Annotated in this window: 40 protein-coding genes and 2 riboswitches; of the genes, 34 read left to right on the top strand and 6 right to left on the bottom strand. The window is 35.4% G+C overall.

Annotation, left to right across the window (positions count from 1 at the left end; translation table 11 throughout):
• Nucleotides 1-130 precede the first annotated feature (130 nt).
• The 7 genes from AC4GZ8_RS24585 (at nt 131) to AC4GZ8_RS24555 (ending at nt 11,021) form a co-directional block, all read left to right on the top strand.
• The gene (locus AC4GZ8_RS24585; RefSeq protein ID WP_491084518.1) at nt 131-1,483 is read left to right on the top strand and encodes an APC family permease; all 1,353 of its coding nucleotides are present in this window, start codon (nt 131-133) and stop codon (nt 1,481-1,483) included.
• Nucleotides 1,484-1,588: 105 nt separating this feature from the next.
• Nucleotides 1,589-1,719: riboswitch (guanidine-I (ykkC/yxkD leader) on the top strand.
• Between the two features lie 57 nt (nt 1,720-1,776).
• On the top strand, nt 1,777-2,520 hold the full coding sequence (locus AC4GZ8_RS24580) for an urea amidolyase associated protein UAAP1 (RefSeq protein WP_491084517.1): 744 nt from the start codon (nt 1,777-1,779) through the stop codon (nt 2,518-2,520).
• 60 nt (nt 2,521-2,580) lie between these two features.
• Entirely contained in the window at nt 2,581-3,231 is a 651-nt protein-coding gene (locus AC4GZ8_RS24575; RefSeq protein WP_491084516.1) for an urea amidolyase associated protein UAAP2, read from the top strand.
• Between the two features lie 469 nt (nt 3,232-3,700).
• Complete coding sequence (gene uca, locus AC4GZ8_RS24570) at nt 3,701-7,336, top strand: urea carboxylase (RefSeq protein ID WP_491084515.1); 3,636 nt, start codon at nt 3,701-3,703, stop codon at nt 7,334-7,336.
• Complete coding sequence (gene atzF, locus AC4GZ8_RS24565; protein WP_491084514.1) at nt 7,333-9,078, top strand: allophanate hydrolase; 1,746 nt, start codon at nt 7,333-7,335, stop codon at nt 9,076-9,078. The genes uca and atzF overlap by 4 nt, the downstream gene beginning before the upstream one ends.
• A gap of 244 nt (nt 9,079-9,322) precedes the next feature.
• Nucleotides 9,323-10,282, top strand: a complete 960-nt coding sequence (locus AC4GZ8_RS24560) for a 2-hydroxyacid dehydrogenase (protein WP_491084513.1) — start codon at nt 9,323-9,325, stop codon at nt 10,280-10,282.
• An 88-nt stretch (nt 10,283-10,370) separates the two neighbouring features.
• Entirely contained in the window at nt 10,371-11,021 is a 651-nt protein-coding gene (locus tag AC4GZ8_RS24555; protein WP_491084512.1) for a M50 family metallopeptidase, read from the top strand.
• A 63-nt stretch (nt 11,022-11,084) separates the two neighbouring features.
• Here AC4GZ8_RS24555 and AC4GZ8_RS24550 read toward each other — a convergent pair whose 3' ends face one another.
• Complete coding sequence (locus AC4GZ8_RS24550; RefSeq protein ID WP_491084511.1) at nt 11,085-11,261, bottom strand: SE1832 family protein; 177 nt, start codon at nt 11,259-11,261, stop codon at nt 11,085-11,087.
• A 1,072-nt stretch (nt 11,262-12,333) separates the two neighbouring features.
• Here AC4GZ8_RS24550 and AC4GZ8_RS24545 point away from each other — a divergent pair.
• The 7 genes from AC4GZ8_RS24545 (at nt 12,334) to AC4GZ8_RS24515 (ending at nt 17,928) form a co-directional block, all read left to right on the top strand.
• A complete protein-coding gene (locus tag AC4GZ8_RS24545) occupies nt 12,334-12,732 on the top strand; it encodes a VOC family protein (protein WP_491084510.1) in 399 nt (132 codons plus the stop codon).
• Between the two features lie 182 nt (nt 12,733-12,914).
• Nucleotides 12,915-14,174: a CYP152 family fatty-acid peroxygenase CypC gene (cypC, locus tag AC4GZ8_RS24540; RefSeq protein ID WP_491084509.1), complete on the top strand. Its 1,260-nt coding sequence runs from the start codon at nt 12,915-12,917 to the stop codon at nt 14,172-14,174.
• A gap of 376 nt (nt 14,175-14,550) precedes the next feature.
• Nucleotides 14,551-15,381, top strand: coding sequence for a carbonic anhydrase (locus AC4GZ8_RS24535; RefSeq protein ID WP_491084508.1), 831 nt, complete (start codon nt 14,551-14,553; stop codon nt 15,379-15,381).
• A 311-nt stretch (nt 15,382-15,692) separates the two neighbouring features.
• Complete coding sequence (locus AC4GZ8_RS24530) at nt 15,693-16,175, top strand: NUDIX hydrolase (RefSeq protein WP_491084507.1); 483 nt, start codon at nt 15,693-15,695, stop codon at nt 16,173-16,175.
• Nucleotides 16,176-16,195: 20 nt separating this feature from the next.
• Entirely contained in the window at nt 16,196-16,648 is a 453-nt protein-coding gene (locus tag AC4GZ8_RS24525; protein WP_491084506.1) for an NUDIX hydrolase, read from the top strand.
• A 72-nt stretch (nt 16,649-16,720) separates the two neighbouring features.
• Nucleotides 16,721-17,575: an MBL fold metallo-hydrolase gene (locus tag AC4GZ8_RS24520; RefSeq protein WP_491084505.1), complete on the top strand. Its 855-nt coding sequence runs from the start codon at nt 16,721-16,723 to the stop codon at nt 17,573-17,575.
• A 221-nt stretch (nt 17,576-17,796) separates the two neighbouring features.
• Nucleotides 17,797-17,928 carry an anti-repressor SinI family protein gene (locus AC4GZ8_RS24515; protein ID WP_491084504.1) on the top strand — a complete coding sequence of 44 codons (132 nt, stop codon included), beginning with the start codon at nt 17,797-17,799 and terminating at the stop codon, nt 17,926-17,928.
• An 18-nt stretch (nt 17,929-17,946) separates the two neighbouring features.
• Here the strand turns inward: AC4GZ8_RS24515 and AC4GZ8_RS24510 are convergent, their stop codons facing one another.
• Nucleotides 17,947-19,062 carry a response regulator gene (locus AC4GZ8_RS24510; RefSeq protein ID WP_491084503.1) on the bottom strand — a complete coding sequence of 372 codons (1,116 nt, stop codon included), beginning with the start codon at nt 19,060-19,062 and terminating at the stop codon, nt 17,947-17,949.
• Between the two features lie 81 nt (nt 19,063-19,143).
• The gene (locus tag AC4GZ8_RS24505) at nt 19,144-22,221 is read right to left on the bottom strand and encodes a hybrid sensor histidine kinase/response regulator (RefSeq protein WP_491084502.1); all 3,078 of its coding nucleotides are present in this window, start codon (nt 22,219-22,221) and stop codon (nt 19,144-19,146) included.
• A 275-nt stretch (nt 22,222-22,496) separates the two neighbouring features.
• On the opposite strand from AC4GZ8_RS24505, the gene AC4GZ8_RS24500 reads away from it, so the two are divergent.
• The 7 genes from AC4GZ8_RS24500 (at nt 22,497) to wrbA (ending at nt 27,806) form a co-directional block, all read left to right on the top strand.
• Nucleotides 22,497-22,925, top strand: coding sequence for a MarR family winged helix-turn-helix transcriptional regulator (locus AC4GZ8_RS24500; protein ID WP_491084501.1), 429 nt, complete (start codon nt 22,497-22,499; stop codon nt 22,923-22,925).
• A 53-nt stretch (nt 22,926-22,978) separates the two neighbouring features.
• Nucleotides 22,979-23,377, top strand: coding sequence for a DoxX family protein (locus AC4GZ8_RS24495; protein WP_491084500.1), 399 nt, complete (start codon nt 22,979-22,981; stop codon nt 23,375-23,377).
• A gap of 165 nt (nt 23,378-23,542) precedes the next feature.
• Complete coding sequence (locus AC4GZ8_RS24490; protein ID WP_491084499.1) at nt 23,543-24,481, top strand: ring-cleaving dioxygenase; 939 nt, start codon at nt 23,543-23,545, stop codon at nt 24,479-24,481.
• A 23-nt stretch (nt 24,482-24,504) separates the two neighbouring features.
• Nucleotides 24,505-25,113, top strand: coding sequence for a flavin reductase family protein (locus AC4GZ8_RS24485; RefSeq protein ID WP_491084498.1), 609 nt, complete (start codon nt 24,505-24,507; stop codon nt 25,111-25,113).
• A gap of 33 nt (nt 25,114-25,146) precedes the next feature.
• Nucleotides 25,147-26,091: a ring-cleaving dioxygenase gene (locus AC4GZ8_RS24480; protein ID WP_491084497.1), complete on the top strand. Its 945-nt coding sequence runs from the start codon at nt 25,147-25,149 to the stop codon at nt 26,089-26,091.
• Entirely contained in the window at nt 26,091-26,693 is a 603-nt protein-coding gene (locus tag AC4GZ8_RS24475) for an alpha/beta hydrolase (protein ID WP_491084496.1), read from the top strand. Before AC4GZ8_RS24480 ends, AC4GZ8_RS24475 begins: the two co-directional genes overlap by 1 nt.
• Nucleotides 26,694-27,194: 501 nt before the next feature.
• Nucleotides 27,195-27,806, top strand: a complete 612-nt coding sequence (gene wrbA / locus AC4GZ8_RS24470; protein ID WP_491084495.1) for an NAD(P)H:quinone oxidoreductase — start codon at nt 27,195-27,197, stop codon at nt 27,804-27,806.
• A 93-nt stretch (nt 27,807-27,899) separates the two neighbouring features.
• On the opposite strand, the gene AC4GZ8_RS24465 is transcribed toward wrbA, so the two are convergent.
• On the bottom strand, nt 27,900-29,270 hold the full coding sequence (locus AC4GZ8_RS24465) for a TrkH family potassium uptake protein (RefSeq protein WP_491084494.1): 1,371 nt from the start codon (nt 29,268-29,270) through the stop codon (nt 27,900-27,902).
• 191 nt (nt 29,271-29,461) lie between these two features.
• Nucleotides 29,462-29,611: riboswitch (cyclic di-AMP (ydaO/yuaA leader) on the top strand.
• Nucleotides 29,612-29,759: 148 nt separating this feature from the next.
• Between AC4GZ8_RS24465 and AC4GZ8_RS24460 the strand changes: the two genes are divergently transcribed.
• The 9 genes from AC4GZ8_RS24460 (at nt 29,760) to AC4GZ8_RS24420 (ending at nt 41,336) form a co-directional block, all read left to right on the top strand.
• On the top strand, nt 29,760-30,416 hold the full coding sequence (locus AC4GZ8_RS24460; protein WP_491084493.1) for a potassium channel family protein: 657 nt from the start codon (nt 29,760-29,762) through the stop codon (nt 30,414-30,416).
• A 2-nt stretch (nt 30,417-30,418) separates the two neighbouring features.
• On the top strand, nt 30,419-31,741 hold the full coding sequence (locus AC4GZ8_RS24455) for a TrkH family potassium uptake protein (protein ID WP_491084492.1): 1,323 nt from the start codon (nt 30,419-30,421) through the stop codon (nt 31,739-31,741).
• Nucleotides 31,742-31,915: 174 nt separating this feature from the next.
• Nucleotides 31,916-33,130, top strand: coding sequence for a translocation protein TolB (locus AC4GZ8_RS24450; protein WP_491084491.1), 1,215 nt, complete (start codon nt 31,916-31,918; stop codon nt 33,128-33,130).
• 1,062 nt (nt 33,131-34,192) lie between these two features.
• Complete coding sequence (locus AC4GZ8_RS24445; protein ID WP_491084490.1) at nt 34,193-35,311, top strand: GntR family transcriptional regulator; 1,119 nt, start codon at nt 34,193-34,195, stop codon at nt 35,309-35,311.
• 485 nt (nt 35,312-35,796) lie between these two features.
• On the top strand, nt 35,797-37,308 hold the full coding sequence (gene arfA, locus AC4GZ8_RS24440) for an arabinosylfuranosidase ArfA (protein WP_491084489.1): 1,512 nt from the start codon (nt 35,797-35,799) through the stop codon (nt 37,306-37,308).
• Between the two features lie 97 nt (nt 37,309-37,405).
• Nucleotides 37,406-38,350 (top strand): carbohydrate ABC transporter permease, encoded by a 945-nt coding sequence (locus AC4GZ8_RS24435; protein ID WP_491084488.1) that lies wholly within the window; start codon nt 37,406-37,408, stop codon nt 38,348-38,350.
• On the top strand, nt 38,351-39,190 hold the full coding sequence (locus AC4GZ8_RS24430; protein WP_491084487.1) for a carbohydrate ABC transporter permease: 840 nt from the start codon (nt 38,351-38,353) through the stop codon (nt 39,188-39,190).
• A gap of 31 nt (nt 39,191-39,221) precedes the next feature.
• Nucleotides 39,222-39,842, top strand: coding sequence for a YesL family protein (locus tag AC4GZ8_RS24425; RefSeq protein ID WP_491084486.1), 621 nt, complete (start codon nt 39,222-39,224; stop codon nt 39,840-39,842).
• Nucleotides 39,843-40,001: 159 nt separating this feature from the next.
• Nucleotides 40,002-41,336, top strand: a complete 1,335-nt coding sequence (locus AC4GZ8_RS24420) for an ABC transporter substrate-binding protein (protein ID WP_491084485.1) — start codon at nt 40,002-40,004, stop codon at nt 41,334-41,336.
• Nucleotides 41,337-41,777: 441 nt separating this feature from the next.
• Here AC4GZ8_RS24420 and AC4GZ8_RS24415 read toward each other — a convergent pair whose 3' ends face one another.
• Nucleotides 41,778-41,942 (bottom strand): hypothetical protein, encoded by a 165-nt coding sequence (locus tag AC4GZ8_RS24415; protein WP_491084484.1) that lies wholly within the window; start codon nt 41,940-41,942, stop codon nt 41,778-41,780.
• A gap of 525 nt (nt 41,943-42,467) precedes the next feature.
• Nucleotides 42,468-42,884 carry a DUF1284 domain-containing protein gene (locus AC4GZ8_RS24410; RefSeq protein ID WP_491084483.1) on the bottom strand — a complete coding sequence of 139 codons (417 nt, stop codon included), beginning with the start codon at nt 42,882-42,884 and terminating at the stop codon, nt 42,468-42,470.
• A 150-nt stretch (nt 42,885-43,034) separates the two neighbouring features.
• Here AC4GZ8_RS24410 and AC4GZ8_RS24405 point away from each other — a divergent pair, with 150 nt between their 5' ends.
• The 4 genes from AC4GZ8_RS24405 to AC4GZ8_RS24390 all read left to right on the top strand — a co-directional run bounded on the left by AC4GZ8_RS24405 (nt 43,035) and on the right by AC4GZ8_RS24390 (nt 45,944).
• Nucleotides 43,035-43,583 carry an aspartyl-tRNA synthetase gene (locus AC4GZ8_RS24405; RefSeq protein WP_491084482.1) on the top strand — a complete coding sequence of 183 codons (549 nt, stop codon included), beginning with the start codon at nt 43,035-43,037 and terminating at the stop codon, nt 43,581-43,583.
• 57 nt (nt 43,584-43,640) lie between these two features.
• Complete coding sequence (locus AC4GZ8_RS24400) at nt 43,641-43,979, top strand: hypothetical protein (protein WP_491084481.1); 339 nt, start codon at nt 43,641-43,643, stop codon at nt 43,977-43,979.
• 367 nt (nt 43,980-44,346) lie between these two features.
• A complete protein-coding gene (locus tag AC4GZ8_RS24395) occupies nt 44,347-45,297 on the top strand; it encodes a sugar kinase (RefSeq protein ID WP_491084480.1) in 951 nt (316 codons plus the stop codon).
• Nucleotides 45,298-45,308: 11 nt separating this feature from the next.
• On the top strand, nt 45,309-45,944 hold the full coding sequence (locus AC4GZ8_RS24390; RefSeq protein ID WP_491084479.1) for a bifunctional 4-hydroxy-2-oxoglutarate aldolase/2-dehydro-3-deoxy-phosphogluconate aldolase: 636 nt from the start codon (nt 45,309-45,311) through the stop codon (nt 45,942-45,944).
• Nucleotides 45,945-45,986: the final 42 nt, after the last annotated feature.

The following is a 45,986-nucleotide window of genomic DNA, read 5'->3' as shown; positions in this document are numbered from 1 at the left end:
TCCTCAAAAAGCAAATTTCCCTTTTGTTCATTTTGATAAATAAATTTTAGGAGGTAGCAGGCCAGGAAGCTTCAGTTAAGAAGAAGTTTAACTATTATATTCGGAATATTCAGTATAAGGAGAGGGTTTAATGAGGACAGAAACTCCAGAATTAAAAAAATCACTTAATACGTTTGGTGTTGTATTTCTAGGTCTTGCATGGATGACACCGATGATCTTTTTCACTGTATATGGGGTAGCATTTGAAGCAGCTGGAGGCATGCTTGCTGCTGCCTATGTAGTAGCATTTTTAGCCATCTTTTTTACTGCGTATAGCTACAGTAGAATGGTCAAGGCTTATCCTATTTCAGGATCAGCATACACATATACAAAAAAAGCAGTAAATCCAAAGATGGGGTTTTTAGTAGGATGGGCGTTACTTTTAGATTATATTGTTTCCCCTATTATTGCTTGCTTGACTTTTGGGCTTTTTTTAAATGCTCAGTTTCCAAGCATTCCAGTTTATGTTTGGATCATTATATTAAATTTAATATTAGCGTTTGTGAATATTATTGGGATTAAATCTGTTGCAAGGGTAAGTGGATTTTCTGTTATCTTTCAAATTATTTTTATTGTATTCTTTTGTGTATTTGTAGCAAAGGATATTATTGTTGGCGGGGACGGGATGGCATTATTCTCGATGCAGCCTTTTTTTTCTAGTGACTTTTCAATTGGAACGATTTTCTCTGGGGCAGCTTTAATTTGTTTCTGTTTTCTAGGTTTTGATGCCGTAACAACGATGGCAGAGGAAACGGTTAATCCCCGTAAGACGATTCCAAGAGCGATTTTTATGATTGTCTGTATTGCAGCTGTTTTGTATATTTCAATTTCATATTTAACGCAAATTGCTTATCCAAACTTTACATTTGTCAATGTGGATACAGCTTCATTTGAAATGATTCAAATGGTAGGAGGAAATTTATTAAGTGCATTATTTACAACAGTATTAATTGTTGCAACTTTTACCCAAGGTGTTTCATCTGTAACGAGTGTAACAAGATTCCTCTATGCTCTTGGTCGAGAATCGGTATTACCGAATAAGGTATTTGGATATATCCACCCCAAATTTAAAACACCAGTCTTAAATATCGTATTTGTAACCATTATTTCGTTCTTCTCTATCGCCATTGATTTAGATACTGCAGTAACATTTGTCAGCTTTGGTGCGTTAACTGCATTTACGTTTGTCAATATTTCGGTTATTGCTCATTACTATGTTAGAAATAAGCAACGATCATTAAAAGCTACATTTTTATATTTGATCTTCCCTTTAGTTGGTGCTTGCTTTATTGGATGGTTGTTAACATTACTTGAAACCCAAACATTGTTCATCGGGATTGGATGGATTGTATTAGGATTCGTTTACTTAGGAATACGAACAAGCCTGTTTAAAAAGCCAATATCTGACGTGACGGAAGGTAAGGTAGCAATACCAAATCGATAAAACGAAAAAGTGTGTCAGATAATCTGACATGGTGGTTTGAATATCTAACAAGGCATACTATACTGAAGGTACAGAATAATTCAATAAAGCTTCTCAACTGAGAAGGAAAAAGCTGTCTAGGGTTCCGTTCTTGTCATGAATCTCCCCTCATTCAAACAAGAAGTCTGGACCGAGAGAGAGCGTATGGCTATACCGCATGATAGCTATATACACGGAAGGATAAAAGCCTGGGAGACGTTGATCTCTCGGGCTTTTATCCTTTTTTAATACAAAATAATAGGAGGAAACTTCATATGAATAGTATTTTTAGTAAAACAATCCCTGCTGGTGGAAAATGGTCTGGAACAATCGGGAAAGGAAAATTGGTCAGATTTACGGCTTTAGGAAATGGAGCAAATCTTTCAACCCTTATGTATCACGCTCATAATCTAACAGAACGCTACAATATGCCTGATACATTAAAAGCGCAGCACACCTCACACTTAACAAAAGGACATGTGCTCATGAGTGATAACGGAAGAGTGTTAACAAGCATTATTGAAGATAGTCTAGGCTGGCATGACAGTATCTCTGGATATACATCAAGAAAACAAACCGATGAAAAATATGGAGTTACAACCTATCAAGACCTGCGAAATGATTGGTTAAGAAGCGGTGAAGAAAATTTCTTTGTTGAGCTTGTCAGAAATGGATTAGGAGTACGTGACATTGTACCGGTCTTGAACTTATTTTCAAAAGTGTATTGTGATGAAAACGGAGATATGCACTTTGTGGAAGGTCACTGTAAAGAAGGTGGGACCGTGACACTTAGAACAGAAATGGATACATTATTTCTTTTTTCCAACACGCCAAATCCTTTAGACCCTAGTAAAGAATATCCTTCAGTACCAATTAAAATAGAAGTTTTTGAGGCAAACCCAGTAGAAGAGGATGACCTTTGTGTAAACTTTCGTCCGGAAAACCGCAGAGCTTTTGAAAATACTTGGGAATATCACGCATTACTTGGTGAATCCCAAAAATCAGTTGTCTTGAAATAACACTTTGTTGATGAGAGCAGAAGAGCCAATTGTTAAAGTTACTTAAAGGAGGAAGAAACCATGGCGGTTTTAAACTATACAGAAAGTACAAGAAAAGTAGAAGACGCAATCTATGATTACGTGATCCCAGCAGGAGATGGATGGATGCACGAATTACAACCAGGTCAGGTGTTAAGAATCGTAGATTTAGAGGGAAATCAAGCGGCGGATACTCTTTTCTATAATGCAGAGGATCCAGAAGACCACTACAGTGCTGTGGCTACTATGGCTGGACAGCAAAATATTTATCTATCAACAGGAACGATTTTACGCTCTGAGTCAAGTAAAGAATTATTGAAAATTGTTGCAGATACATGTGGTCGTCATGACACATTAGGTGGTGCCTGCTCAGCACAAAGTAATACAGTTCGTTATTCACATGATACATTGCCAATGCACAATTGTAGAGATACATTCATGCTGCAGCTAACAAAATACGATGAACGTTTTACAAAGCGAGACTTGGCGCCGAATATTAATTTCTTTATGAATGTACCTGTTACACCAAAGGGTGGACTAACCTTCGCTGACGGTGTCTCAGCTCCGGGGCGCTATGTTGAAGTTCAATCGATTGTAAAAACAGTTGCCTTAATTAGTAACTGTCCGCAGTTGAATAATCCATGTAATGCCTATAATCCTACACCAGTTCGGGTGTTGATTTGGGATAACTAAGAATTAGATTGCTTGGTATAGGGCTGAAGACCAAAACTCATGGATGGAGAGTGAGAAAAGGTCTTCATAGGAGTAATGAAGACCAAAACTCAGTGATGGAGAGTAAGAAAAGGTCTTCATAGGAGTAATGAAGACCAAAACTCATGGATGGAGAGTAAGAAAAGGTCTTCATAGGAGAGATGAAAACCAAAACTCATGGATGGAGAGTGAGAAAAGGTCTTCATAGGAGAGATGAAAACCAAAACTCAGTGATGGAGAGCGAGAAAAGGTCTTCAAAGGAGTAATGAAGACCAAAACTCATGGATGGAGAGTGAGAAAAATCCTTCATAAGATTGATAAACCCAGAAGTCGATGAAGGAACGCTCAAATCCTTTTACATCCCTAAAGCCAATAGTATTCTCAACCACTTAAATGGGCAATTAGCCTCTATAAAGATAAAAAAAGAACTTCATAAGAAGGAGAGGATCACATGTTTAAAAAGGTTTTAATCGCAAACCGTGGGGCAATTGCGGTACGAATAGAGCGAACATTGAAAAAATTGGGAGTTTCATCTGTAGCGGTTTATACAAAAGCTGACCAAGACAGCTTACATGTTGATGGTGCAGATGAAGCTGTTTTGATCGGAGAAGGGGCAGCGAAAAATAGTTACTTAAATGCAGAATTAATCCTTAAAACAGCCCTGGAATCAGGTGCAGAGGCGATCCATCCGGGCTATGGGTTTTTAAGTGAAAATGCTGATTTTGCCCGCGCTTGCCAAGAGAATGGCATTACATTTATCGGACCATCACCAGAGCAAATGGACATGTTTGGTTTGAAGCACTCTGCGAGGGAAATTGCTGAAAAAGCTGGAGTCCCAATGCTTTCAGGGACAAATTTAATTGACAGCTTAGACACTGCTTTAGAGCAAGCGATTCAAATTGGTTATCCTGTTATTTTAAAAAGTACAGCAGGTGGCGGCGGAATTGGAATGCGGGTTTGTGAGGATGAAGAAGCGTTACGTACTGCTTATGATGGAGTTCTTCATCTAGCAGAAACAAACTTTAATAACGGCGGATTATTTTTAGAAAAATATATTGCCAAAGCACGACATGTAGAGGTGCAAATTTTTGGAAATAGTTTTGGTGAAGTTGTCACTTTAGGGGAACGTGATTGCTCCATTCAACGTCGAAATCAAAAGGTGATTGAAGAAAGTCCTGCTCCAAAGTTGTCTGATGAAGTTCGCCAAAAAATGTTTGCTGCAGCAAAAAGCTTAGCTGAAGAAGTCGGATATCGAAGTGCTGGAACTGTTGAATTTTTATATAACCCTGAAACATGTGAATTTTATTTCTTAGAAGTAAATACTCGCTTGCAGGTAGAGCATGGTGTAACAGAGGAAGTTTTAGGAGTAGACCTTGTAGAATGGATGGTCAAAGAGGCTGCAGGTGAGCTGAAAAATTTACAAGATCTTGTTCAGAAGCCAAAAGGACATAGCATTCAAGCTCGTATTTACGCTGAAGATTGTCATCATGATTTCCGTCCAAGCGCAGGTCAGCTTGATCAAGTCATTTTATCAGAGCTTGCACGTAATGAAACATGGGTAAGAGATGGCATTACGATTACCTCTTTATACGATCCAATGCTTGCAAAAATCATTGTTCATGGAAAAGATCGTAAAGATGCGATTCAAAAATTGATCAAAGCTTTAAGTGAAACACGTATGTATGGGATCACAACAAATCTTCAATATTTACAAGCATTGTTACAGGAAGAGGATTGTGCAGCTGGAAATGTGTACACAAGAATGCTAAATAGGTTTGAATCGGTTGAAAATGCCCTTGAAGTCATAGATGGCGGTGTTCAGACAACTGTTCAGGATTGGCCTGGAAGAAAAGGTCATTGGGATGTTGGGGTTCCTCCTTGTGGTCCAATGGATCCTTTATCCTTCAGAATTGGAAACAAATTATTAGGAAATGATGACAACGCACCAGGATTAGAATTTACACTCCGAGGTGGAGCCTATCAATTCCGAAATGATATGTGGTTTTGCTTAACGGGAGCTGATATGGAAGCGAAGCTTGATGGGGAAGATATCTCATTATATACGCCAATACTAGCCAAAAAGGGGCAGGTTTTATCATTTGGTGAAGCAAAAGTGGGGATGAGAACGTATTTGCTTGTTTCAGGCGGGTTTGATATGCCGAAGATTTTAGGAAGCTCGTCTACATTTACACTTGGAAACTTTGGGGGACATGGAGGCAGAGCACTTCGTACTGGTGATGTTCTTGCTATTCATAACAATCGAACACCAATTGCCGAAGAAACTTTACCAATCAATCATCAACCGAAAATTAACAATTCATGGACGATTGGTGTGATTCCTGGGCCCCATTGTACAGAGGAATTTTTACAGCCCAATTATTTAAAACAGCTAACAGAGACAAAATGGGAAATTCATTTTAATAGTTCACGTACAGGTGTACGCCTTGTTGGACCTAAACCACTATGGACTCGTGAAGATGGAGGAGAAGCAGGCTTACATCCTTCGAATATTCATGATAATGCTTATGCAATTGGCACCCTAGATTTAACAGGGGATATGCCGATATTGCTTGGTCCTGATGGTCCTAGTCTTGGAGGGTTTGTGTGTCCAGTGACAACAGCTTCAGCTGAGTTTTGGAAAATTGGTCAGCTTCATCCTGGAGATACCGTCCAATTTAAGCTTATCACGCTTGAAGAAGCGGATCGTTTACGTAAGTTGCAAGAAGAAAATCTGCAAGCTATCACAGAAAATCGTCTATCAAGGTTAGTAGAGGTACAATTAGCTGATCCAAAAATTGAAATTACTCCTGCATATCCAGTTTTAGCCAGGGAGTCAGCTGATCGTCAAATTCCAATTACGATTCGTTGTAGTGGAGATGAAAATCTTCTTGTGGAATACGGTGACATGGAACTGGATTTACTTCTGCGTTTCCAAGCACATGTATTAATGGATCGTATTCAAAAAAGTGAGGCCATTCCTGCATTAGATTTAACACCAGGAATTAGATCTTTGCAAATTCATATTGATGCATCAAAAATGTCGGTAAAAGATGCTGCCAAAAAGGTACTGGAAATTGATCGCAGTTTACCACCGCTTGAATCTATTCAAGTACCATCGAGAATCGTTCGCTTGCCGCTATCCTGGAATGATCCATCTGTACAATTAGCGACAGAACGTTATCAACAAAATGTTCGCCCAGATGCACCTTGGTGCCCTGATAACCTGGAGTTTATTAGACGAATCAATGGGTTCGATCGCATTGAAGATGTTAAAAACGTAGTATTTGATGCAAGTTATTTAGTTCTAGGCTTAGGGGATGTTTATTTAGGTGCTCCAGTTGCGACACCGATTGATCCGCGCCACCGTCTCGTCACAACAAAATATAATCCAGCTCGTACTTGGACACCAGAAAATGCAGTTGGCATTGGTGGAGCGTATATGTGTGTGTATGGCATGGAAGGTCCAGGAGGATACCAATTTGTAGGACGTACGATCCAGGTGTGGAATAAGCTTAGGTCTACTGAAAGCTTTGAGCCTGGTAAGCCATGGTTATTACGATTTTTCGATCAAATTCAATTTTATCCGGTTGAAGCAGATGAATTACTACAAATGCGGGAAGATGTTCTTCGTGGTCGTTTTGAGGTTGATATTACAGAAACGACCTTTGATCTAGGAGAGTATTTGAAGTTCCAAGAGGAAATCAAAGAAAGTGCCAACCAATTCAAACAACGTCAGCAAGCTGCCTTTAATGAGGAGCGTGAAAGATGGAAGGAGCATGGAATCGAGGAACATGTATCTGAGGATGATTCTTTGGCATCAAATGAGGAAGAAATGATTCCTGAAGGAGCAATCCCTGTTAATTGTTCAATGCCGGGAAGCGTATGGAAAGTCCTGGTTTCCCCAGGTGATCAAGTAAAAAAAGGTGATGTCCTTATTATAGAAGAAAGCATGAAAATGGAGTTCCCGCAAGCAGCACCATGTGACGGTGAAATTGCAGAAATTTATGTAAAACCCGGTGATTCTGTGCATGCAGGACAACTAATTGTTAGTTTATATGAGGAAAAAAAGGTAGGTGTTGCACAATGAGCAAAGGAAAGTTCCCAACCAAGTTAACACTAAGCTGGCTGCGAGAAAAATACGCTAGTAACCAGCTGACTCCAGGCGATGTGATTGAAGAAATACTTCAAAGATCACATCAGGATGAGGACATGAATATTTGGATTACTCCACCAAAAATGGATTACATTCAGCCATATATAAATCGTCTATCCGAGCTTGATTTTGATTCATCTCCATTATGGGGAATACCGTTTGCGATAAAAGATAATATCGATTTAGCTGATGTACCAACAACTGCTGGCTGTGCAGAATTTAGCTATAAACCATCAGAACATGCTACTGTTGTAAAGAGGTTAATCGAGGCAGGTGCAATTCCAGTAGGTAAAACAAACTTAGATCAATTTGCAACAGGGTTAGTCGGGACTCGCAGTCCATATGGGGAAACACATAACTCCTTACGTCCAGAGTTAATAAGTGGTGGTTCAAGCTCAGGATCTGCCGTATCTGTTGCAAGAGGTCAGGCTGTTTTCGCTTTAGGAACAGATACTGCTGGTTCTGGTCGCGTCCCTGCTGCCCTTAACGATCTAGTTGGCTTAAAACCTAGTTTAGGAGCTTGGTCAACAAAAGGGGTCGTCCCAGCGTGCGCAAGTCTTGATTGTGTTACCGTATTTTCTCATAGTTTAGAAGACGCCTATCATGTAGATGCTGTGGCTAGAGGAATAGATCAAGAGGATCCGTGGTCTCGAGATTTTCCATTGCCTCTAGCTAAGCTTCCCAAAAAAATCTGTTTACCAAAGGATTCCATTTCATTTTACGGTCCTTATGCAAGTAAGTATCAAGATGCATGGAATCGAGCAGTTGAACAATTAAAACAGCTTCCAATTTTAATTGAATATATTGATTATGAATTTTTCCGCGAGGCAGCAGCCATTCTTTATGATGGACCTTTTGTGGCAGAAAGATGGGCAGACTTAGGGGAATTTATTAATGATCATCCTGGCGTAGCATTCCCGGTTACTGAAAAGGTGCTTCGTTCAGGTGCTCAACCAAAATATGATGCAGCATCTGTGTTCAATTCAATGCACAAATTACAAGAATTTAAACGAAAAGCTAAAACTCTATTAAAAGATGCCGTTCTTGTTACACCAACAGCTGGTGGAACTTGGACACGTGATCAAGTTCGAAAAGATCCAATTAAAACAAATAGTGATATGGGGTTATATACGAATCACTGCAACTTACTAGATTTAAGTGCGCTAGCTGTTCAGGCAGGTGAGGCAGACGAGAACCTGCCGTTTGGTGTTACTTTCTTCGCTTTATCCCATGAAGAAGGACTAATCGCTGGAGCAGCAGAGGCGTTTGTCTCGAAAAGTAAGGACAAACAAAAGACAACTCAAGTTGCTGTTTGTGGCCTGCATATGAGAGGCTTTCCACTTGAAAAACAAATGCTGGAGTTTGGCGCAACCTTTGTTCGTGAAGATAGAACAGCTGAAAAATACCAATTTATCAAGCTGCCAACAGAACCAGCGAAGCCAGGATTGATTAAGAAACAAACAGGCGGAAAGTCTATTCATTTAGAAATTTGGGAGATGCCTCTTTCCTCCTTTGGAGAATTTGCCAAATTGATCCCATCTCCGCTTGGTATTGGAAAAGTTGAGCTCCAAGATGGCACAGAGGTACCAGGCTTTATTTGTGAAGGGTATGCAGTAGAAGGGGCAGAGGATATTACGGAAACTGGAAGCTGGAGAAAAGTATTGCAAAGTGTATAACAAATCAAAATGTAACTCATCTTAAAACATCAATGTTTTAGGGTGAGTTTTTTTATTCATGCCTTCGCGATAAACTAAGTTTTCTCATATTTAATATCGTAAGCAGGACTTTTTCAACTTTCCTTGAAGTAATTAAAGGAATGTTTTTATACTATCGATATGGATGATCGTATAAAAAACCTAAGGCTTTCGCCATTTGAACTTAGCGACAAGCCAAGTTTTTCTTATCACAAGGGGGAGCAGCATGAAACAAAAAGTCGTGGTTTACCGTGAATTACCTGAACAAGTATTAAGTTTTTTTAAAAATAAATTTAATGTGAGTTATTTTCCAAATTTAGATGATGGAAATTATCAGGATTTTCTATCTGAGCTTCAAACAGCACAAGGCTTATTAGGTGCTAGTATGAAAATAGATCAAGAGATTTTAGACCAAGCTCCTCAGTTAAAGGTGATTTCTAATATTTCAGTTGGCTATGATAATCTTAATTTAGAAGAATTAAAGAAACGGGGAATTTTAGGAACAAATACACCTGGAGTACTGGATGATACGACAGCAGACACTGTTTTTGGTCTATTGCTTGCAACGGCAAGAAGAATGCCAGAGCTCGATCATTATGTTAAGTCTGGAAGATGGGAAGGCACAAAAGGTGAAGATCTATTTGGTGTGGATGTGCATCATAAAACATTAGGTATTATTGGGATGGGAAGCATAGGCAGGGCTGTTGCCAAACGAGCACGATTTGGGTTTGATATGGAGATTTTATACCATAATCGTTCAAGAAATGAGGAAGCTGAAAACAAATTTGATGCTACATATTGTACGTTGGATGATCTACTGAAGAAGTCTGATTTTGTTTGTTTAATGGTCCCTCATACGCCTCAAACAGAAAAAATGATTGGTGAAAGAGAATTTAATTTAATGAAGGAATCGGCGATCTTTATAAACGGCTCAAGAGGAAAAAATGTTGATGAAGCTGCTTTAATTAAAGCACTGCAAGAGAAAAAAATTCTTAGAGCAGGATTAGATGTTTTTGAAATAGAACCAATTGAAAAGGATAACCCATTACTATCACTACCTGATGTTGTGACTCTTCCGCATATCGGTTCAGCTACAAACGAAACAAGGGCAAGCATGGCGAAGCTGGCAGCTGAAAACATGGCAATCGCTTTAGAGGGAAAAACGCCACCGAATATAATACGCTAAATAAAGGGGGAGAGGTGATCTGCCCCTTTTTAATGTTTACTTTCATAAACTTTTTCCTAAAATGTATAGACAGAAGGGAGAAGGTTTAGTGACAAATCAACTAGTGATCTATATGATTCTTGCCTTAATCATTTCGCATCTGCCTATCATCGGACGCTATATTTCAATGATCAACACACTCATCCATGAAAACGGTCATGCGCTTGCAGCTTTACTAGTTAATGGTAAGGTATATTCTATTAAATTATTTCAAAATACATCTGGGGAAGCGGTAACAGGACGAAGAGGATGGTTTTCGAGTATTGTTATCTCTTATGCAGGATATACATTTTCTTCAGTTGTTGTGTACATTTGTTTTATGCTTCTTAATAAGGGGCTATTTATCGGAATTTTATATGGATTTCTTGTCATAGCTTCTTTAAACTTGCTTCTTTGGATACGTAATATATATGGTGTATGTTGGTTAGTATCTTTTATCTTGCTATGCGGATGGATCATTTATAGTGAACAAGCTGGTTTGCAAACCTTTTTCGCCTATTTTTTATCCTGCATTCTCTTAATACAATCCGTTTCATCTGCTTTTCAGATTTTTATGTTAAGCATTGTACAAAGAAAGTCAGCAGGTGACGCTTCAAGCTTAGCTAATTATACGAAGCTTCCGGCAGTACTTTGGGGATTTCTGTTTTTTTTACAAGCCACATATGTCGCATATATCGCGATTCGGGATCATGTAGGATAACAAAATATAATCGCGTACAAAGATAAAAGTCGTGAAAGAAGGATCTTTCCTTCTTCCACAGCATTAAAGATTTTTCAGTGCATTACGACAGCTCGAAAGCTCATCTTCAATCACACTAAGCCTTTCCTCAAGCTTTTCAACTGAATGTCCAGTTGATTCTAATTTCTCAATATCCCCTTGAACTTTAACATATTCCATCTTTAATTCATCGATTTTTTGCTGAATTTCTTGTGCGCTCATTTGATATACCACCTAACTATCGTTCTCTTTTACCATTTGTTCGACCTTCTCTGCTTAATATGTCTGTCCTTGTTTTAGAGTTTTTAACAAGATGTTTATAAAAATTATAACAATAACTCATCTAAAGGGGAATCAGTAAAGCTGGAGTATGACTCATAGGAATATAACCATTCTTTCAAATTGAAATTTGAAAGAATTGGTGCTCTAACATAAGGCATTGAAGAAGTTTTTTTATGAAATTTACAAGCATAGTACTAAAAGGGAAATGATCATAAGAACTCACATAATTGGATTATCAACAAAAATATGAGCTTGGGTCCATTGCATCATCTAATGTGGCCATAAGAGCATTTACAACAACTTTTGAACTATTTTTTATTTCTTTCATCAACCTCTTGAATGTGAGGGAGGTCAGACACTAAACAATTAATAAAGTTCCCACGACTTAAACAGGTTTACACATTTGAGAGTCGTGATCTTACGGTTGATAAGCTAACCATTTGGGAACCCGCATTACAATTGGGGGAAGAATTAGGGAGGAAGAAAATAAAAAACTACCCTATAGAATTTTACTTAGAGAAGTTGCATACTGTGCGTTAAAATACATTACATGAATTTCAAACACTACCTGATGAGTGGTTAGACACTATAACACCATTTTGGCATGAAAAACAAGCTAATCATTATATTAAATGGTTTCATGTATTTGAAGACAAAATCAGCCATCGCGGGCAAATACACATTATCAAAAATTTCTACCAAAGCAGACTAAATAAAGAGAAAAATTGATAGCATATGAGCTTTCAATTTTCTTATAAAGCCTAAAAGTAAGAACTAGTATTGAAAATACTCATAACACTTTCGATAATATTTAATACAAGGGAAAGATAATTTATTGTGTTACTTCCATATATATAAAATGCGTGTTATTATTGCGAATGTATGTTCTTTTTTTAGGGGTGCATACTTTGAAAATTGAAAAAGACTTGGAATGATTGTGACAGGTTTTCCTCAGTATAAGTTATTTATTGTTTAACCTGAATTAAATTTTTAATGTGAGGAGTCGGTTTTTATGGGAAAGGTAACACCGTTCTTAATGTTTCAAGATGGTAAGGCAGAGGAAGCGATGAATTATTACACGTCAATTATTGAGGACTCGGAAATTACAAGTATTGTTCGTTACGGAAAGGATGAGGGAGGAGAGGAAGGAACGGTCATGCAAGCAACCTTTTCATTAAAAGGGCAAGAATTTATATGTATTGACAGTGTTATAAAGCATGAGTTCTCTTTTACACCTTCGTTTTCAATTTTTATCACATGCAATTCTGAAGAGGAGCTCGATCATCTTTATGAGAAGCTCATTAAGGATGGGCAAGCACTTATGCCGTTAGATAATTATGGTTTCAGTAAGAAATTTGGCTGGCTAAATGACCGGTTCGGTGTCTCGTGGCAACTTAGTCTTCCTAATTAAATAGTTTGGGAATACATGGGCGGAATTTTGAAGAAAGAGTTGGGCTCTTTCTTTCTGTTAGAGGACAAACGCGAAGTTGGCTTTTTAGGTGGAAATCTATTTAAATCTCCCAATTTTAAGACTAGGCAGGGATAAATTCACAAAGAATAAAACCATCACAACGAACATTGGAGATGGATCATATGTCAAATACAAATCGAATGCCCCGTGAAAAAGGAATAGATCACAGCTTAGACCTTTTAAGAGAAGGATATATGTACATTATGAATAGACGTCATAGTTTTCATTCTGATATTTTTGAGACCCGATTGCTTGGGAAGAAAGCGATCTGCCTGGGAGGGGAGGAAGCTGCGGAAGTATTTTATGATAATGAGATGTTCAAAAGGAAAGATGCAGCACCAGGCCGGGCGGTACAAACATTGTTTGGCAAAAATGGTGTACAGGCATTAGATGGGGAGATTCATAAACACCGGAAGGAAATGTTCATGTCGCTGATGTCTCCTGACAAAATTGAAAAACTGGCCGATATAACAAAAAAACAGTGGGAAATAGCAGCTGATAAATGGGAAAAAATGAATAAGGTTATTCTTTATGAAGAAGCGAAGGAAATTATGTGCAGGGCTGCCTGTAAATGGGCAGGTGTGCCTGCACAAGAAGAAAATATTAAGGTACTGACAAAAAGTTTAGGAGCAATGTTCGAGTCAGCAGGTGCAGTAGGCCCAAAACATTGGCTAGGCAGACAAGCACGGAATTCTGTGGAAATTTGGATTAGTGAACTTGTTGAAAGGGTTCGTAAAGGGGAAGTTGACCCTCCTAAAAATACAGCATTACATAGATTTACCTGGTATCGCGATCAGGAAGGAAATCTTCTAGATACTGAAACCGTTGCTGTAGAAGTAATCAATATTTTGAGACCAATTGTAGCGATTGCTATATTCATCAATTTCATTGCTCTGGCAATACACCATTTTCCTGAAGAAAAGGAGAAACTTAAATTAAACGATGAAAAATATGCTCTGATGTTTGTACAGGAAGTACGTCGTTTTTATCCATTTTTTCCGTTTGTTGCTGCATTGGTGAAAAAAGACTTTACTTGGAAAGGATATAAATTTGAAGAAGGTACTTTAACCTTACTAGATCTTTATGGGACAAATCATGACCCAAGAATTTGGGAAAATCCCGAGGAGTTCAGGCCTAATCGGTTTGTTAAATGGGAAGATAGCCCTTTTAGCTTCATTCCGCAAGGTGGTGGTGATTACTTTATGGGACATCGTTGTGCTGGAGAGTGGGTCACCATTGAATTAATGAAAGTAACTCTTGAATTTCTAGCGAATCGAATGGATTATGAAGTTCCTAATCAGGATTTGAGTTTCAGTATGGTCAGTATGCCAAGTATTCCCCATAGTAAAGTAGTTATCAAAAATGTTAAAAAGAAGATATAGTTGATTTCTGCACCACACAATTTATTAGTATGAAATGGTCAATTGGATTAAAAAGAAAGAGAACAATGAAATAAGATAATCTGTTTGCCCATTTGCAGTAGGAGAGTAGAGCACATCTTCCCTTCTAATGCATTAAAAAAACCTCATCAGAGAGGTTTTTTTTAATTACTGTATGTTGACCTGGCCATTAATTGTTTTTTAAATTTACGTATAGTACCAAATAAATCCAAAATCATCAGGAAATAAGAACAAGTTTATAAAATAGATAGCATTCTAGTATTGTATGCGCTTTATTTATAAGAAATCGCAGTTTACAAAAAATAGTATTGTTTCTATTATTTATAAAGTAATTTATTACGGAGGTGAAATAAATTCTATGTTAAAAAAATCTTTAAATTTATTTTTTATGGCAATGTTAATCTTATCATTAGGGGCTTGTTCCTCTAATGAAGCTAGTAGCGACACAACAAATTCTTCAACTGATCAAGTCGAACAGGATGAATCATCAGAAAATGAGGAGGTTCATTGGTCATATGAAGGTGAAACAGGTCCTGAACATTGGGCTGAGCTAGATTCAGCAAACGCATTATGTACAAATGGAACAGAGCAGTCACCTATCAACATTGATTCAGCAAAAGCATTAAAGGAAGAAAATGCAAAAAAGGTGCAGATAAAATATGGATCCTCAACATCTGTTTCTATTATGAACAATGGTCATACTGTACAAGCAAATCTATTAGACGAAAATAATAGGATTATTTTAGATGGAACGGAGTATAAGCTTAGCCAATTCCATTTCCATACCCCGAGTGAACATCAGTTTGATGGTGAAAATTACAATATGGAGTTGCATCTTGTACATACAGACAAGGATGGGAATATTGCTGTACTTGGACTAATGATTAAAGAAGGTTCAGAAAACAAAGATTTAGCTTCGATCTGGAATGTTATACCTGAAGAAAAGACTGATGCGGATGTACCAGTAAATGATCCAATCAATTTAAATTATCTTTTACCTGAAGATCAGTCTGCTTATTATTATAATGGTTCTTTAACAACACCACCTTGCTCAGAATCGGTAAAATGGACTGTTTTTAAAGATCCAATTGAAATGTCTAAACAACAAATTGATATTTTTCAAAATATCTTTCATGATAATCATCGTCAAGTACAGTCTTTGAATGATCGAGAGGTTAAAAGCTACTAATTGGATATATTAAAAAACTCTAGTAGAAATCATTATTATATGATGTTCTCTAAAGTCATGCATCGATATAACTCTTCAACCAAAAGGCGTGAACTATTATAGTCACGCCTTTTTTCTACCTATAAAATCCAATCATTTTATAGGTAGTTCAGCAATCACATTTGTCCCATCTAAAACAATGATTTTCCCATATTGAAGATCTTCGATTCGATGAAATTTTTCAACAACGATCAGGATATTTCAAAGAAGGTAATGATTGATTCAAACTAGAAATATATATCTATCTAATAGATTATTAAGGAGGTTAATTCGTGAGCTATATATCTGACCTAAGGAAATTTATCGGTAATCGGCCTATAATTAGTGTTGGTGCAACAATCCTTGTCATAAATGAGAAAAAGGAAATTCTTTTCCAACACCGTTCTGACACCTTGGATTGGGGGCTGCCGGGTGGTTCAATGGAATTAAGGGAAACATTGGAAGAAGCTGCTGCTCGTGAATTAAAAGAAGAAACAGGACTTGAAGCCAGAAGCTTTGAATTAATAGATGTTTTTTCAGGTCCACAATATTATTTTTGTTATCCAAATGGGGATGAAACATATAGTGTCATTAATCTATACCGAGCAATAGATGTAAGCGGGCAACTTGAGATGAATGATGAAGAGAGTATAAGTCTAGAGTATTTCAACAAAAACACACTACCGAAGAATCTTGAAAAGAGGGCAAAATCCCTTATTGAGGCATTAGGGGATGAGTTTTGGGGATTAGAGCCATCTTTAAAAAGTAAGAAATAAGGTAAGAAGGGGGGAATTGAATGGATTACATTAAATACTTAAGAAATATGGTTGGGAATAAATATGTTATTTTAGTTGCAGCAGGTGCTTTAGTTTTTGATAAACAAAATCGGTTATTACTCCATCAACGTTCAGATAATGGATATTGGGGTATACCTGGAGGATTTATGGAATTAGGAGAATCTGCTGAAGAAACAGCAAGAAGAGAAATTTACGAGGAAACCGGAATTATTTTAGGTGAAATTGAATTATTTAATGTTTACTCAGGAAATGGAAGAAAACAGGTTTTGGAAAATGGGGATAAATTTTTTGATGTCATAATCCTCTATACATGTAAAAATTATAGAGGTGATATTACTTTTAATAAGGAATCGTTAGCTGTTAAGTTCTTTCCCCTGGATTTATTACCTGAAAAGCTTTTCCCTTCTCAAAAAGATCTATTTGATGATTTATTATCCAGAAAACATACATAAAAGATAGGCACATAAAGAGTATTAACTATCATCAAGTCAAAAGGAACTAACAGATAGGAGGATTGCTATAAGATGAAAATTGAATTTCTTGGTACTGGGGGTGCAATCACAACCCCACGACCACTATGCAAGTGCAAGGTTTGTTTAGAGGCAAGAGAACAAGGAGTTCCTTATAGCCGAATGGGTCCAAGTATATTTGTGCATGGTCCCGATTTGCTGATTGATACACCGGAAGATATATACCAACAAATCAATCGATCGAATATTGATGAGGTTAAAGGAATTATTTATTCTCATTGGCACCCTGATCATGTAATGGGTAGGAGAATTATCGAAACTTTAAGCGCAGATTGGATTAACAATCCCCCTCAAAACAAGAAAATAGATGTATATCTTCCAGAACAGGTAGAAATAGATTTCAAAGCATTTCTTGGTACTAGCGACCATTTAAATTTTTTTGAATGTCAAGGATTTGCTAATTTAAATAGGTTGAAAGATGGAGAGAGTTTTTCATTAAATGGTACAAAAATTTATCCATTTCGATTGGCTGAGGATTATGTTTATGCTTTTAAGATTGAAAGTGAAAATAAAAAGGTGCTTATTGCTATGGATGAATTAAATAATTGGATACCAGACAAGACGATGATTGGTGTTGACCTTGCAATTTTACCAGTTGGAATATTTGAATTTCACCCATTAACTGGTAACAGATTAATATCCGAAGATCACCCTGTTTTTAAAGAGGAAGCAACCTTTACTCAAACAATCGAAGTAGTGAAGGCCCTTAAAGCGGATAAAGTGTTATTAACACACGTTGAAGAATCTAATGGATTAAGCTTTAAAGAATTTAGAGAAGTAGAATCGTTGTTAAAAGATTCCGGCATAAATGCAGAGTTTGCATATGATACCCAAATCGTTAGTCTATAAATCTTTCATGTAATAGGATAAAAAAGTGAAAAGTGCTGGTTAAGGTGAGAGGTTAACAAATATTTTTGTGAAATGAAAATTAGAATAACGAGAGGACCATTTATCTTATGAATATTGATTGAAGGCAATTCCATTGTGGATGTGCCTTTTTTTCATTTAAGAGATATTTAAGAGGTAAACGATATAATGAATGAACATATATTTAGGGGGGATTGAAGAAAATGAATGATGCCTGTAAACAAAATCAATTAGATGAAGAATGGACTTCTTTAATAGTTGAAGCTAAGAATTTAGGTATGAGTATAGATGAAATAAGGGCCTTTTTTCAATCCAATCATAAAGTGAAAAGATAAAAGGCCCTTTGGCAACGGTTATCCAATTAGTAACGACTGATAAAGTTTTGCTAGACGTTCTTCGGGATCAATGCCTAGATCTTCTGAAAGCAATTGCTCATAATCATTATATATTTTCATTGCAGCGACATGATTTCCTTGTTGAATGAGAAGACGCATTGTTCGCTCAATATTCCGATCTAAGTAAGGTGCTAACTTTCTTTGAAGTTGTAGATAATGTAATGCTTTAAAGCTGTCATTTTCACAATAATAATCTATTACTTTTTCTAAAAGGATAATTACATCGTTTTCTATTTTTTGTGCAATTTCATTTGCCCATCCATAGTGGTTCCATTCCATAAATGAACCAGTATAGAGTTTAAGTGCTTTTTCAACTTGAAGAATATTTGATTCGTTCACCTTATCTTTATTCATAACAGCCTCATTGATCAAAGTTAAATCGCAATGTACCGTATCCATTTTCAGTATATAGCTCTGACTTGAAAATGTAATACTGTTTGCATATCCAAGTGTGCTCAAAAGTTTTCGCAAATGGGATAGACTAGTATGAAGACTAATTTTTGCTTTTTTTTGATCATGATTTGGCCAGAGATGATCTATGATACGGTCACGAGGGATATACGTATTAATAAAGGTGACAAAATATGCGAATAACTCCTTTACCTTTGCAGTTTTAAAATGGAGCTGTTCTCCATCTTTTAACACCTGAAATTCATGAAAGCACTTGATAGATATTGGCGGATTCCTCATCTCTCGTTCAACTTTATGGTCAATGACATTTTTTGATAATCTCTGTATAGTCTTAGCCAATCGACTGGGCATAACAGGCTTTAATAAATAATCAATCGAATTTAATTCAAATGCTTTTATTGCATGTTCTGCATATGCAGTAACAAATACTATTTGGATCGAAGGTGATAAAGAATAAATAGTTTCTGCAAAGTCTAAGCCGTTTCCATCAGCCATTTCAATATCTAAAAATATCACATCAATGGTTTGCTTTTGAATATCCTCCAGAATACTCGTTTTATCTGTGTATGTATTGATAATTTGTATCATTGGAAATGCTTGAAGTAATTTTGTTAAATAATTTAGTGCTAGAATCTCATCATCTACTAATATCGCTTTAATCATTTTATACCTCCTAGATGCTTTGTAGAAATCAATATTTAAATATAACCAGAGCAAATAGAGGAAAAAGGAAAAGGAATTTGTTTATCTCTTTTCTTCATGGATGAAAAATGTAATGGTCGTTCCTTGATCTAATTTACTTTGAATGGTCAATCCTTGCCTGTACAGTTGCTTCAGTCGGCGATTAACGTTTATGAGTCCAATTCCTTTTTTTTGTTCAGATTTTACGAATGAAAACAAATTTTGTTGTTTTTCGGGACCTATCCCTTTACCATCATCACTTACTTCAATTTTTAATTCATTGGCTACGTTTGATAGTTTAATCGAAATAGTGCCTCCTTCGGGCTTCGAAAAAATACCATGTTTCACTGCATTTTCGACAAGCGGCTGAATGGTTAAAGGCGGAATCATCCATTCACCACTGTAATTAAGTTCCCAATTGACGGTAAGACGCTCATTAAACCTTATCTTTTCAATATATAAATAAGATCGGACAAGAGAGAGTTCATGGGTTAATGGAACAAGTGGTTCGGCATTATTGAAATCAAAGCTTAAGCGTAAATAATTACTGAATTCCTCAAGTAAATCAAGCATTCTAGATGGATCTGTAATACCTAGCGCTGCAATTGAATTTAGTGTATTAAAGAGAAAATGCGGCTGAATCTGTGATTGCAGCCAAGCACCTTCTATTCTTAATCGTTCCTGAATTGAATGTTTTAGGTCGATTATTACACCAATCCTCATCTTTAATTCTATTGTATCTAGTGGTTTTACTAGATAATCATTTGCTCCTGCAAGAAACCCGGTATAAATCTCTTCTGGGTTATTATGAGTTGTTAATAATAAAATAGGTAGTTCAGAAATCGAAAAATGCTCTCGTATTTTAGTTGTTAATTCATAGCCTGACATTGCTGGCATCATGATATCGGCAATAATGAGATCCCAACCTTCGTCCAACCGATTTAAAACTTCCTTACCGCTTGTAACAGTTTCAATTAAATACTCTTCAGCTAAGAGAATGCTTTTTAAAATATGTAGATTCATTGGATCATCATCAACAGCCAAAATTTTTGGTTTGATCAAACCTTGCTCATTTCTTGGAGATATCTGAGCTTCAGATACTGCTAACTCTTGATAGCCTATATCTTCTTGACCGGTTGTATGATAAAGTTCAATTTCTTGATCCTTTGCAAGCGGCAAGGTAATTGTGAACACAGAGCCTTTTGAGGGATTGGATTTAACGGCTAGTGTCCCATCATTCATCGAAAGCAATTTCTGGCAAATGGTCAACCCTAGCCCCAGTCCACCTTGGTCCTCGTAATTCTCCTTCGACCCCTGCTCATACGGAAGGAAAATCCGCTTCTGTGTTTCTTCATCCATACCGATGCCAGAATCCTTTATAATGATGACTGCCTTATTGTCTTTTACTTTTGCTACAACTGAGATCACACCATTTTCAGTATATTTCACCGAATTATTTAGCAAATTAAACAAAATTTGTTTTAGATGGGTCTCATCCGTATAAACACGAGGAAAGTCTATAGGAACGTCTAGCTTAAATTGAAGATTCTTCTGATCCATCATCATCTTCTGAACATTAACAATAGTTGTGATGACAGGAAGAAGGGCAACGGTTTGTTTATTCAAGTTGATATTGTTTTGCTGTATTTTTGTTACATTAATTAAGTCGTTTAATAAATAAGACATCCGTCGACCAATAACCATGAGAAGCTCAAGGTTTTGTTTACTTTGAGTAGTCAGTCTTGAGGCATCCTTATCAATAATGCTTTGAGCCATATTAATCATCCCATGTAAAGGATTACGAAGCTCTTGGGAAGTATTGGCTAAAAACTGATTCTTTGTTGAATACTCCTTTTGAAGCTTGTCCACGAGCTCATGATTCTCGTCATTTGCACGAAAGAAGCGAATGAACCAAAAAGTAGAAAATGCCAAAAGTGCAAGGGTTAAATCAACTGGATAAAAGTTGGGATCAATCATGCTAATAATTCCTAAATTAAATGAGTGTACTCTTCCAGCAAAGGATGACCATAGGATGCTTGATATTACGCTAATCGCTGCAAGTAATAAAAAGAGGGAATCCTTCTCTTTTTTTACGATTACTTGTGCCACAAGTAATATGATGGCAGTAAAGGGTATTGATAGTACAAATAGTAGTAACAATGACCAATCTCTTATAAGTGTTGTAGGGGCCATTACAATAAATAGCCCATATAATCCGCAAAATCCAGAAATCCATCGAACCATTTGATTTCGTTTATTATTTGTAAATAGATGTCTCACAAACAATAAGAAGAACAGAGATAGCCCTGTATATGACAGATAGGCAAGCTTAGCAAATATGTCATAATTTAATGGTATCCATTGAAGAATGAGTCGATCGTCACTAACCAAAATCGATAGAGAGGAAAGTAACATGGCTACCGTAAAATACAAAAGCTCGATTTTTTTCGGACGAATAAAATAAAGAATACATGAGTAAATTCCGTGAACCAACATTATGGCAGCAAGCATTAGTTGCATGGCCGATAATGTCCAATATTCTCTTGTAATTGCATTTTCTGTTCCGAAACGAATGGATTTTAATAACCCTCCATCATAGACTTCATCACTAGAAGAAACAGAAATAACTAGATGAATCCATCCCGCTTCATCAGGAGTGACCGTTACGATTGACGGTACAAGGGAGGACTGATTAACCTTCATTTTGTCAATAGAAGCAGTTCTTTGTTCAACTAAATCTCCGTTTGCGTAGAGATTAAATGAGTCTGTAATTCTATGAACTTTTAATCCATACTGTTCATGGTTGTCTTGAACATGAATCCGCAACTCGTAAGTACCCACCTGTTCATTTTTGTTTGTAATTGTAGAAAGCTCCTTCCATCCCCGCGGGACTTGAATGAAGCTTTGTTCAGCCGCAGCTGGGAGTTCTTCAGGTGCAGCAAATATATTTGGATAAAATGACCATTCGCCATCAAGGGCAACAGTTGATGTATCAGATAATGCTAAATGAGATAAGTCAATAACACCATCCTCAACAAACGGTTGATCGAGTGGTAAATGATTGATAAACCAAAAGACTCGGAAACTTGTAAGAACAATGATAAATGCAAGAACGATTGTTAGTAATTTTCGAATGGACATATGTTTCTCCCTAGTTGTAAAATTTAACCTTCAATTTATAACTTGCCAGAATAGGTAAATATTTGCAATGGCTAATTCATAGAATAAAAAATATTTTTAGTATTTGAGGCTGCATGACCAATATAGATGATCTAAATCAATAAATTGTGATTAATTTTTAGAAAGCTGTTGACAAAAGGTAATTTCAGGTCTAGAATTATCTCATATTCAAAATAAATTAATTAAGAATAATTCAATTCGAAATAAATAACACAAAATTTTTAAGGAGGTGTCATATGGATCGAAAGTGTACTAATCACTCATTTTTATTGCTTATGCAAACAGCAAGATTATTTCAGGAACGAATAAGGGACGATATGAACCAAAATAATTTAAGTATTACAGAATTCTCAGTGTTGGAGGTACTTTTTCATAAAGGAAAACAAACAATACAGCAAATCGCCAATAGTATTTTAGTTGCCAACAGTTCAATGACATATGTGATTGATAAGCTGGAACAAAAAGGTCTATTAAAAAGAAATGCTTGTCCGGAAGATCGAAGAGTTGTGCATATAACATTAACTGAAAAAGGATTAGGATTAATGAATACGGTCATGCCTGAGCATGAGGAATTTGTTGATCTTGCTTTTGATTCCTTACATCCTAAGGAGTTAGAACAATTTGATATTCTTTTGAAAAAGGTAAAAGAAAAATTGGAAAAATAATTTTTTATATTCATATATCTCGAAATCGAGATATAAAAATAGGAGGATTTCAAATGATAGGTATTGGATTATTAATGATTAGATTAGTTATTGGTGTTTTATTCATTGGCCATGGTGCTCAAAAGTTATTTGGTTGGTTTGGTGGTTATGGATTAAAAGGTACTGGAGGGTGGTTTGAATCAATTGGCATGAAGCCAGGAGTAACAATCGCTCTTTTTGCGGGATTAGCAGAACTTACTGGAGGAATTTTGTTTGCTTTAGGATTTTTAACTCCACTTGCAGGAATTATAATCGCAGCAACGATGTTAATGGCTATTGTTAAGGTACATGGTCAAAACGGATTATGGGCAACTTCGAATGGATATGAATATAATTTAACATTGCTTGTAGTTGCTATTGGTATAGCGTTAATAGGTGCGGGTCAATATAGTCTTGATGCTCTCTTATTCTAATATACCTCAGTGTAGAGATACTTCAATTAAGAGTATATGAATGCGAATATATAAGTAGAGTGACTGGAAAAATATACAACAATAAAAGTTCAAATTAGTATGCGAATTTGTTAGGTATATTAAAATAAATCAAGTTAAATTTTTGAAAATTGGAGTGAAAATAAAGTGAGTAAAAAAACGATGGGGATTCATCATATTACAGCAATTGCTGGTCATCCGCAAGAAAATGTTGATTTCTATGCAGGTGTTTTAGGTCTACGTTTAGTAAAACAAACAGTTAATTTTGATGATCCAGGAACTTACCATCTTTATTTTGGTGATGAAGGTGGTAAACCGGGAACAATCATGACATTTTTCCCGTGGGCAGGAGCTGCAAAGGGAACCATTGGTGACGGTCAAGTTGGAGTTACGTCCTTTGTCATTCCTAAAGGGGCAATGGAATTTTGGAAAAAAAGACTAGAAAAATTCAATGTTTCTTATAACGAAATGGAAAGGTTTGGGGAACAATACTTGGAATTTGATGATCCTCATGGGCTTCATTTGGAGATTGTAGAACGAGAAAAGGGAGAATCCAATACATGGAACTTTGGAGGATTAACTTCAGAAGTTGCTATTAAGGGATTTGGCGGTGCGACTCTATTATCGACTGAGCCAGAAAAAACCGCCGAACTATTAGAGACGGTAATGGGGCTTGAGCTTATATCAAAAGAAGGGGACTTTATCCGTTTCCGTTCTTCAGCAGAAATAGGAAATATCATTGATTTAAAATTAACTCCGATTGGGCGTGGAAGAATGGGAGTTGGAACAGTCCACCATATTGCATGGCGTGCTATTGATGACCAAGACCAATTGGCTTGGCAAAAATATATTGCTGAAAACGGCTATGGGGTAACACCTGTACAGGACAGAAATTATTTTAATGCCATTTATTTTAGGGAACATGGAGAAATCCTATTTGAAATTGCAACGGATCCTCCCGGATTTGCACATGATGAATCTTCAGCGACAATGGGAGAAAAATTGATGTTACCAAAGCAGTATGAGCAATTTAGAGGGCAGATCGAACAAAGTTTATTACCATTTGAAGTAAGAGAGTTAGATTAATTTAATGTAAAGGAATGATTTCTTTGCTATCAATTGACCCTTCCAAAAATACCGAAAGAGAAAACTATAAATTTCTAATCGGAAGCATCATACCAAGACCGATTGCTTTTGTCACAACACTTTCAAAGGGGGCTGTTTTAAATGGTGCGCCTTTTAGCTACTTTAATATCGTATCATCAAATCCCCCGATGATTTCATTGTCAATTCAACGTTCAGAGGGAAGACAAAAGGATACAGCGAGAAACATTAACGATTTAAAGGAATTTGTTATTCACATAGTTGATGAGCAAAATGTTGGAGAAGTGAATGAAACAGCTGCCGGTCTTCCCCCTGATCAAAGTGAAATAGAGATAGGGAAATTAACTCCAGTTGAAAGTGAGAGAATTTCAGTACCAGGAGTAAAAGAAGCAAAAATTCGAATGGAATGTGTTCTTGAACAGTCATTAGAATTGGGAGGATTTGATACACCTGGATGTGATTTTATCATCGGAAAAGTTGTTCAATTCCATATTGACAATAATATTTATGAAAACGGAAGAATTGATCCAAAGGGCTTAGCTGCTGTGAGTCGATTAGCTGGTACGAATTATGCGAAAATAGGAGAGATATTTTCAATTGATCGACCAAAATAAGCTTTATCAAATAAAAGAATGGAGAAGATAAGTGTGCAAAAAACAACAGGAATCCATCATATCACAGCGATGGTGAACGATGCCCAGCGAAATATTGATTTTTATGCGGGTCTCCTTGGATTAAGACTTGTAAAAAAGACGATAAATTTTGATCGTCCGGAAGTGTATCATCTCTATTTTGGTAATGAAACAGGACAACCGGGTACTGTTATCACTTTTTTTCCATGGGCTAAACAGTTAAAGGGTCGAATTGGGACGGGGCAGGTAGGAGTCATTACCTTTATTATTCCTGGTGGATCCATTCATTTTTGGAAACAACGATTACAAAAATTCGGCGTTGACTTTAGTACTTCTGAGCGATTTGGTGAAAAGTTCATTCTATTTAATGACCCTGATGGACTCCAACTTGAACTTATCGAACGAAATGAAGGACCAATAAATCATTGGAACTTTGGTGCCATTCAAGCTGAGAATGCGATTAAGGGCTTTGGTGGAGCTACATTAATATCAGCTCAACCTAATAAAACTGCAGATGTTCTAGAAAATATTTTAGGACTTGAATGTATTGGTGATGAAGATGGGTTTCTTAGGTTTAAAGCTGAAGGGGATCTAGGAAATATGATTGATATTAAGTTAACTCCTTCGGTTCGTGGACTAATGGGAGCTGGAACTGTTCACCATATCGCATGGAGGGCAAAGGATGAACAAGAACTTCACAAATGGAGATCTCAGCTTCAGGAAAAAGAATATTATCCGACTGAAATTCGTGACAGAAACTATTTTAAAGCGGTGTATTTCCATGAACAAGGGGGGATACTTTTCGAAATAGCGACAGACCTACCGGGTTTTTCAGTTGATGAATCTGTTGACGAACTTGGAAAAAAACTTATGTTACCGCCTTGGCTAGAGTCAAAGCGGAAAGAGTTAGAAGGAACCTTACCTAGTGTGGGAGTACGTATTCTGGAGGGAGAAAAATAATGAAACATATTTTTAATGAAGGAAAAGATCTATCAAAACCAACATTATTATTGCTACATGGTACTGGTGGGAATGAATTGGATCTGTTGCCTCTTGCTGGGATGATTGATGATGAAGCATCAGTGTTAAGTGTCAGAGGGAATGTATTAGAAAATGGAATGCCGCGATTCTTTCGTAGATTAGCTGAAGGTGTGTTTGATGAAGTAGATCTTATTTTCCGTACAAAGGAATTAAATGAGTTTCTTGATAAAGCAGCAGAAAAGTATGGTTTTGATCGAAATAATATGACTGCAATTGGTTATTCAAATGGGGCGAATATTGCTGCAAGTTTATTATTTCATTATAAAAATGCATTAAAGGCTGCCATACTTCATCACCCAATGGTACCAAGAAGAGGAATTGAACTTCCTGATTTATCAGGAAAGTCTGTGTTCATTGCAGCTGGAACAAATGACCCAATTTGCTCACCAGGTGAATCGACTGAACTACAATCGTTATTCGAAAAGGCAAATGCAAATGTAGAACTTCATTGGGAAAATAAAGGTCATCAATTGACAGTGGAAGGAGTTGAAGCTGCTGCACAGTGGTATCGAAAGTTGTAATATTTCTGATTTATTTGGATTACTAATGATTGGCGCAACGCTAAAAATACAACTGTCTATAGACCTTTTAGGTAATAGCAAATGGCTGGATATGAATTAGAACTATAGGCTATGGCAGTTTACCCTGCAATCATTTGATCCTTAAGTCATCTAATTATTAGTAAAAATCATTGTGGAACAAAGACTATTTAAATAATGGATAATCTAAGGATTTTGTCATTAGTACTGGCGGGTGCTAATGACTGACTTCAAGAATGATTCTTTGTAATAAAAACCCAGTTTAGATATAAATTATAACTTAATTCCAAAAGGAACTCTTTAAAACGTACTTAATGTCCTAGTTATTCTATGTCGATTTTTAGGGCATTATGTTGAGGGATCGATTGGAAGGGGTGGTTTTATAGACTGAGGTTTAAGGAATGAAATATATTTAGGTGGTGTCTAGCTTTGGGAATTTTAAGTAGATTATTTGGAAATTCAACCAAAAAGGAGACGGAAAATATGTCAAATGTTAAATTAGCAGTTATTTATTACAGTTCATCTGGTACAAATTATCAATTAGCTCAATGGGCTGAGCAAGGGGCAAAAGAAGTGGGAGCTGAGGTGAAGATTCTAAAGGTTCCTGAAACAGCTCCACAAGCAGCAATCGAATCTAATCCGGCATGGAAGGCTCATGTTGAGGCAACAAAAGATGTACCAGAGGTAAAACTTGAAGATCTAGAGTGGGCAGATGCGATTATATTCAGTGTACCAACTCGATTTGGTAATATGCCATCACAAATGAAGCAATTTCTGGATACAACTGGTGGACTTTGGTTTAATGGAAAGCTTGTCAATAAGGTTGTAAGTGCAATGACCTCAGCACAAAATCCTCACGGAGGTCAAGAAGCTACTATTTTATCATTATATACAACAATGCATCATTGGGGTGCACTTGTTGCTTCCCCTGGTTACACTGATCCAGTTACATTTGGAGCTGGAGGAAACCCTTATGGGACAAGTGTGACAGTTGATCAAGATGGTAAAATGATCGAAGACGTACAAGCAGCGGTAAAACACCAAGCAAAACGTACTGTTACAGTAGCTGAATGGGTGAAAAAAGGAAACCAATAATAACCACAAAAAGGAGCTAATCAAATGGTTAGCTCCTTTTTGTAACGTTAGAAATCATTTTTTAAAGGAAGCTATCACTCCATTGAACCTCCATTATCCAATAATCACCTTTTCTGTAGGGTAATGATAATTCTCCTTAGTTTCAGGACCGCGAATTAAAAATAGAAATGAAAATATTCCTATCCGTCCAATAAACATAAGTGCCGTAATAACAATTTTTCCACCTGTACTTAACTCTGCAGTAATTCCCATTGATAAACCCGTCGTACCGAATGCTGAAGATACTTCAAACATTATTTCAATTAAAGAAAATGATGGTTCCAACCAAAGCAGTAAAATAACTGCTGACCAGCATATCATTAAAGATGTAGAAATAACAATAAATGACCTTCTAACATCTTCTTGATCAATTTCTCGATTAAATATTTTAATGGAATTTTTCCCTTTTGCATAAAAGAAAATACTTAATATCATAATTGCAAAGGTTGTTGTACGTATTCCCCCACCTACACTACTAGGGGAAGCACCGACAAACATTAAAAAACAGATAATGAGTAAGGTAGGTAATGTAAATTCACTTACGTCCATTGTGGCTAATCCGCCATTACGCGTTGTAATTGATTGAAAAGCAGAGTAGAACAATGTTTCATGCCATGCTTTATCTTTAAAAAAGTGATTCCATTCAAAGATCATAATCATAATTATTCCGAATGCAACTAAAGCAAAGAATGTAATAGATGTCAGTTTACTAAATAATGAAAATCGATAGGGAGTGTCACCTTTATAACCAAGAAATTCTTTTACTTCTATTAAAACCGGAAAACCAATAGCTCCAAGTATCAAAAGAACCATATTTATAAATTGTACGAAATAATCATTCGCAAATGGAATAAGAGAGGAGCCCGTAATGTCAAAACCTGCATTTGTGGTTGCACTAACAGATGCAAACAATCCTTGGTAATATGCCTCTTGCCAAGTAGGAAAATACTTTAAGAAATAAGTCCCTAAAATCAGCGCTCCTAAAATCTCGATAATAATGATTAATAATAAAATCTGCCTCATTAATTGTACAAGACCTGAAAGTGTCGATCTGTTTTGATCAGTCATGATCAATTGACGTTCTTTAAGCCCTATCTTCTTTCCGATTACAATCCATATAAATGTACCGAGTGTCATGATCCCGATTCCGCCAAATTGTAAAATGAAAATGAGAAAAAAAACACCAGTAGTACTAAACGTTTCATTTGTAGGTACAACAGTGAGTCCAGTAACGCTTATAGCACTTACACTCGTAAAAACTGCATCTACAAATGACCATTCGATATTTTCTTTGTGTGCAATAGGTAGACTCAATAAAATAGTCGAAACAATCACTGCAGAGATGTAAAATAAAACGATTAGTTGTACTGATGTTAGTTTTTGGGTGATCTTTTGCTCTTTAGACAAAAGTTTTTGATTTAACATGTCAAAACCTCAAATCTTATGTTATAGGAATTAATATTATAGCAAATTATATAAAAAATGGTTTTGTATATATACCCTATTTGATTATTTAATCCTGTTAGTAAATTGGCAAAGTAAAAATTTAAAAATTATGGTTGACGCAATAAAATTATAGGAGTATTTTTAGTGTAATCAATTATTATTTGAATATGACAACCTTTTTGCTGAATCATTATGAGCGGGGGAACCAATTTTGATAAACAAAGTTTATCTAGGGGTGAATCTTAGCATAGAAAGCTAAGTAGGGATACTCTCAATCCCGAATCCGACAGCTAACTCCGTAAGCATCTAACACGAGAGAAGGGTTAATATGATGAAAGTTGACCATTCTTAATAAAGGAGAATGGTCTTTTTTTGTCCTATCAAAATGTTTTACATGTTATAGAAGATAGGATAGGGATTGCCATTAGGACATGTTAATTTTATTTTTACGGAAGGGGCTTGAAAAGCATGAAAAAGCAATTTGCCGTTTTTGGTTTGGGGAGATTTGGGGGCAGTTTAGTAAAAGAATTCTCAGAATTAGGAGTAGAAGTTCTTGCAGTAGACATAGACCAAGATAAGGTGAATGCATATGCACAATATGCTACTCATACAGTTCAAGCAAATGCAATTGATGAATCTATTCTTAAACAAATTGGGGTAAGGAATATCGATCATGCATTTGTTTCTTTTGGTGATAATATTGAATCTAGTATCTTAACCTCTTTATTACTTAAGGAGATAGGTGTACCAAAAGTATGGGCAAAAGCTCAAAATGATTATCATCATAAAGTGTTAAGTAAAATCGGTGTAGATCGTGTAATCCACCCTGAACGAGATATGGCCAAGAGAATTGCACACCATATTGTGTCTGATAAAATCATTGATTATATCGAACTATCAGAGGAATATAGTATTGTGGAGATAGTAGCATCAGAAAAATTACATAATCAATCACTTATTGATTTAGATATACGAGCAAGATATGGTTGCAACATCGTTGGAATTCAAAGAGGGGAAAATATACTTATATCTCCTGCTGCGGATGAAAATATAAAAAAAAATGACATCTTAATTGTGATTGGACGAAATAATGATATTAACAGGTTTGAAAGAGAAGGTGTCTAAACATGAATTATAAGATAATTAAGCTTAATCCATCACAATTATTGATCTTAGTTTTCATCGTGTTTATAACCTTAGGAACTCTTCTACTTAAATTACCGTTTGCTACCACAACTTCAGTTACTTGGTTGGATGCATTATTTACAGCAACCTCAGCTATGACAGTAACTGGTCTTATCGTAGTTGATACAGCTCAGGCATATACAACGTTTGGAGAAATCGTGATTGTTTCATTAATTCAAATTGGTGGTTTAGGGATTATGTCCTTTGCCGTATTGATTTTTATGATGTTAGGGAAAAAAATAGGGTTAAAGGAAAGGTTATTAGTTCAACAAGCATTAAATCAAACCTCAGTCGGTGGTGTAATCAAATTAATTAAGAACTTATTTGTTTTTTCTTTATCGATTGAACTAGTTGCGATGCTATTTTTAGCAATAAAGTGGGTTCCTGAATATGGATGGAATCAAGGGCTGTATTATAGTTTCTTTCACTCCATTTCTGCATTTAATAACGCAGGTTTTGCTCTATGGCCTGATGGTTTAATGAAATATGTTGGTGACCCAATTATTAATATTTTTATTACACTTCTCTTTATCATCGGAGGATTAGGATTTACTGTTTTATCTGATTTATGGTACAAGAAGAAATTTCAAAAGCTTAGTCTCCATTCAAAAATGATGATCGTGGGGACATTTATCATCAATATTGTGGCGATGTTATTAATTTTTGTTTTAGAATATAGTAACCCGAAAACATTGGGAGGACTATCTTCATTAGCTGATAAAGTTTGGGCATCTTATTTTCAAGCTGTATCTCCGAGAACAGCTGGTTTTAACACATTAGATATAGCTGGTTTAGATGAAGCAACGATTTTTTTATTTTTACTCTTAATGTTTATTGGTGCAGGGAGTGCATCTACAGGTGGAGGAATTAAATTAACAACATTCATGGTGATTATTTTTGCTGTTCTCACCTTCTTAAAAGGGAAAAAAGACATCGTTATAAGGAATAGGTCTATTAATCTTGAGGTCGTTTTGCGATCACTTGCCATTTCGACAATCGGGCTTGTCTTTATTGTCACAGCTGTGTTTATTTTAAATATATCAGAAGAAGCTCCATTTTTGGAAATTTTATTTGAAGTAATCTCAGCATTTGGTACTGTAGGTCTATCGATGGGCTTGACAGGTTCTCTAACTTTTATCGGAAAAATTGTCATTATATTCATTATGTTTATTGGAAAGTTAGGACCGCTTACATTAGCATATTCCCTTGCACAACCTGAAAAAGCAAAGATCAAATACCCAACTGAGGATATTCTTACTGGTTGATAGTTTTTTATTAAAAAATTAATTTTAATCGGAGGTTTAGTTTAAAAGCGCATTAGAAATGAGAATGCGCTTTTTTGTATCTAATGCCCGTATACCATCAGAAGAAATGTTATTACAGATCCTCAAGAATTCCTCTTATTGATTAGGACATTATATAAATAGGAGGGATAGATGATGGGATTTCGGATTTTATTATTTTTATTAGTAAATTGTTTTCTTTTTTCAACAGTGGCAAGTGCTGAAGTACCACTTACTGCAACATTTATTCGTGATCACCAATTATGGATTAAAAAGGGAGATCAAGAAATACAAGCAACGAAGGGACGATATGTATTTTCTCCAAAATGGTCATATGACGGTCGTTTTATAGCTTATCTTAACGGAAATAAACATGGTGAAAAATCGAATTTGTTTATTTATGACACAAAAGAGAAAAAAAATTATCAGCCATATGTGATGGTCGAAACTTCAGATTTTAAATGGTCTCCGATAAAAAATCAATTAGCCTACACCTCAGGTGGTGTATTAAATGTTACGATGACTAAGAATGGTCGACCACAGGGCTTTGAAAATGTTTCTCTAGGTGTTAGCGGTTTTGAATGGTTTCCAAATGGAAAAGAATTTATCGTTTCCTCACAATCCAATTTACTCCCCACAGGATGGGGACCGATACAACTTTATAGAATTCCTGCCGATGCCAACCTTGATTCAGGTAAAATGAAACCGTTTTACACAATTCAAACACATATGCCTGAGTTATTTGCAATATATGCTGACTATTTTAAGTGGAGTTATGATGGGAAATGGTTTAGTTTTATAGCTGTCCCTACAGCATCCTTGTCCATGGATAGTAATACATTATGTGTCCTTTCACAACAAGGAAAATCATTTCAAACAGTTGGGACAATGCTAGGCTATCAAGACTGGGTAAAGTGGGCACCATCTGCCAATCAGTTAGCTTATATTTCTGGAGAAGGCAGATTTTTCGTCGAAAACAAAAACCTCACAATTAAGGAAATGCCGACTACTTCCCAACAAAAGGAATATACACCAGAAGGTTTTGTAGACCTTGATCTGGACTGGTTCTCTTCAGACAAGGTGATAGTCTCTCGTGCAAGGGAAAAAAAGGAGTGGGATGAAGGACCTGTTCCAATCATGTATACATCACTTTATATGATTAATTTAAAAACAAATGACCAAAAACAAATATCTAACCCAAAGAAGAATGAACTTGATGAAGATCCTCAAGTTGTTGGTTCATATCTTACCTGGTTTCGTAAAGCAGCAAAGGACAATCGAGGTAATGTATGGGTAAAAGACGGACTTGATGGCAAAGAACGTATATGGCTAAAGAGTGTTGATTCAGCTCCAGTGTTTTATGTACATTAGCAAAACAAAAAAGAGCGAAATAAGTACATTCACTCTTTCATAAAAAAAGACTCTCGGCAAATCCGAGCACTCCACAAAAATGTGGTATATACGTACATCCGGAAAAATGATGTGCCAACATGTAGATGCATGGTATACAGTGATCAGAAGGAAAATTTGACTCCTCCAGCAATCATATAAAATCACCCGGCTAAGATTTTTTTAAAATTTCAAGTGGCAGTTATTTGTTCTGCACTTTTTTGAAAACAACTTGATAATAACGATTAAAAAACGCACAGGACCCGAATTTTTAGTAATTTTATTACAAATCTCTTGTGATCACCTCATGTATTATGAGAATCTATTTAAAGTACTTTTGGGGTATCCTTCTAAAAAAGTTCTGATATTCGCGATATTCTTCAACAATAGATTCCATAATCTTATCTCCCCACTAGAATAGTTTGCAAGGTCGAAGGATCTTCTCTTTATTCAAATGATCATGTAACTATCCTCCATCGCTAAAAAAGGATACTTTGAGAATATCAATTGGAAATTTAAATCAATTCTCTACTTTACCAAAAATTTTATTATATGGTTTAGAGTATAAGAAACTAAGGCTTTCCCATAGAACTTGGCGACAAGCAAAGTTTGACTAATATTTTTCAAATGTAAATCAAAATACTATAATATTAATAACAAACCTGATGAAAAATAATTTGCTGTATTAAATACAGGTTTATATATTGACTATTATATACAGCATTAACAATTGGATTTGAAAGAACGTGCTGAAAACACCAGATGAATAATGATTTATAAGTTAAATAGAAGAATAGAATGTAAATTCAAAATCTTTTCTTATCCCGATAAGTAAAATACAGTTGGTATCATTTTAGTTTTTATAATGCTTAATAAGTTGGTTGCTTATCTTAATTAATTTTTATTTAATGTATGAAATATATGAATTCTGTATTTCTAAGCTGCGATTATTTGGGGATATTCATTAAGGTTTACAAATTGTACGTATAAGATGAGTTGGCAGAAAGCATATTTACTATAATATCAACAAGATGAGGTGATAACTTGGAGACTAAATACAACATAGTCAAACAAGCATTAAAGTCAAAAATTTTAGATGGGTCATTTCAACCTAATCAAAAAATAAGCTCTGAAAGCGAGTTAATGAAACAATTTGGAGTTAGTCGCCATACTGTGCGATTAGCAATAGGAGATCTAGTCAATAATGGGTGGCTATATAGAGAACAAGGGGCAGGGACATTTTGTGCAGATAGGTCAAAGATCGAGGGTGCTGCTGTTAACACTAAGAATATAGCCATAATTACTACTTATATATCCGATTATATATTTCCTTCAATTATAAGAGGGGCAGAATCATACTTAAGTGAAAAAGGATATAATGTTACCCTATTCAGTACAAACAATGATCATGAAAATGAAAAAAGAATTTTAGAAAAGATTTTAATACAACAATTTGATGGAGTTATTATTGAACCAACTAAGAGTGCTTTTGCAAACCCAAATATAAATTATTATTTAAATTTAGAACGTAAAAACATACCTTATATCATGCTAAATGCTTATTATGATGAACTTGAACCAATAAGTCTAACAATGGATGATGAGAAAGGCGGTTATATTCAAACAGATCATCTTATTGAATTAGGACATAGAAATATTGTGGGGTTTTTTAAAAATGATGATGTCCAAGGTATCAAAAGGATGAAAGGATATATAAAATCACATAGAAACCATGGACTTTCGATAAATCCTAACTACATAATTACTTATAATACAGGTGAGAAAACATCCAAGCCTATTGAAATGTTACGTCAACTTTTAGAACTGCAAAATGAAGATCGACCAACAGCAATCGTCAGTTATAATGATGAGTTAGCTATTCACTTATTGGATGTAATACGCGAGAAAAATCTACAAGTTCCAAATGATATTTCTATTGTTGGTTTTGATAATTCATTTATGGCGAAAGTTTCAGAGGTGAAATTAACTACAGTTCAACATCCACAAAGCAAAATGGGAGAAAACGCGGCTAAAATCATTTTAGCTATGGTAAAAGAATCAATTTCTAATCTAAAAAAAGGAAACACAACAGTAGAATCAATTGTGTTTGAGCCAAAACTCATTTTAAGAAATTCTACTATAAAAGTAAGTAAAGGAAAGTAAATAGTCGAGTTTGTCAAAATGAGGAATCATACAATACGTTAGTAATCTTGCTTTTTGCTAACCTTACGTTGAGTGATGGATCATTAATCAACTTTTATCCATAGAGTAAGAAATTCCTAGTTTCTTATTGTATCAGTATCAGTTGCTAATATGTACTCTCTAAGGGAGATTTTGTATCTTTTAAAAAATAAATTGTAAAGTTCTAAAAATTCATTTATAATAAAAATATAAACTTATACGTACAAATTATTTAGTTTGATAGAAAAAAATGTATATTTTTTAATATTCATATCAACTTATACGTATAAGATGGTGTATGTTGAAATTAAGGGAATAGAGTGAAGAAATATAGATGTATGAAAGTCTTATACGAGTTTATTTTATTTGACTGATATTTTGATACATCTATTCTTTTAATTCCGTTGTATGAATGCGCATACAAAACAGAAAATTCAATTATTAAAGTTGTAAAAGGAGTGATTTTAATGGTAGGTCAATTAAATGCGAAAATGATCCTGGATAAAAATTACGAGATTGCAAAAGTAGATGAACGGATATATGGTTCATTTATTGAACACCTAGGGAGAGCGGTATATGGCGGAATATATGAGCCGGGTCATCCAGAAGCGGATGAACAAGGTTTCCGAAAGGATGTCATAAAGTTAGTACAAGAACTTCAAGTTCCAATCGTAAGGTATCCTGGTGGTAATATGGTCTCAGCATATAATTGGGAAGATGGGATTGGTCCTAAAGAAAATCGCCCACGACGTCTTGAGTTAGCTTGGCGAACGATTGAAACGAATGAAATTGGGACTAATGAATTTGCTGATTGGGCAAAAAAGGTTAACTCTCAAGTCATGATGGCAGTTAATCTTGGAACAAGAGGAATCGATGCAGCAAGAAATTTAATTGAATATACAAATCACCCTAGTGGTACATATTGGAGTGACTTGAGAAGATCGCATGGTTATGAAAAACCTCATAATATAAAAACTTGGTGTCTTGGTAACGAGATGGACGGTCCATGGCAGGTCGGTCACAAAACTGCACATGAATATGGAAGAATCGCAAAAGAAACGGCTAAAGCTATGAAACTAGTCGATCCAACTATTGAATTAGTTGCATGCGGAAGTTCAAATACTGGAATGCCTACATTCCCTGAGTATGAAGCAACTACTTTAGATCATGCATATGAGGAAGTCGATTATATTTCACTTCATCAGTATTATGGCAATAAGGAGAATGACCCTGCAAACTACTTAGCTAAAAATATGGATATGGATCATTTTATAAAAACAGTTATTTCTACTTGTGATTATATAAAAGCAAAGCATCGAAGCAAAAAGACAATAAATTTAAGCTTTGATGAGTGGAATGTCTGGTACCATTCTAGAGAATCTGATAAAAAGATTGAACCCTGGACAATTGCTCCTCCACAATTGGAAGATCACTATAACTTTGAAGATGCCCTTTTGGTTGGTAGTATGTTAATCACATTCTTACAGCATGCGGACCGTGTGAAAATGGCATGTTTAGCACAGTTGGTAAATGTTATCGCGCCTATTATGACTGAAAACAATGGTCGTTCTTGGAAACAAACAATTTTCTATCCTTATATGCATGCATCTATGTATGGTAGAGGAACATCGTTAAAGACAATTCTTACATCACCAAAATATGATAGTAAAGATTTTACTGATGTCCCATATGTCGATAGTGCTGCAGTTTATAATGAAGAAAAAGAAGAAGTTACTCTCTTTATGGTTAATAAACACTTAGAAGAAGCAATCACAGTATCTAGTGATGTTAGAAGTTTTGAGGGGTATCGCATAGTAGAACATATTGTTCTTGAGCATGATGATTTGAAAGCGGTTAACACTGTGTCTGAACAAACTGTCGCACCACATGGTAATGGTCATTCAACCTTGGATAATGGTATTTTAGAGGCTAGATTACGGAAAACATCTTGGAATGTCATTCGTTTAAAAAAATCCTAATCTATTAATTAGAAAATATTATGTAAAGCAATTTCGTTAAGGGGCATTTTTCTCTATGTCCCTTAACTGACAATGTGATTGCTAAGGAGGAATTTCTATGTATCCAACTGCCAAGAGTGCAAAACAAGAGATAGCACATGCCAAAAGTCCAAATCGTCTTGCAAAAATATTGAACTCCCAAAAAGTTGTTCCTTATATTTTTATCTCACCTTTTGTTATATCACTTTTAATTTTTACTATTTATCCTACCATTAAAGCTATTATTATGAGCTTTCAAAGTGTACTACCAGGCCAAGTAACTTTTATTGGTTTAGATAATTACTCCAGGGTTTTTAACCCTGTTTTCTTTAAAGCTCTATCAAATACTACGATTTATGTCATATTAACCGTAACTATTTTAACAATCATTCCGATCATTTTAGCAGTGTTGTTAGACTCTAAGCTAGTGAAATTTAAAACATTATTTAGAGCATCGTTATTTGTTCCTGCATTAACGTCTACTATAGTTGCAGGTATGGTGTTCAGACTTATGTTTGGAGAAACAGATACCGCAGCTGCAAACCAAATACTAAACTGGTTAGGTTTGGAATCTGTTGATTGGCAATATAATGCCTGGTCAGGGATGCTACTAATGGTACTGCTATGTTCATGGCGTTGGATGGGAGTAAACATTTTATATTTCCTTGCAGGTCTGCAAAATGTTCCTAAAGAATTATATGAATCTGCTGAAATAGATGGTGCTAATGTGTTTGAAAAATTTAGATATGTTACACTTCCATTTTTAAAGCCAGTTACGATTTTTGTTGTAACAATTTCCATTATTGCTGGATTTAGAATGTTTGAAGAAAGTTATGTCTTTTGGCCTGCAGGATCACCAGAGAATATCGGTTTAAGTGTTGCAGGATACATTTATCAACAAGGTATTTCACAAAATGATTTGGGATTTGGTTCTGCAATCGGTGTTATTTTAATGATTATTATCTTTGTTGTTAGTATTGTTCAATTGTTACTTACAGGTGCATTTAACAGGGGTGATGAATAAATGAATCGAAAAAAAAGTGTCCTAATAAAATCGGTCATCAATCTTTGCTTTTTTGTTATATCTTTTATTGCTCTTTTTCCACTGATCAGTTTACTACTAGCTTCATTCAGACCATCGACAGAGTTAATGAGAAATGGGATTAGCCTTACCTTTGACCCAAGTGAACTAAATTTAAATAACTACACATATATTTTTTCCGAAGCAGGTCAATATTGGACCTGGTATGGCAATAGCTTAACCATTTCTGTATTGACTATTGTTTTATCTTTATTTTTCTCATCATTAGTGGGTTATGCATTAGCTGTATATGATTTTAAAGGGAAAAACTTTTTCTTTACTTGTGTATTATTTATCTTAATGATTCCATTTGAAATTTTAATGCTTCCATTATTTCAGTTAATGATAGACACAGCTTTAGTTGATACGTATACAGCTGTTATCCTTCCAGCGGTCGTTGCACCGGTAGCAGTATTCTTCTTTAGACAATATGCACTTGGTCTACCAAGAGAATTAATGGATGCAGCAAGAATGGATGGATCTACAGAATATGGAATTTTCTTCAAGATTATGTTGCCACTAATGACACCATCATTAGCAGCAATGGCCATTTTACAAGGATTAGGTGCATGGAATAACTTCTTATGGCCATTAATTGTTTTACGGTCAAATAATTTATTCACATTACCATTAGGACTATCAACATTATTAACACCATATGGAAATAACTATGATGTCTTAATAGCTGGATCTGTAATGACAATTGTACCAATTATTATTTTGTTCATTTTCTTCCAACGTTACTTTGTAGCTGGACTAACTGTAGGAGGAGTAAAAGGATAATAAGTTAGATGAAAAATGAGGTGACTAGTAGATGAATGCGAAACAAATTGTCTCGTCAATAGATTTGATTCTATATTGGGTTACTAGTTTAGCATTTATCAATGTATTGTGGATTTTATTCACACTACGTGGATTGGTGGTCGGGGGAGCTTTTCCAGCAACCATAGCTGCGTTAGGTGTATCAAGGAAATTGATCTTGAGAGATTCAGAGGTTAAGATATGGCAAACTTTTAAACAAGTCTATCGAGAAGAATTTCTTCAGTCAAATATCCTTGGTTGGTTTTTATCTATTATTGGAGGCTTGCTTTATATAAACTTTAGAATCATCTCAAAGTCAGCAGGTGATTTTGCTATCGTCACTCCATTTGCTTTTTATTTTGTTTTATTCTTTTATAGCATTATTGTCATATGGTCTTTTCCATTACTTGCACACTACAAGGCGACTTGGTTTCAACATGTGAAAAATGCGTTTATTATTGGTTTGACTAAATTTCATTACACCTTTGCGATTGGATTATTAGCATTTACAGTTATGTATTTTTCTTTAGAATATCCTGGATTAGTCCCTTTCTTCTCAATAAGTGTGTTTGCTATGGGCGGGATGTGGTTCTCATTGAAGATTTTTTCAAAGATAGATCAAAAAACAACTTAATTAGGCAGGCGACGTAAATAAGTACAAAATTTACTTTTGTAGGCGTTGTTATTTTAATGTGGAATTCCAGCAAAATTTTTTGGGGGGTGATTTTTCATTAAAATTAAGAGAAATTCCTGTTAAAAATTACTAATTTAAACTAGTTAAGGGGGATGCAGAATGAAAAAGAAATCATTACTATCTTTACTTTGTGGGTTAATGGCATTGTTATTAGTGGCTTGTAGTGGCGGTAAATCTAGCTCAGGGGAAGCAGAGGAAACGAAAGTTATTGGTGATGATGTAGAAAATGCAACAGAACTTACATTTTGGTCGTTTAACGAATTACATTTAGCTTTTTTTGAAGATGCTGTTCCTCGTTGGAATGAAGCGAATCCAGACAAGCCAATTAAATTGAAGGCAGAAGTATACCCTTTTGATAATATGCACACGAATCTTTTAATGGCATTACAATCTGGTAAAGGCGCACCAGATATGGCTGATATTGAAATAGGGAAGTTTCCGAACTTCTTAAAAGGTGAACCACAGCTATTACCTATGAATGAATATATTGAGCCTGAAATGGATAATTTCGTCACATCGCGTTTTGAAATTTATTCAAAAGATGGTAATTATTATGGCTTACCTACTCACGTTGGTGCATCTGTTATGTATTACAATAAAGAGATTATGGATGCAGCAGGAGTTGATATTGATTCTATTAAAACATGGGATGACTTTAGAGAAGCGGGTAAAAAAGTAGTTTCAAATACTGATGCAATTATGACATCTGTCTCAACAGAAGATTTAATTCCTTATTGGTCGATGATTTCTCAACGTGATTCTGATTTCTTTAATGAGAATGGTGAGATCACAGTTAATAATAAAGAAAATGTCGATACCCTTCAATTTTTGCATGACATCATATACGAAGATAAGATCGCTGAAGTAATGCCTGGTGCAGCACCTCATGCGGAAGAATTTTATAAATTTATGAATGATGGTGGTCAAGCAGCAATCGGTATGCCAATGTGGTACATGGGAAGATTCCTTGATTACATGCCAGATCTAAAAGGTAAGATGGTTGTACGCCCAATGCCTGCTTGGGAAGAAGGCGGTAAACGCTCAGCTGGTATGGGAGGAACAGGTACAGTTGTGACAAACCAATCAAAAAATCCAGAATTGGCACAAGAATTCTTAGCGTTTGCAAAGTTGTCTAAAGAAGCAAATGTTAAACTATGGACTGTACTTGGATTTGATCCTCCACGCCACGATGTATGGGAAAGTGAAGAAGTATTGGCAGATAACAAATATTATCAATTTTTCGGTAATGATTTATTTGATACATTAAATGAGATTAAAGATGAAATCAATGCTGTAAATATTACAGAATATACACCAGATGTCGCAACTGAAATTAATACCAATGTATTTAATAGTGTAATAAGACAACAGTCACAAACAGCGGAAGAAGCATTAAATAAAGCGCAAGAAACAGTTCAAAGTAAAATGAAGTAGTTGAAAAAAGATTGAGAGGTTCTTCTCTCAATCTTTTTTTGTATTATTTACATCTGCACAAGTTATAATAAATTTTAAAAAAGGAGTTTGAATATAAACACCCAACAATATAAATAGGGTATTATCTGAAAGCAATGGAAGGTATTGAAGAAACGAATTAATCGCTTGTCCAGTTAAAGGTTCCGAAGGAAAGAAGCTAAAGGATTAACCTACTGTCGAAAAGGTTACCGGTACATCTTAGATTATCGAAAGTCATTCTCAAAAATAAGACTTAAGCAGAGGGGACTCCCCTCTGCTTAAGGACATTATCTAAAAGTACACACCGAAATATAAATTGAAACGCAGTATCCGCGAACTGTACGTACGGTGTTGTGAGAGGAGCAAAAATAAACTGCTTTGTTTTCCCTCTACTCGATTTTAACAAGCTAACATTAAAAACTATTATTCAGGATTTTCAGTCTTGCTTGAACGATTAGAAATAGGATAATTTTCCCCATATCCTTCTACATGACCTGCATGTTCTCTGTTATATGCTGAGCCTGAACTTGGATTATTATCAGCCATTTTATTTTTTTTGTTTTTATTACTTCTTGATGGATTTGGCATAAGTTTCACCTCCTAAGTACATATTTAGATTGGATTGAAATTGTGAAATTATTCAAGAGAGTGATGAAAAGCTTCGATGTTATTTGCAAATATGTTATGACATTGATATGAAAGGTTTGGTATAATATGTAAAAAAGTGAAGGTGAACGTGAATATATTGGGAGAGGTAGCATATGTACACTTATGAATCTTTTGGTTCATTCACTTCATTAAGACCCATTTTTATGACCATTTTACTTGTTAATTAATGATTCCAAATGAACGAAATAAAATGATAAACAAAATCACTGTGCTTCATTTTTCGACTCTTATTTTGTTTTAGTTTATATATGGTGATAAATCTTATTAAAACACCCAACAGGTCATTAGTTATCTAGGAAATGAAGGATAGGGATGCAATTAATTGTTCAAAGTAATGATTTACAAAAAGCGGTTTTTTCGGGAGCAAGGTGGAAGGACGTTAATGCTCGAGTTAGTAATGAAATTACTAGTAAGCAAAATCTAAACAATAATCTGAGAACATGATCATTTTACTTCCCTTAAGCCCTTCCCATCAAGAATATCCTGAATCCCTTCTTCACAAACTCCATACGATCTCCAAAAACAAGACTGACAAACAATTTGAATATCTGTAGGAACGATCCTTTTACTTATGATTGATTCAATGTCCTCCCAATTCAGTATATGTCCGATTTTGAGCCCAAGTTTTTCTAATATAGCAGCATCTCTTTCATAAATATGGTCGTCTTGACAATGGTATTTCCCTGAATTGGGATATTTTTCACACAAGTGATCAGGACCTAAAATAAGCTGAATCCTCGTCTTGGGATTCTCTCTTAAGGATTGGTGCAGACGTGTCATATTTTCTACATATTCTTGTGAATAACCCATGCCTCGATATCCCAATAGACAAAAAATATGATGACCTCGTAGTTTATACATCGTTTCCTCCTTTGAAGAAATTTTAATGTTAACATAAATTGCTGTAAAGTTAACATTTTTGATTTTATCATAATTCATCAAATGAAATAGGGTTTTTTTACTTAAGGGTGAATTTTTTGATCATCTTATTCAAATGAGAAAGGAAATGGCATGAAAAATAGAAATAAAAATATCCCATTCATCTTAATCATTTTAGTTATTATAACAATCTTGCTTTTATTAGAGAAGCAACAGTCATATTCAGAACCGCAGGAGGCACTATTAGCTACTGAAGATAACTTGTTGTTAGTTCCAGCCTTTTATATAGAAGATGAGGCTCTTTTCTTCTTTATTAAGAATAGAAACAATTTAGGTGCTTCGTTTGTTGGTAAAGGCTTCTTTGGCTGGAAAGCAGGAATGTTAACTTGGAGTTCTATGAAAGATCATTATGAAGAAAAGCTCAATGGATATCAAAGGCATGGTGAGAATTTAATATATGGAATACTTAAGGGTAGGGAAGGTGAAGGTTTTATTGTGAAAGTGAATGAAAACGAAGCTAACATTCTAAACCTGGCAATGCTTCCTACCGAGGTAATTACCCAATACCAATTAGAAAATCTATCAATTTGGTATTTTGAAAGTGAAACAGCCATTGAAGAGGGAGAAATTAAATTAATAAATAAAGAAACTGATCAGGAAATCGATATTATTGAACTGTAAAATCATTAAGTACAAAATAATGAAATTAGCCAACTTTATGTGAATGGAAGTGGGAAATTGAAAAAATCAATGTTTTACATTTTGTTAATGATCTTACCTTTCGGTTTAATAAGCTGTGATACATTTACTAAACAGGAACTTTCTATTGAGATGGTGGCTTTCCATAGTCTTACAGATGAGGAGAGAAAGTTAATTCCAGTAAGTCCAAAGGATTCAACTGTTGAGAAAGTAACTGTTAATGATGAAATAGGATCGTTTATTCGTAGTGAATATGATAAAGATCAAGTTTACTCTATTACATTTAACAATACCAAGTCGGATTCTTCGGGAAATCTTACCGTTTTAATAGACTTGGATAAAGTAACAATTGTTGGAAAAGGTTATAAGAACAACTAAAGATACTTATGAACATTATTCAAATCAATTGAGAGGATAATGTGCTACGTTTCAGTATAACAGCTAATTGGTTATATGAAATATATTTTTAATATTGGATAGTGAAGAAGTTCGTAATAATATGAGACTTCAGACAGATTGTGTTGCTTCTAAAAATGCCATTTAATTCTATATGAAAAAATGAATTGTTCATATAGAAAAAGAGTATGGAAGGCACAATAGATATTCTTTTAGATATATTGTTTTAATAGAAGTTATATCAACGTAGTCAACGTAGTAAAAAAATTCTTAAAATTTGTAGAGAAATTCTTCTTCCTTCTTTATACTTTAAAGAGAACTATAACAACGCTTTCATGAGGGGTGTTAAATGGATGTTGTGACAATTGGGGAATCAATGATTGTGCTTACTCCAACAAGTGACGGTTTTATGAGAAATGCGAGCCATTTCACAAAAAAGATTGGTGGGGCTGAATCCAATGTTGCGGTTGGTCTTGCTAGATTAGGCCATAAAGCAGGATGGATTAGTATGCTAGGGGATGATGAGTTTGGAAAAGCAATCTTAGCTTTTCTGAAGGGAGAAAATGTTGATGTTAGTCAGGTAACATTTGATAACGAAGCTCCGACAGGAATTTATTTTAAAGAGCCTAGGAGGCAAAATAGCACAAGAGTCTACTATTATCGTAAAGATTCAGCAGCTAGTAAACTCACACCAAGCCACCTTCAGAATGAGTATATTTCAAAAGCAAAGTATGTACATATTACTGGGATCACTCCAGCTTTAAGTGAGAGCTGTAGAGAAACAGTTTTTGAAATGATAAAGCTAGCAAAACAAAATGGCAGCATTATCGTTTTTGATCCTAATCTTCGAACCAAGCTATGGGATGAACAGACTGCACGTGACACACTCCTTCACATAGCTGCAGAAGCAGATATTGTATTACCGGGAGTTGCAGAAGGTGAGTTTTTATTTCGTGAAAATGATCCACAAAAGCTTGGTAAGCGCTTCTTGGAACACGGGGCTTCTACAGTGGTGATGAAAGTTGGGGCTGAAGGAGCCTATTATTTTACGAAAAATGAAAGCGTATTAGTTCCTGGCTTCCCTGTTAAACAAGTTGTCGATCCTGTTGGCGCAGGAGATGGTTTTGCGGCTGGTTTTCTATCAGGTTTAATCGATGGACTAGATCTTGAAAAAGCAGTTGAAAGAGCAAATGCAGTTGGTGCGTTAGTAACAATGGTTAACGGTGATGTAGATGGTTTGCCAGAACGTGATGAGGTAGAACAGCTTTTATTAAAAAATAGTGAAGATATTGTTAGATAAGGAGGAGTAACATGAGTCTTGAGATCATTAAAGAAACTGGAGTTGCTGCGGTCATTCGCGGTGCTACATCAGAGAATATTATTACGATCGCAAATGCATTAAAAGACGGAGGTGTGAAGGTTTTAGAAATTACTGTAGAAACATCTGGTGCATGTGCAGCAATTGAAAAAGCTTCAGTAGAGCTAGAGGATGTACTAGTTGGCGCTGGAACGGTGTTAGATGCTGAAACAGCAAGAATTGCGATTATGTCAGGAGCTAAATTTATTTTTTCACCTACTATAAATCCTAAAACAATCGAAATGGCCAAACGTTACGGTGTCGTAAGTATTCCAGGTGCCCTAACACCAACGGAAATTCTAACAGCCTATGAAAATGGGGCAGATTTAATTAAAGTGTTTCCAGCAAACGTCTTTGGTCCAAGTTATATCAAGGATATACATGGACCACTCCCACATATCCCGCTTATTACAACGGGTGGCATTTCCGTTGATAATGTTGGGGATTATATAAAAGCGGGTGCAGTCGGTGTAGGCGTAGGAAGCTCTTTAGTCAATACAAAGAAACCATTAACTGCTGAATATGTAGAAGAAATCACCGCAACTGCAGCAAGGTTCATCCATGCGGTTAAGGAAGCAAGGAAATATTAGTCTAGTAAAAAGCAATCTTTCAAAATTGAGAGCTTGCTTTTT

The organism is Metabacillus sp. RB-C-LZQ-3-1 (assembly GCF_058315175.1).
This window is presented reverse-complemented; position numbering and strand designations above follow the sequence as displayed.

Bases quoted from the DNA above. Each gene is read 5' to 3' on its own strand.
- AC4GZ8_RS24545 (WP_491084510.1), top strand. From the start codon at position 12,334: ATGGGAAAGGTAACACCGTTCTTAATGTTTCAAGATGGTAAGGCAGAG.
- AC4GZ8_RS24525 (WP_491084506.1), top strand. From the start codon at position 16,196: ATGGATTACATTAAATACTTAAGAAATATGGTTGGGAATAAATATGTT.
- AC4GZ8_RS24520 (WP_491084505.1), top strand. From the start codon at position 16,721: ATGAAAATTGAATTTCTTGGTACTGGGGGTGCAATCACAACCCCACGA.
- AC4GZ8_RS24510 (WP_491084503.1), bottom strand. From the start codon at position 19,062: ATGATTAAAGCGATATTAGTAGATGATGAGATTCTAGCACTAAATTAT.
- AC4GZ8_RS24535 (WP_491084508.1), top strand. From the start codon at position 14,551: ATGTTAAAAAAATCTTTAAATTTATTTTTTATGGCAATGTTAATCTTA.
- arfA (WP_491084489.1), top strand. From the start codon at position 35,797: ATGGTAGGTCAATTAAATGCGAAAATGATCCTGGATAAAAATTACGAG.
- AC4GZ8_RS24415 (WP_491084484.1), bottom strand. From the start codon at position 41,942: ATGCCAAATCCATCAAGAAGTAATAAAAACAAAAAAAATAAAATGGCT.
- AC4GZ8_RS24580 (WP_491084517.1), top strand. From the start codon at position 1,777: ATGAATAGTATTTTTAGTAAAACAATCCCTGCTGGTGGAAAATGGTCT.
- AC4GZ8_RS24495 (WP_491084500.1), top strand. From the start codon at position 22,979: ATGATAGGTATTGGATTATTAATGATTAGATTAGTTATTGGTGTTTTA.
- AC4GZ8_RS24410 (WP_491084483.1), bottom strand. From the start codon at position 42,884: ATGTATAAACTACGAGGTCATCATATTTTTTGTCTATTGGGATATCGA.
- AC4GZ8_RS24550 (WP_491084511.1), bottom strand. From the start codon at position 11,261: ATGAGCGCACAAGAAATTCAGCAAAAAATCGATGAATTAAAGATGGAA.
- AC4GZ8_RS24390 (WP_491084479.1), top strand. From the start codon at position 45,309: ATGAGTCTTGAGATCATTAAAGAAACTGGAGTTGCTGCGGTCATTCGC.
- AC4GZ8_RS24430 (WP_491084487.1), top strand. From the start codon at position 38,351: ATGAATCGAAAAAAAAGTGTCCTAATAAAATCGGTCATCAATCTTTGC.
- AC4GZ8_RS24515 (WP_491084504.1), top strand. From the start codon at position 17,797: ATGAATGATGCCTGTAAACAAAATCAATTAGATGAAGAATGGACTTCT.
- AC4GZ8_RS24575 (WP_491084516.1), top strand. From the start codon at position 2,581: ATGGCGGTTTTAAACTATACAGAAAGTACAAGAAAAGTAGAAGACGCA.
- AC4GZ8_RS24505 (WP_491084502.1), bottom strand. From the start codon at position 22,221: ATGTCCATTCGAAAATTACTAACAATCGTTCTTGCATTTATCATTGTT.
- AC4GZ8_RS24465 (WP_491084494.1), bottom strand. From the start codon at position 29,270: ATGTTAAATCAAAAACTTTTGTCTAAAGAGCAAAAGATCACCCAAAAA.
- atzF (WP_491084514.1), top strand. From the start codon at position 7,333: ATGAGCAAAGGAAAGTTCCCAACCAAGTTAACACTAAGCTGGCTGCGA.
- AC4GZ8_RS24405 (WP_491084482.1), top strand. From the start codon at position 43,035: ATGAAAAATAGAAATAAAAATATCCCATTCATCTTAATCATTTTAGTT.
- AC4GZ8_RS24500 (WP_491084501.1), top strand. From the start codon at position 22,497: ATGGATCGAAAGTGTACTAATCACTCATTTTTATTGCTTATGCAAACA.
- uca (WP_491084515.1), top strand. From the start codon at position 3,701: ATGTTTAAAAAGGTTTTAATCGCAAACCGTGGGGCAATTGCGGTACGA.
- AC4GZ8_RS24560 (WP_491084513.1), top strand. From the start codon at position 9,323: ATGAAACAAAAAGTCGTGGTTTACCGTGAATTACCTGAACAAGTATTA.
- AC4GZ8_RS24475 (WP_491084496.1), top strand. From the start codon at position 26,091: ATGAAACATATTTTTAATGAAGGAAAAGATCTATCAAAACCAACATTA.
- AC4GZ8_RS24450 (WP_491084491.1), top strand. From the start codon at position 31,916: ATGGGATTTCGGATTTTATTATTTTTATTAGTAAATTGTTTTCTTTTT.
- cypC (WP_491084509.1), top strand. From the start codon at position 12,915: ATGTCAAATACAAATCGAATGCCCCGTGAAAAAGGAATAGATCACAGC.
- AC4GZ8_RS24420 (WP_491084485.1), top strand. From the start codon at position 40,002: ATGAAAAAGAAATCATTACTATCTTTACTTTGTGGGTTAATGGCATTG.
- AC4GZ8_RS24460 (WP_491084493.1), top strand. From the start codon at position 29,760: ATGAAAAAGCAATTTGCCGTTTTTGGTTTGGGGAGATTTGGGGGCAGT.
- AC4GZ8_RS24585 (WP_491084518.1), top strand. From the start codon at position 131: ATGAGGACAGAAACTCCAGAATTAAAAAAATCACTTAATACGTTTGGT.
- AC4GZ8_RS24435 (WP_491084488.1), top strand. From the start codon at position 37,406: ATGTATCCAACTGCCAAGAGTGCAAAACAAGAGATAGCACATGCCAAA.
- AC4GZ8_RS24395 (WP_491084480.1), top strand. From the start codon at position 44,347: ATGGATGTTGTGACAATTGGGGAATCAATGATTGTGCTTACTCCAACA.
- AC4GZ8_RS24425 (WP_491084486.1), top strand. From the start codon at position 39,222: ATGAATGCGAAACAAATTGTCTCGTCAATAGATTTGATTCTATATTGG.
- wrbA (WP_491084495.1), top strand. From the start codon at position 27,195: ATGTCAAATGTTAAATTAGCAGTTATTTATTACAGTTCATCTGGTACA.
- AC4GZ8_RS24455 (WP_491084492.1), top strand. From the start codon at position 30,419: ATGAATTATAAGATAATTAAGCTTAATCCATCACAATTATTGATCTTA.